Origin of the sequence: Lampropedia puyangensis, from assembly GCF_004833285.1 — a bacterium.
GTDB classification, from domain to species: domain Bacteria; phylum Pseudomonadota; class Gammaproteobacteria; order Burkholderiales; family Burkholderiaceae_C; genus Lampropedia; species Lampropedia puyangensis.
Genome location: NZ_STFG01000027.1, coordinates 1 through 42,325, shown reverse-complemented (window position 1 = coordinate 42,325; position 42,325 = coordinate 1). Strand labels below are relative to the sequence as shown.

General features: G+C 56.2%; 40 protein-coding genes and 1 pseudogene. 15 read left to right on the top strand and 26 right to left on the bottom strand.

Annotated elements, in window-relative coordinates:
• The first annotated feature begins 198 nt into the window (after positions 1-198).
• Together E9531_RS15820 and E9531_RS15815 are read left to right on the top strand one after the other, a co-directional pair.
• Positions 199-1,515, top strand: a complete 1,317-nt coding sequence (locus E9531_RS15820) for a dihydroorotase (RefSeq protein ID WP_136574738.1) — start codon at positions 199-201, stop codon at positions 1,513-1,515.
• A gap of 96 nt (positions 1,516-1,611) precedes the next feature.
• On the top strand, positions 1,612-2,286 hold the full coding sequence (locus E9531_RS15815) for a YIP1 family protein (RefSeq protein WP_136574737.1): 675 nt from the start codon (positions 1,612-1,614) through the stop codon (positions 2,284-2,286).
• A gap of 51 nt (positions 2,287-2,337) precedes the next feature.
• Here the strand turns inward: E9531_RS15815 and E9531_RS15810 are convergent, their stop codons facing one another.
• The 4 genes from E9531_RS15810 to E9531_RS15795 form a co-directional block, all read right to left on the bottom strand.
• Positions 2,338-3,576 carry a HAMP domain-containing sensor histidine kinase gene (locus E9531_RS15810; RefSeq protein ID WP_136574736.1) on the bottom strand — a complete coding sequence of 413 codons (1,239 nt, stop codon included), beginning with the start codon at positions 3,574-3,576 and terminating at the stop codon, positions 2,338-2,340.
• Positions 3,577-3,625: 49 nt separating this feature from the next.
• Complete coding sequence (locus E9531_RS15805; protein WP_136574735.1) at positions 3,626-4,357, bottom strand: response regulator; 732 nt, start codon at positions 4,355-4,357, stop codon at positions 3,626-3,628.
• 166 nt (positions 4,358-4,523) lie between these two features.
• The gene (locus E9531_RS15800) at positions 4,524-5,198 is read right to left on the bottom strand and encodes a LysE family transporter (RefSeq protein ID WP_136574734.1); all 675 of its coding nucleotides are present in this window, start codon (positions 5,196-5,198) and stop codon (positions 4,524-4,526) included.
• Positions 5,199-5,237: 39 nt separating this feature from the next.
• On the bottom strand, positions 5,238-5,684 hold the full coding sequence (locus E9531_RS15795) for a hypothetical protein (protein WP_136574733.1): 447 nt from the start codon (positions 5,682-5,684) through the stop codon (positions 5,238-5,240).
• Positions 5,685-5,808: 124 nt separating this feature from the next.
• Here E9531_RS15795 and E9531_RS15790 point away from each other — a divergent pair, with 124 nt between their 5' ends.
• On the top strand, positions 5,809-6,306 hold the full coding sequence (locus E9531_RS15790; RefSeq protein ID WP_244610151.1) for a DUF333 domain-containing protein: 498 nt from the start codon (positions 5,809-5,811) through the stop codon (positions 6,304-6,306).
• Between the two features lie 37 nt (positions 6,307-6,343).
• On the opposite strand, the gene E9531_RS15785 is transcribed toward E9531_RS15790, so the two are convergent.
• From E9531_RS15785 to E9531_RS15730, 13 genes and pseudogenes are all read right to left on the bottom strand, one after another.
• Positions 6,344-8,962: a [protein-PII] uridylyltransferase gene (locus E9531_RS15785; protein ID WP_136574732.1), complete on the bottom strand. Its 2,619-nt coding sequence runs from the start codon at positions 8,960-8,962 to the stop codon at positions 6,344-6,346.
• Positions 8,963-9,068: 106 nt separating this feature from the next.
• Positions 9,069-9,887, bottom strand: a complete 819-nt coding sequence (gene map / locus E9531_RS15780; RefSeq protein ID WP_136574731.1) for a type I methionyl aminopeptidase — start codon at positions 9,885-9,887, stop codon at positions 9,069-9,071.
• Between the two features lie 268 nt (positions 9,888-10,155).
• Positions 10,156-11,175 (bottom strand): Bug family tripartite tricarboxylate transporter substrate binding protein, encoded by a 1,020-nt coding sequence (locus E9531_RS15775; protein WP_244610150.1) that lies wholly within the window; start codon positions 11,173-11,175, stop codon positions 10,156-10,158.
• 1 nt (position 11,176) lies between these two features.
• Positions 11,177-12,190, bottom strand: coding sequence for an aldo/keto reductase (locus E9531_RS15770; RefSeq protein ID WP_136574730.1), 1,014 nt, complete (start codon positions 12,188-12,190; stop codon positions 11,177-11,179).
• Positions 12,187-13,503 (bottom strand): TRAP transporter large permease, encoded by a 1,317-nt coding sequence (locus tag E9531_RS15765; protein ID WP_136574729.1) that lies wholly within the window; start codon positions 13,501-13,503, stop codon positions 12,187-12,189. The genes E9531_RS15770 and E9531_RS15765 overlap by 4 nt, the downstream gene beginning before the upstream one ends.
• Positions 13,503-14,021, bottom strand: coding sequence for a TRAP transporter small permease (locus E9531_RS15760; protein WP_136574728.1), 519 nt, complete (start codon positions 14,019-14,021; stop codon positions 13,503-13,505). Before E9531_RS15760 ends, E9531_RS15765 begins: the two co-directional genes overlap by 1 nt.
• Positions 14,022-14,126: 105 nt before the next feature.
• Entirely contained in the window at positions 14,127-15,167 is a 1,041-nt protein-coding gene (locus E9531_RS15755; RefSeq protein WP_136574727.1) for a TRAP transporter substrate-binding protein, read from the bottom strand.
• 39 nt (positions 15,168-15,206) lie between these two features.
• The gene (locus E9531_RS15750; RefSeq protein WP_136574726.1) at positions 15,207-16,157 is read right to left on the bottom strand and encodes a Gfo/Idh/MocA family oxidoreductase; all 951 of its coding nucleotides are present in this window, start codon (positions 16,155-16,157) and stop codon (positions 15,207-15,209) included.
• A 54-nt stretch (positions 16,158-16,211) separates the two neighbouring features.
• A complete protein-coding gene (locus E9531_RS17870; RefSeq protein WP_244610152.1) occupies positions 16,212-17,105 on the bottom strand; it encodes a class III extradiol dioxygenase subunit beta in 894 nt (297 codons plus the stop codon).
• Between the two features lie 120 nt (positions 17,106-17,225).
• Positions 17,226-17,597 (bottom strand): annotated as a pseudogene (ligA, locus tag E9531_RS17865) (protocatechuate 4,5-dioxygenase subunit alpha); the annotation flags it as partial.
• Between the two features lie 83 nt (positions 17,598-17,680).
• On the bottom strand, positions 17,681-18,604 hold the full coding sequence (locus E9531_RS15740) for an amidohydrolase family protein (RefSeq protein ID WP_136574724.1): 924 nt from the start codon (positions 18,602-18,604) through the stop codon (positions 17,681-17,683).
• A 42-nt stretch (positions 18,605-18,646) separates the two neighbouring features.
• Positions 18,647-19,330 carry a 4-carboxy-4-hydroxy-2-oxoadipate aldolase/oxaloacetate decarboxylase gene (ligK, locus tag E9531_RS15735; RefSeq protein ID WP_136574723.1) on the bottom strand — a complete coding sequence of 228 codons (684 nt, stop codon included), beginning with the start codon at positions 19,328-19,330 and terminating at the stop codon, positions 18,647-18,649.
• 87 nt (positions 19,331-19,417) lie between these two features.
• Positions 19,418-20,443 (bottom strand): amidohydrolase family protein, encoded by a 1,026-nt coding sequence (locus E9531_RS15730; RefSeq protein WP_136574743.1) that lies wholly within the window; start codon positions 20,441-20,443, stop codon positions 19,418-19,420.
• A 331-nt stretch (positions 20,444-20,774) separates the two neighbouring features.
• On the opposite strand from E9531_RS15730, the gene E9531_RS15725 reads away from it, so the two are divergent.
• From E9531_RS15725 to E9531_RS15680, 10 genes are all read left to right on the top strand, one after another.
• Positions 20,775-21,683: a LysR family transcriptional regulator gene (locus tag E9531_RS15725; RefSeq protein WP_136574722.1), complete on the top strand. Its 909-nt coding sequence runs from the start codon at positions 20,775-20,777 to the stop codon at positions 21,681-21,683.
• A 153-nt stretch (positions 21,684-21,836) separates the two neighbouring features.
• On the top strand, positions 21,837-22,529 hold the full coding sequence (locus E9531_RS15720) for a substrate-binding domain-containing protein (protein ID WP_136574721.1): 693 nt from the start codon (positions 21,837-21,839) through the stop codon (positions 22,527-22,529).
• 40 nt (positions 22,530-22,569) lie between these two features.
• Positions 22,570-23,622: a LysR family transcriptional regulator gene (locus E9531_RS15715; RefSeq protein ID WP_158291822.1), complete on the top strand. Its 1,053-nt coding sequence runs from the start codon at positions 22,570-22,572 to the stop codon at positions 23,620-23,622.
• 280 nt (positions 23,623-23,902) lie between these two features.
• On the top strand, positions 23,903-24,736 hold the full coding sequence (locus E9531_RS15710) for an SDR family NAD(P)-dependent oxidoreductase (protein ID WP_136574719.1): 834 nt from the start codon (positions 23,903-23,905) through the stop codon (positions 24,734-24,736).
• Positions 24,737-24,868: 132 nt separating this feature from the next.
• A complete protein-coding gene (locus E9531_RS15705) occupies positions 24,869-25,879 on the top strand; it encodes a Bug family tripartite tricarboxylate transporter substrate binding protein (RefSeq protein ID WP_244610149.1) in 1,011 nt (336 codons plus the stop codon).
• Positions 25,880-25,897: 18 nt separating this feature from the next.
• The gene (locus E9531_RS15700; RefSeq protein WP_136574718.1) at positions 25,898-26,974 is read left to right on the top strand and encodes an Ldh family oxidoreductase; all 1,077 of its coding nucleotides are present in this window, start codon (positions 25,898-25,900) and stop codon (positions 26,972-26,974) included.
• 39 nt (positions 26,975-27,013) lie between these two features.
• A complete protein-coding gene (locus E9531_RS15695) occupies positions 27,014-27,862 on the top strand; it encodes a sugar phosphate isomerase/epimerase family protein (protein WP_158291821.1) in 849 nt (282 codons plus the stop codon).
• Complete coding sequence (locus E9531_RS15690; RefSeq protein ID WP_136574716.1) at positions 27,855-28,916, top strand: Gfo/Idh/MocA family protein; 1,062 nt, start codon at positions 27,855-27,857, stop codon at positions 28,914-28,916. The genes E9531_RS15695 and E9531_RS15690 overlap by 8 nt, the downstream gene beginning before the upstream one ends.
• Positions 28,917-28,945: 29 nt before the next feature.
• Positions 28,946-29,632: a hypothetical protein gene (locus E9531_RS15685; protein WP_136574715.1), complete on the top strand. Its 687-nt coding sequence runs from the start codon at positions 28,946-28,948 to the stop codon at positions 29,630-29,632.
• Positions 29,633-29,904: 272 nt separating this feature from the next.
• Complete coding sequence (locus E9531_RS15680; RefSeq protein WP_136574714.1) at positions 29,905-30,906, top strand: porin; 1,002 nt, start codon at positions 29,905-29,907, stop codon at positions 30,904-30,906.
• Between the two features lie 86 nt (positions 30,907-30,992).
• On the opposite strand, the gene E9531_RS15675 is transcribed toward E9531_RS15680, so the two are convergent.
• From E9531_RS15675 to E9531_RS15655, 5 genes are all read right to left on the bottom strand, one after another.
• A complete protein-coding gene (locus tag E9531_RS15675; protein ID WP_244610148.1) occupies positions 30,993-31,736 on the bottom strand; it encodes a VIT1/CCC1 transporter family protein in 744 nt (247 codons plus the stop codon).
• Between the two features lie 46 nt (positions 31,737-31,782).
• Positions 31,783-32,811, bottom strand: a complete 1,029-nt coding sequence (locus E9531_RS15670) for a Bug family tripartite tricarboxylate transporter substrate binding protein (protein WP_244610147.1) — start codon at positions 32,809-32,811, stop codon at positions 31,783-31,785.
• A gap of 55 nt (positions 32,812-32,866) precedes the next feature.
• A complete protein-coding gene (locus tag E9531_RS15665) occupies positions 32,867-33,199 on the bottom strand; it encodes an NIPSNAP family protein (RefSeq protein WP_136574713.1) in 333 nt (110 codons plus the stop codon).
• A 22-nt stretch (positions 33,200-33,221) separates the two neighbouring features.
• Positions 33,222-34,964 (bottom strand): FAD-dependent oxidoreductase, encoded by a 1,743-nt coding sequence (locus E9531_RS15660; protein WP_136574712.1) that lies wholly within the window; start codon positions 34,962-34,964, stop codon positions 33,222-33,224.
• Positions 34,965-35,238: 274 nt separating this feature from the next.
• Positions 35,239-36,105: an SDR family NAD(P)-dependent oxidoreductase gene (locus tag E9531_RS15655; RefSeq protein WP_136574711.1), complete on the bottom strand. Its 867-nt coding sequence runs from the start codon at positions 36,103-36,105 to the stop codon at positions 35,239-35,241.
• A 258-nt stretch (positions 36,106-36,363) separates the two neighbouring features.
• Between E9531_RS15655 and E9531_RS15650 the strand changes: the two genes are divergently transcribed.
• Complete coding sequence (locus E9531_RS15650; protein ID WP_136574710.1) at positions 36,364-37,287, top strand: helix-turn-helix domain-containing protein; 924 nt, start codon at positions 36,364-36,366, stop codon at positions 37,285-37,287.
• Positions 37,288-37,304: 17 nt separating this feature from the next.
• Here E9531_RS15650 and E9531_RS15645 read toward each other — a convergent pair whose 3' ends face one another.
• Positions 37,305-38,174 carry an IclR family transcriptional regulator domain-containing protein gene (locus E9531_RS15645; protein ID WP_136574709.1) on the bottom strand — a complete coding sequence of 290 codons (870 nt, stop codon included), beginning with the start codon at positions 38,172-38,174 and terminating at the stop codon, positions 37,305-37,307.
• A gap of 224 nt (positions 38,175-38,398) precedes the next feature.
• Between E9531_RS15645 and pobA the strand changes: the two genes are divergently transcribed.
• Entirely contained in the window at positions 38,399-39,580 is a 1,182-nt protein-coding gene (pobA, locus tag E9531_RS15640; RefSeq protein ID WP_136574708.1) for a 4-hydroxybenzoate 3-monooxygenase, read from the top strand.
• 67 nt (positions 39,581-39,647) lie between these two features.
• On the opposite strand, the gene E9531_RS15635 is transcribed toward pobA, so the two are convergent.
• From E9531_RS15635 to E9531_RS15625, 3 genes are all read right to left on the bottom strand, one after another.
• On the bottom strand, positions 39,648-40,472 hold the full coding sequence (locus E9531_RS15635) for a polysaccharide deacetylase family protein (RefSeq protein WP_211343463.1): 825 nt from the start codon (positions 40,470-40,472) through the stop codon (positions 39,648-39,650).
• Between the two features lie 113 nt (positions 40,473-40,585).
• Positions 40,586-41,512, bottom strand: coding sequence for an HpcH/HpaI aldolase/citrate lyase family protein (locus E9531_RS15630; RefSeq protein ID WP_136574707.1), 927 nt, complete (start codon positions 41,510-41,512; stop codon positions 40,586-40,588).
• A gap of 53 nt (positions 41,513-41,565) precedes the next feature.
• The gene (locus E9531_RS15625) at positions 41,566-42,231 is read right to left on the bottom strand and encodes an alpha/beta hydrolase (protein WP_136574706.1); all 666 of its coding nucleotides are present in this window, start codon (positions 42,229-42,231) and stop codon (positions 41,566-41,568) included.
• Between the last annotated feature and the right edge of the window lie 94 nt (positions 42,232-42,325).

The window sequence follows — 42,325 nt, the reverse complement described above, 5'->3', positions numbered from 1 at the left end:
GGTTTTGCTTTGCAGAAAATATAACTACTCAAAAACTGCTCCGCTTGTGTGAATCATGGCAGCACTGTGGCGTAGAAAACGCGGGGCCATTATGGAATCTATAATTGCGAGTTGCCTTTGTGCATGAAAGGCAGCATATCGTCGATCGTATGCAGACGCGGCGTTAGTTCACAACATTGATGGTACGAAAGTTCACGCATGACCATTCTCATTCAGGGCGGCAGAGTCATTGATCCTGCTAGCGGCTTAGATACTATTGGCGATGTTGCGATTGCCAGTGGGCGTATTGTGGGAGTTGGCACAGCTCCAACAGGGTTTGTTGCACAACGTACGATTGACGCTGAAGGACTATGGGTTCTACCTGGTATTGTTGATTTGTGCGCACGCCTGAGGGAGCCGGGATATGAGCATGCAGGGATGCTGGAAAGTGAAATGCACGCAGCGGTGGCAGGTGGTGTAACCAGTTTGGTTTGTCCGCCTGACACGGATCCTGTGCTCGATGAAGCAGGCTTGGTTGAAATGCTGAAGTTGCGTGCGAACAATCTGCGTCAGGCAAGGTTGTTTCCGTTGGGAGCTTTGACCAAAGGTCTCGCTGGTGAGGTATTGACAGAAATGTCTCACCTGACCCATGCTGGCTGTATCGGTTTTGGTCAAGCTGAATGGCCTTTGAAGAATAATCAGATATTGCAGCGTGTGCTCCAATATGCGGGCACATTCAACTATTCGATTTGGTTGCGTCCGCAAGATGCTGCTTTGGGGGGCGGTGTAGCCGCCAGTGGTGCATTGGCTCAGCGCATGGGACTTTCTGGTGTACCGGTCGCCGCAGAAACAATTGCATTGCACACTATTTTTGAACTGTTGCGCAGTAATCCTTGCCATGTGCATTTGTGCCGCTTAAGCAGCGCACAAGGGGTTGAGTTGGTGCGACAAGCTAAGGCGGAAGGTCTGCCTGTCACAGCAGATGTCAGTATCAATTCCCTTTTCTTGACCGATATTGACGTTGGCTATTTTGATAGCAGGGCGCGGTTGCAGCCACCATTGCGGCAACAGCGTGACCGAGATGCGCTGGTACAAGGGCTTTTGGATGGCACGATTGATGCGCTGGTTTCTGACCATGCGCCTGTGGATAACGACGAAAAGGAGTTGCCGTTTGCTGAAGCAGAGCCAGGTGCATCTGGGGTTGAGTTGTTGTTACCTTTAGCCCATAAGTGGGCGCAAGAGCAGGGAATTCCTTTCAGCCGTGCTTTGACCAGAATTACTTCTGGCGCGGCAGGTATTTTGCATAATGCCCTTGGCACTTTGAATGCGAGCATCGGCCAGTTAGTCCAAGGCGGTGTAGCCGATCTGTGCCTGTATGACCCCTCAAGTGAATGGAAATTGGAACCCGGTGGGTTGCACAGCCAAGGCAAGTTCACGCCTTTCACAGGTGCGGCTTTGCCTGGAAAAGTGCGTACTACGTTCGTTGCTGGTGAAATTGCATTTGAGCATGCCGAAGTGATGGAGATTTCGCATTGAGGCCATTGTTGGTCGCTGGCTGATATAGAAAGCTTTTTGGTTTTTCTCGGCTAGTCTGATGCCCATTGGTCCCTATCACAAGACTATTCCTGATTTATGCCCACACATTCTCCATTTGACCTAAAGCGTATTGCGCAGTTGGCTTTGTATGTTGTTGTGCGTCCTGTGGAGTATTTCCGCACGATGCCTCGACAAGGTTCATTGATGGAGCCTCTGGCATTTGCTATCGTGCTTGCTATTGTGGTGACGCTGATTTCAGCGATGCTCACATGGGTTGGCGGTGCTCTTGGATTGATTCCAGCACAGGTGGGCATTAATTTGCTGGACTTGCTTGTATTTGTCCCAGGAATGATTGTGAGCGCCTCTGTGATTGGTGCTGCCATTCTGCTGCTGGTCTGGAAGGTGTTAGGGTCTCAATGGGGATATGGAGTGGCGTTTCGTTGCACTGTTGCGACTTTGGCTGTTAGTCCAATCACGACTGTTTTTGCATTGATTCCCGTTGTGGGCTTATGGGTCAATGTGATCTGGACGATGTATTTACTAGTTGTGGCCAGCACAGAGGTACATGGCATCAGCAGGAAAAAAGCGGTGATTGCTTTTACTGTGATGGGGGGATTGATTGCGGCAAGTTCTGCGTTCATGAATGCCAGTCAGTCCATGTTTGAAGAGCAGCTGCAGCAGTTGGGTGTTTCACCTGCAGAATTTTCGTCCATGAGTAGAGATCAGCAGCAGCAAACGGTTGAGCGCATCAGAAAAAATATGGGGCAGTAATGGTGCTGCGTGCGTTAAGCCTGATCTGCAAATGGCTCGTGCTGCGTTTGGCTATTTATTTACCTGTTCTTTCGGTAGTGTCAGCATAAAGACTGCCCCTCCGCCTTCACGCTCTTCGCATCGTACTTGTCCACCGTGGCGCTGAGCAATGGTTTTGACAAGCGATAATCCTAAGCCGACCCCACCAGATCGCTCACTCGCACCGGGGGCACGGTAAAACGGCTCGAAAATACGTTCACGCAGCTCATGGGGGACGCCTGGGCCTCGATCACACACACGTATATCAATGTTTGTCGCTGTTGCAAAGAGATGCAGCTCAATGGGGCCTTGGCTATAGCGATCTGCATTTTCCAATAAATTGCGAATGGCTCTGCGTAAGAGTTTGGCTTCCCCGTATACCTCCATGATCGGCACTGCACTGCTGTTGCTAGGCATGTCGATATCCAGTTCTGCGCCCATACGCGCAGTTTCTTCTGCGCACAAGCCAATGAGATCGATGGTTTCCCGCACGATGGGAGTTTGCTCCGCTAAATCTAACCGACTTGCGAGCAGAATTTCATCAATCAATTGGTCAAGTTCAGCAATATTGCGCTGAATTTCCTGCCGTGTTGATGGTGATGGTTGTCCTTGGTCTGATAGTTCCAAGCCCATACGAATTCGTGCCAGAGGCGAGCGCAGTTCATGCGAAGCGTTTGCTAGTAAGGTTTTGTGAGAGTGCACCAGAGTTTCTATGCGTGCCGCTGCCGCGTTAAATTGTCCGGCCAATTCCGCCACTTCATCGTGTCCTTGGTCCGGAATGCGCACAGACAGATCCCCTTCACCAAACTGTTTGACCCCTAGACGAAGGTTTTCCAAGCGTTGCATCAAATGGCGAATGATAGGAAATACGCCCACAATCACGGCAAGTGACACCATTCCCAGTAGCCAGAGATAGCCGAAGGGCGGCATGATCAAGAAGGCCCAACCTTCTTCATGGCGTGGTTTAGGTGGGCGGTCAACCCGCGGTGCAAATCTAGCGACGTATTCGTGCCCTTGGTCGGTGGTGATTCCAAGCGTGAAGCCAGGCTCTTCTGTGGGGATGTAGATAGACATGCCACGAATGGGCGGTGCGTCTTGGTCAACGCGGCTAATGACCACTTCGCGGGGGACTTCTACCCGCGCGCGTTCATTGCGCTCTTCTGCAACACGCCACCCCCAACCGACTGCCAGCATCAGGACGGCGACGCACACGACCACGGCCAGCCAGATGCGCAGATACATGTGTTTGGAAAACGGATTGCGGCTGACCATGTGTATGAAGTGGGCGTGATGAAGCGTTGATAGAGACTGGGACGTAAGTTCAGTCTTGCTGCTTGGCAAAAACGTAACCGACGCCGCGGACTGTCAGAATGCGGCGTGGGTTCTTGATATCGGATTCAATCGCAGCACGGATACGGCCCATGTGTACATCAATGGAGCGGTCAAAAGCCTCTAGCTCACGTCCGCGCACGGCTTCCATGATTTGGTCTCGGGTCAGCACGCGGCCAGCACGTTCGGCTAAAGCGACCAGTAGATCGAATTGGTAGGAGGTCAGGTCTGCAACCTGATCCGCCACGGTCACTACTCGGGCACTTCGGTCAATCTCTAAAGAGCCAAAACGCATTACATCGTATGCAACGGAGTCTGCATGCATTTGGCCTGCATGTTGGCGCCGTAAAAGTGCGCGAATGCGGGCCAATAATTCGCGGGGCTCAAATGGTTTGGGTAAGTAGTCGTCTGCGCCAATTTCTAGGCCAATAACCCGGTCCATGGGATCACCTTTGGCGGTCAGCATGAGTACGGGGAGGGAGGCTGTGGGAGCTGCAAGGGTTCGGATTTGACGACACACATCCAGTCCATCCATGTCGGGCAGCATCAAATCGAGAATCACCAATTCGACGGGAGTTGGCGCTGCTTGATGGTGGGAAAGTAACTCCAGCCCTGATCGAGCATCAGGTGCGTGCTGTACGGCAAAGCCCGATTGCGCGAGGTATTCAGACACCATTTGCGCCAGACGGGCATCGTCTTCAATCATCAAGATGGGAGTGGTCATATAGGCATGGTGCAAAACAAAGGCCTCACCAATCATGAGGCAAAACTACGGTATCAGGGGCATTGCCGCAGCGATCATAAGTTTTGACTATCGCCTTATACGGTAACCCTTAATTTGTCGTCAATGTAAAAGGCAGGTAAAGCGCAGTCGTGGCCTTAAGCCCGTTTTACGCTTGCACGCGTTTGACCGTTAAAAGGCCAGCGCCGATAGCGACCAGCAGGCCGCCAAAGATTCGGTTTTGCCATAACTGGGCTTTATAGCTTTTGAGCCATCGGCTCAACAAGCTGGCACTGGCTGCATAGCCATTCATCACCATGGAGTCGACCGCGCACATCGTGACGCCCAAAATCAGCAATTGCAATAGCAACGAGCGATTGGGGTCGATAAATTGCGGCAGCACGGCCACCATGAACAAAATACCTTTTGGGTTGGTGGCATTGGTAAAGAAACCTGTCAATACGCGCTGCTTCCAGTTGAGAGTGCCGCCTTTTGCTGGTTGCAGCTGTTTGTCCGCGGTCAGTGTGTTTTCTGCAGAGTTGATGGCTTGGCTTGAGGATGGTTTTTGCAAGAATTGGCGAATTCCCAAGTACATCAAGTACAGAGCGCCAACGACTTTGACTGTGAGAAAGGCTGCTTCTGAAGCAATCAATAATGAGCCAACACCAGCACCGGCCACAACCAAGATCAGCATTAGACCTAACTGCAAGCCGAAAACCGTGGCGCTAGAGCGCTTCCATCCATAGCTGAGGCCGTGACTCATCGACAGCACTGCGCCAGAACCGGGCGATATGGCAATGACCCAGGCTGCAATAAAAAAAGTGAACCAAACATGCCATTGCATGGGTGTGCTCCTCAAGAGGTAAATCGAATGAAAGAAGGCTCAAGCGCTATGCGCGTCCATCGCATTTTGCAAGGTGCGCACATCATGGCGTGCCAAAACATGCAGGGTGCAAGCCACAACGCAGCCAAAAATGCAGAATATACGAGCTGTTTTGAAGTCGCTGAAAACCCAGAGCACTAATCCGGGCGCCACACCGCTAAGCAGCAGCGATAAGGGGCTAAGCCAGCGCTTGTATGCCAAGTAGGCATACAGTGGCGCACCTAGCAGCAAGGCTGGGAGCAATCCAAATACAGAGGCAGATATGCTGATTAAAAGCCAGTAGCTAAAGAGTTCTGTGAAGAACGGGTTGGTCGTCTCGCCTCCAGAGCCCATTGTGGCCAGGCCGGCAAAGAGAATAAAGCCCAAGCCTGCTATGGTTGCGCCCAAGAGAACCGCTAGGCACGTTGGCCATAGAAGATTGCGCAGAAAGAGCCAGTAGTTGTTCATGATTGTGGTGCCATTATCGGGCAGAGTGGCTGTCCGTTTGATTGAAATGCATGCAGTCAACGCCGTTGTATGGTTCTGGTTGAGGCGTCACTTGTATTGGTAAGGCATGCAGTACACTGCGGCCATGAAACATTGGATTTTGACGGTCAGTACTGCCGCGCTGGCCGCTTGTACAAGCACTCAGGCACCTCAAAAAAACCGAACTGCACCAGTGGGCATGGCTAATCCGGCATCGCAGCATTGCGTGGCCCAAGGTGGTCAACTGCGTGTTGAAAAAACCGATTCCGGTGAAATCGGGATGTGTCGTTTGCCTGATGGCTCCGACGTTGAGGAGTGGACTTTGTTTCGCAGCAGCCAAGTGGCAGCATCGGGCCAGGTCAATGTCAATGTCAATGTGGTGGAATACCAATGTGAGCCTGACCAACACATTCGGGTTAGTTACTTTATTGACTTGAACAAGGCTGAGCTTGAACGCAATGGCACGGTGATGGCATTGCAGGAAAAGCCCAGTGGTTCTGGTTTTATTTACAGCAACGGGCCTAACACCATCCGAGGTAAGGGCGACGCATTGACGCTTGAAATAGGGCGCATGGCCCCTATCGAGTGCAAAGCGAAACAATGATGCTATTCGATAGTATGCAGATGATTGCTGACATGCTTTACGTTTGCACTTGCTGAATCAAGGCTTGTTCCAGTGCGTGTTGTTGTGCATTGCTGAGACTGGTTTTGCCTTGCAGCAGGAAACTGTCTTCGGCGCGCTCGCCCAAGGTGGTGATCTTGGCTAAATGAATGTCCAGTTTGAATTGTGTCAGCACCCAGGCAATGGAGTAAAGCAGGCCAGGGCGATCCGATGCTGACACGGTCAAGACCCAGTGTTCAGCCTTGTCATCAGGTTCAAACCGAATGCGCGTATTCACGGGGAAGTGACGCACTCTGCGCGAGACTCTACGTGCCTTAGGCTCCGGCAGGGGGGTGTTGCGCTGCAGGTGCTGACTGAGGTCTTTTTCAATAAAACGCGCGGTTGATTCAAGTGAGGTGCTTGCAAACTCCAAAGCAATCTGAAAGGTATCGAGTGCAAAGTCGTCGTGTGTGGTGTGGATGCGTGCATCGAGAATTTCGTATTCAGCCTGGTCAAAATAGCTGGAGATACGGGCAAACAAGTCTGCACGGTCAGGCGCGTAGATGGTGATTTGCAGGCCTTCACCAATGACCGATTTGCGCGCAAGCACAACGGGCGCTGCTTGTGTGTCAGTCTGTAGTGTGCCGAAATGCCGTGCGTGCCACGCCAATTCGTCGGCAGTGTGGCGCATGAAGTAGCCAAAGTCCAGGCGCTTCCAGAAAGTGTTGAGTTGCTCTGGTGTGATGGCATCAAGTGCCAACAGAACACGGGCTTCGCCTTTGTGCATCTCGGTTTCCGCAAGCGGGTCAGGCTTGCTGCCGCCTAGCAGGCGGGCAGTGGCGCGGTACAGGTCTTCAAGTAACTTGCCTTTCCATGCATTCCATACTTTGGGGCTGGTGCCACGGATGTCGGCTACGGTTAGTAAATAAAGCGCAGTCAAATAACGCTCGTTGCCAACCCGTTTAGCAAATGTGGCAATCACATCGGGATCGCTTAAATCCTGTTTTTGCGCCACTTGGCTCATGATCAGATGCTCTTGCACAAGAAACACCAGCAAATCAGTATCTGGCTTGGCAATACCATGTGCACGGCAGAACTTGCGCACAATGCGGGCGCCAATGTCTGAGTGGTCACCACCGCGCCCCTTGCCAATGTCGTGAAACAGTGCTGCAAGATAGAGGATCCATGGCTTGTCCCAACCTGCTGCCAAGCTGGAGCAATAAGGGTACTCGTGTGCGTGTTCTGCCAAGAAGAAGCGGCGCATATTGCGCACCACCATCAGGATGTGCTGATCTACTGTGTAAACATGGAACAAGTCATGCTGCATTTGCCCAACGATGCGGCGAAATGCCCACAAATAGCGCCCGAGTACGGAGGTGCGATTCATCAGGCGCAAAGCATGCGTGATGCCTGCAGGCTGTTGGATGATTTGCATGAACAGCGCGCGATTGACCGGGTCTTTGCGGAACGCGGCATTCATCACATGGCGTGAGTTGTACAGCGCTCGCAGCGTTCGCGCCGAAAGATCCTTGAGACCGATCTGCGTTTCATACAGCAAGAATGTTTCGAGAATGGCGTGCGGGTCTTTGATGTACAAATCATCGCTGGCGACCTCGACCATGCCACCTTTGTCGTAAAAACGTTCATTGATTGGGCGCAGTTGGTGTACGTTGGGGTTGAGGCGCTCTTCAATATTGAGCAGCAGAATCTGGTTGAGTTGCGTGACTGCCTTTGCGCACCAATAATATTGACGCATTAATTGTTCGCTGGCACGCATAGGCAAGCGTGAACCTTGCTGGGTTTCAGACCGGTAGCCAAACAATTCGGCCACGCTGTTTTGCAGATCAAAAATCAAACGGTCTTCATGGCGTTTGGAGATCGCATGCAGGCGGGCCCGGATGAGACTCAATTCTGCTTCGCAAGCGGCTAACTCATGCGCCTCGAGTTCCGTGGCAATGCCGTTTGCGGCGAGCTCATCCCAAGTGCTGCCCAAACCCGCTGCACGTGCAGCCCAAATTATCAGGTGCAGATCACGCAAGCCTCCGGGAGATTCTTTGCAGTTGGGCTCTAGCGCGTAGGGCGTGTTGTCGAATTTGACATGGCGTTGGCGCATTTCCAGCGTTTTGGCGCGCAAGAATGTGAGCGGATCCAGGTGTTTGAGGAATGCTTCTTGAAACTGCGTGAAGAGCTTTCGGCTACCCACAATCCATCGAGATTCGAGCATGGCCGTTTGCACGGTGATGTCAATGGCGGCGTCGTCCAGAGACTCTTCAATGGTACGCAGGCTGAAACCAATTTCCAAACCAACATCCCAACAGCTACTGACGAATTGCTCGATTTTTTGTTTGAGCGGATCTTCGTCGCAGATGGTTTTACCTGTTGGCACCAGCAGCAATACATCCACATCCGAGGCCGGAAACAGTGCTTTTCGCCCGAAGCCCCCTACCGCCAACAGCGCAAACTCGCCCGGCAGCTCTGCCGTGCGCCATAGCTGCCGCAGCACATTGTCTGCATACTCGGCTAGCAAACGCAACTGGGTGTGGATGCGCCGGCCCTGCTGCCCTGGCTTGAGCAGATTGGTGACGATGGCTTGCTTTTGCTGCTGGTAATGCTCTCGCAGCTCAGGCAATGTGGATGGGGCAGCGCGAAGCACAGGCATGAATGGATGGCCTCAAAAGCAGTGCGCTGCCTTGGTGCAAGGATGCGCGGTTCATAAAAAGAAAAAGGCCCAAGCCTTAAGGCATGAGCCGTTCATGACGTGAGCGTCAGGTCTTGGTGGATTTGACGAACTCCGGTAAGGCGGGGGAGCCTTCCGAGAGGGTCAGCACCTCATAGCCAGTCGGCGTCACCAAAATTTGGTGTTCCCATTGGGCGGTCAGACTGTGGTCTTTGGTCACGATGGTCCATCCGTCCTTGCCGTGCTCTTTGATTTCTTTGCGGCCTAGGTTGAGCATAGGCTCAATGGTGAAGACCATGCCCGGTTCGAGCAGTTCCATGGTGCCGGGGCGACCGTAGTGCAGCACTTGGGGTTCTTCATGGAAGCGCTTGCCAATACCATGGCCGCAGAATTCGCGTACCACTGACAGGCCATTGCCTTCGGCGAACTTTTGGATAGCGTGGCCCACATCGCCTAAATGGTTGCCGGGCTTGACTTGCAAAATGCCTAGCCACATGGCTTCAAAGGTCAAGCGGCACAGACGTTTGGCTGCAATGGAAGTCTCGCCCACTTCGTACATGCGGCTGTTGTCGCCATACCAGCCTTCTTTGGTAATGATCGTGACGTCAACGTTGAGGATATCGCCTTTTTTTAGCGGCTTCTCGTTTGGAATGCCATGGCACACCACATGATTTGGGGAGGTGCACACGGAGCCTGGAAAAGGCGGGTAATCAGACGATGGCTGGTAATTCAAACTGGCCGAACGTGTGCCTTGCTGGGCCATGCATTCTGCGGCCAAGCGGTCAATCTCTTTGGTGGTAACGCCTGGCTTGACATGGGGGGTGATGTAATCGAGCACTTCCGAGGCCAAGCGGCAGGCTTCGCGCAAGCCCGGAAAATCTGCTTCTGTGTTAATCGTGATGGACATATGGGGCTGATTATCCCACCGTCAACGGCGCCTGTGTAGGCAAGTGCCCAATTCTGCTTATGTGTTCATGGTAGTGGATTGCACTCAGTTTGCATTAGCTTTTGGACGGTCGCTAAAACTGGGGGCAACTTCACGATGGCTAGTTTCAGGTGATCTTCCATACATTGAACAGATGAAGAGCTCCGCACGAATAGAAATGAATGCGATAGGGGGGGGCTGCATTGCAAGAAGAAATGCATGAGCCCAGCAGCCTATTCAATGCGTGCTTTTAGCCAACTGCGATGTTGGCCGCTTGAATGACTTGGCGCCAGCGCTGGGTTTCGTTTTCCAACAAAGAACCCAGTGCCTCAGGGGTACTGGCTTCAGGACGAATGCCTAATTGCCGCAGAGTTTTGTCTACTTCTGTGTCTGCCAGCGCTTGGCGGACTGCTTGCTCTAAACGGGTAACGATGCTTTGCGGTGTGTTTTTAGGCACTGCCAAGGCATTCCATGAGCTGACTTCAAAATCAGCGATACCGACCTCTGCTGCGCTGGGGACATCTGGTAGAAGTGGGTTGCGCTGCGCGGCAGTGACTGCCAAGGCGCGCACAGCCGGGGTTTTGGCCTGCAACTGCGCAAGGAGCGGACTGAGAATGTCAATGGCCACATCAACCTGGCCTGAGCGTAAAGCCGTGATGACGTCTGGCGAGCCACCATAAGGCACGACGAGGGCATCGATCCCGGTGCGGGTTTTAAAGAGTTCTGCCGTGAGGTGTTGCGTAGAACCGATGGCAATGGTGCCTATCGTGAGCTTGCCCGGGTTGGCTTTGGCATAAGCCAGCAACTCTTGCATGGACTGGTAGGGCGACTGGGCTGATACGCATACGGCCAAGTCAAAGTGGCCCAAAGTGCTGATGGGTTGCAAGTCCTTTTGCACATCAAAGGGTTGTTTGGGGAACAGGGTTGAGCTGATGGCGGTGGCGTTGCTGATCAGCAGCATGGTGTAGCCGTCTGGCTTGGCGCGTACGACCGATGACGTGGCCGTGATTCCCCCCGCACCGGGGCGGTTTTCAATGACGACTGGCTGAGCCAAGTTGTGTGCCATGACGCGGGCCACAGTGCGCGCTGTGACGTCTGCGACGCCGCCGGCCCCAAAAGGCACCACCATGGACAGTGCCTTGCTGGGATATTCTGCGGCCCAGGCAGGACGCATGGCGGTCAAACAAGGGGCCACGGCCAATGCTGTAGCGGTGCTTAACCATTGGCGGCGGCTCAAAGTATGAGGCTGGTTGGGGTTGGTGCTGCGCATGTTAAAAATCCTCGGTGTCGATTTCAGGCAGGGTGGATGCGGGGTAGCGTGGGCCGTGCACGCTGTGGCGGTTGATCAAGGTGTCTGCTGCAGCCACATGCTGTGGCGCGATCGTCAGTTGCGCTGCTTGCACGTCTTCTTGCAGGTGCTCCAGACTGGTGGTGCCAGGGATGGGGATGATGTGTTCACCCTGTGCCAGCAACCACACCAGTGCCAGCTGGGCTGGCGTGCAGCCCGCTTGCTGGGCCAGTTGTTCAAAGGCCTGCAACAGTTGCATGTTGAGGGGGTAGTTTTGCGGCGAAAAGCGCGGCATGGCGCGGCGAATGTCTTTGTCGGCCAAGCTATTGATGCTGCGCAGCGCACCTGTCAAAAAGCCGCGTGCAACCGGACTGAAGGCGACAAATGCAACGTCCAGCTCTTGGCACGCTTGCAGCACGGCAATTTCAGCGTTGCGGCTCCAAAGCGAATACTCTGTTTGCACAGCCGCAATAGGGTGTACGGCATGGGCTTTGCACAAGGTGCTGGCGGAGACTTCCGAGAGACCAATGCTGCGAATTTTGCCTTCGCGCACCAAGTCGGCCAGGGCGCCAACGCTGTCTTCAATGGACACCTGTTTGTCCCAGCGGTGCAGGTAGTACAGGTCAATCACATCGGTGCGCAGGCGTTTGAGTGCGGCTTCGCATGTGGCTTTGAGTGTGGCAGGGCGCCCATCAATGACGCGCACTGGCTTGCCGTCACCCTGTACATCAACGCCTTGCATGCCACATTTGCTGGCCAGTACAAACCGTTGCCGGTGTGGGGCCAGAATGTCGCCGATCAAGGTTTCGTTGGCGCCAAATCCATACAGTGCTGCGGTATCAAACAGGTCCACACCTGCATCCAGTGCCCCAAGCAAAACCCGCTCGGCTTGTGCTCTGGAAGGCGGCACGCCATAAGCGTGACTGAGGTTCATGCAGCCCAGGCCAATGGGGTATACCGACCAAGGCCCGAGTTTGCGTTTGTGTGGCGTACTCATAAGCGTAGGATGAACAAGGATATGGAGGGGAATAGCACCAGAATGACAACCCGAATTAAGTCACTCATCACGAACGGAATAACGCCTGAGTAAGCCTCTTTGATCTTGATGTCTTTGGACATGGACTGGATAACGAAGAGATTCATGCCAACAGGTGGCGTAATCAAGCCTATTTCAGCCGTGACCAAGACCAAAATGCCGAACCAAATGGCTGTTTCTTCAGGGGTGAGGCCAAAGTCCAGACCAGAAATCATCGGGAAGAAAATCGGCACGGTCAGCAAGATCATGGACATGGAGTCCATCACGCAGCCCAGCACAATATAGAACAGCAAAATGGCCCATAGCACTTGGTAGGGCGACAGACCCATGGAGCCCACCCAACTGGCCAATTCTTGAGGCAACATCGACAGAGCCAAGAATGTGTTGTAGGAGGCTGCACCCAGCACAATCATGAACAGCATGGCAGTGCTGGCTGCAGTTGCTTCAAAGGTTGATTGGAGGTTGGCTTTGTTTAAGCCACCACGCAGCCATGCCAGTAAACCCGTGCCCGCAGCGCCTACGGCAGCGCCTTCAGTTGGGGTAAACATGCCGGAGTAAATACCGCCGAGTACTAAGGCAAAAATCAGCAACACGGGCCAAACAGCGGCCAGTGCGCGCCAACGCTCAGGCCAAGGCACAGGGTCCATTCGGCCAGCCAAGTGTGGCTTGACGCGCACCACGATGGCTACCACCAGGACGTAGCCCAAAGCCGCCACTAAGCCAGGAACGAATGCTGCCGCAAACATCTTGGCGATATTTTGCTCTGCCAGGATGGCGTAAATCACCAGCACGATGGAGGGCGGAATCAAAATGCCTAAAGTACCCCCTGCGGCCAATGCGCCCACAGACAAGCTGTTGGCGTAGCCTGCTCGGCGTAGCTCAGGAAGTGCCACTTGGCTCATGGTGGCCGCTGTGGCCATTGAGGAGCCGCAAATGGCCCCAAAGCCGGTGCAAGCGCCTACCGCAGCCATGGCCGTGCCACCTTTGCGGTGGCCAATGAATGCTTCGGCTGCTTTGAACAGGGCTTGCGACATTCCACCCAAAGCGGCGAACTGCCCCATCAGCAAAAACAGTGGAATGATGGAAAGCGAATGGCTGGAGAACTGACCGTAGGCCAAGGTTTGCAATTGACTCAATAGCGGTGCCATGCTGCCAAAGATCAACCATGAGCCACCAACGCCCAGCACCAGCATCGAAATGCCGATAGGTACGCGCAGAAAAATCAACACCAGCAACAGCGGCAAAGACCATGCGGCCAGATATAGCGGGTCCATCAATGGCCTCCTTTCGCGGCCACAAAGCCAGCAGGGGGATGGGTCAGGCCCAGATCCTCCAGCAGTCGCCACGCGTAAACAACACAACCAAATACTGCTGGAATCAAAGAGGCGGCATAACCCCACCACACGGGAAATTGCAAGATGAAGGTCAACTCACCATTGCTGCGGTAGTCCACCATTGCCACGCCCATGCGCCAAATCAGCAATACCCATAGCACGAGCATCAACAGGTCACTGAGAATAATCAAAACACGCTGCATGGCTGCAGGGTAGACGCCCCAAAACAAATCAACGACTGCATGGCTGCGCACCAAGTGCGCCCATGGCATGAAGCAGAAAACGGCCAGAGCAGTCCCGGCTTCGACCAGTTCAAAATCCCCGGGGATAGGACCCAGACCAAAGCCACTTAAAGCACGGCCAGCAATACTGATGACGCTGATCGATGCCAGCAAAATCAGCACCACACCGCCCAGCCACGCGAGGAAACGGCTTAGGCCGTAAATGCATTGCGCCATGGTTGTACTTTCATTACGAGTTCAGAGGTGCGAGAGCACAATCGAATACGCCGCGCCCGGGTTTTTTGAACCCGAGCGCGGCTGTATGCGTGTGCTGTATGGTTTTTAGCTGACCGAGTACTGCGCCACGAGGCGCTCGGCTTCGCTAGCGAGTTTTGCGCCATCAATGCCACGGCCTTTGACTTCGGTAAACCAGCTTTCGCGAGTGCTGGCTGCTGCGTCTTGCCAGCGTTTGGTTTCGGCCTCATCCAGCGTGATGATGTTGTTCTTGGCGTCTTGTGCCATTTTCAGGCCCGTCACGTCAGCGTCATCGAGCACTTGTCCAAAGGCCTTGGAGAGCTCCAGGCCAGAGTTGGCATCGATGACTGCTTTGAGGTCATCGGGCAAGCTGTTGTATTTGGCCGGGTTCATGACCAGTGCAAAAGTTTGCGTATACAAACCATGCGGGCCGCTGAAGCCGGTATGGTTTTTGACCAACTGTGGAATGCGCAGCGATGGCGCGACTTCCCACGGCAAGGTGGCCACTTCAATCACCCCTTTGGATAAGGCCTCGCCCACTTGCGGTACCGGCATGCCAACGGGCACAGCGCCAAGCTGCTCGAGCATGATGTTGATGATGCGCGAGCCGCCGCGTACTTTTTTGCCCTTGATTTCCTCTAGCTTGGTGATGGGCGTTTTGCTGTGGAATAGACCTGCGCCATGGGTGTGCGCAGCCAGCAGCTTCACATCCTGAAATTCATCGGCAGCATGCTGTTGGATGTAGTCGTAGATCGCAGCAGAGGAATGCACGGCCTTGCCAGTAAAGAAAGGCAACTCGAACACTTCTGTTTTAGGAAAACGCCCTGGGGTGTAGCCCAGCACTGTCCATGCAATATCGACCACGCCATTTTTTGCCTGGTCAAACAGCTCTGGCGGGCGGCCACCAAGCTGCATGGAGGGGAACTGCTGAATGCGAATGCGACCCTTGCTCTCTTCTTGCACTTTCTTGACCCAGTTGCCAATGGCGTCGCGCGGAATAGGTGCTTGTGGTGGCAAGAACTGGTGCAGGCGCAGGGTAACGGTCGATTGCGAGAAAGCCCGTGGAGCAGCGATGGCTGCTGCCGCCCCGACCATGGAGCCAAGAAATTGTTTACGTGTCAGTTGCATGTTATCTCCTGGAAAAATAGTTGTGGCATGCGGCGCAGGTCAATGGCTGTTCAACTGCTGCTCAAGCGCGTGCAGCACACGGTAGCAAGGCAGCACTTGGGTGACGCTGGAGTTGGGTTCACGGCCTTCGCGAATGGCAGCGAAGAACTCGCGGTCTTGCAATTCAATGCCGTTCATCGAGACGTCCACCTTCGAGACATCAATCGCTTCTTCTTTACCGTTGACCAGGTCATCGTAGCGGGCGATGTAGGTCGCCGTGTCGCCAATGTAGCGAAAGAATGTGCCCAAAGGCCCATCGTTGTTGAACGACAGGCTCAAGGTGCAGATGGCGCCGCTTTTGGCCTTGAGCTGGATGGACATGTCCATGGCAATGCCCAGCGTGGGGTGGATGGGGCCTTGGATGGCGTTGGCTTGCACGATCTCGCCAGCTTGGTACGCGAACAGATCTACCGTGTGCGCAGCATGGTGCCACAGCAAATGGTCCGTCCAGCTGCGCGCTTGGCCCAGTGCGTTGGTGTTGGTGCGGCGGAAGAAATAGGTTTGCACATCCATTTGCTGCACATTGAATTCACCTGCTGCTATTTTCTTGTGCACATACTGGTGGCTTGGGTTGAAGCGGCGGGTATGGCCCACCATGGCGACCAGCCCGGTTTGCTGCTGCAAGGCAGCGACCGCTTCTGCGTCGGCCAGCGAATCGGCCAGAGGGATTTCCACTTGCACATGTTTACCGGCTTTCAAGGCCGCTTGCGCTTGTGCTGCGTGCATTTGTGTGGGTGTACACAGAATCACGGCATCCACTTCGGGTAAGGCCAAGGCTTCGTTCAAATCGGTGGTGATGTGCCCGATGCCATATTTCTGGGCCACCTCCTGTGTTTTATCCAGTTCGCGTCCAATGACGGACACAACCTCTACATCAGGAATGTTCTTAATGCCATCAAGGTGTTTGATGCCAAAGGCGCCTGCGCCTGCGAGTGCTACTTTAATAGTCATGAGCAATTCCTCGTTTTCAATTCAATAGGGGGTGAGCCAGCATGCTTGTGGCCATTACGAATGGGCGTTCTTGGGCTCTTCCAGAATCAGATGGCCAACTGCCGTGTTGGAAGCTGGGACATGGAAGAAGCGGTGGGCCAGATGCGGGGCTTGGCCTCCTGCGACATCGCCCATCGCCCCGCGGGCAATCAGCCACATGACCAGTTCAATGCCTTCACTGCCGGCTTCGCGGACATATTCAATGTGTGGCACCTTGGCCAGTTCTGCAGGTTCCGCGATCAGGCGATCTAGGAAGCGATTGTCCCACTCTGCATTGATCAAACCGGCGCGTGGCCCTTGCAATTGGTGGCTCATGCCACCGGTGCCCCAGATCTGCACTTTCAATGGTTGGTCAAAGCTTTCAATGGCGCGGCGAATGGCTTGGCCCAATTGGAAGCAGCGTTGACCAGAAGGCACAGGGTATTGCACTACATTGACGGCAAAGGGAATGACTTTGACGGGCCATTCATCGGGCGAGCCAAAGAGCAGATTCAGCGGCACCGTCAGGCCATGGTCCACCTTGAGCTCGTTGACGATGGTCAGGTCAAAGTCTTGCTGGATCACCGACTGTGCAATGTGCGAGGCCAGCTCTGGGTGTCCGACTACTTTGGGTACGGGGCGTGGGCCATACCCTTCGTCGGCAGGCTCAAATTCAGCGGCTGTGCCAATGGCGAAGGTGGGAATTATGGAGAGATCAAAACTGGTGGCGTGGTCGTTGTAGACCAAAAAGACCACATCAGGGCGGTTTTCTCGCATCCATTGTTTGGAGGGCTCAAACCCTGCAAACAAGGGTTGCCAATACGGCTCATCGGTTTTGCCCAGATCAATGGCAGCTCCGATGGCAGGCACATGGGAGCAGAAAACACTGGCTGTGATTTCTGCGCGGCCTTGGGTTTGTCCTTGCGCCATTTGGCGGCTGGCATGGGCATCCATGATCTGCGCGGCCAGCATTTGCTGTTGCCCTTGCTCCCACTGTTCCCACGCTTGAGATTGTGTGGCTGGGCCTTGCGCGTCGCCAGACTCGCCGGTGTAGCGGTTGCCTTCTGCGCTGCGGCCTCCGCCGACCATCATGTCACGGTACTGGTGTTCGCTCATGCCGGTCATGCTGCCGGCCATTTGCTGGAAAGACAGGCCGTCGGTGGCGCCCAGTTTTGCTAGAAAGTAGATGTTGCCACCGGTGCGCATGGCCCAGTTCAAGTCCCGAGCGCGCACGGCGGCGCGCTGTTCATCGGTCATGGGCCATTCAGCCAGGTAAGCATCCTCATCGCGCTTGAAGCGTTCGCGGTTTTCGGCTTTCATCAGACTCATGCAGAACTGGTTGAGCCAATAGCCTTTGCGAGATTGATCGGCATCAAAAATTGTGGTGCCGGGCACGTCGAGATACGGTTTTTCCAAAGCCATCAATAGCCTCCTAAATGTAATGAACGGACTTGTCTCCCAAAAAAGGCAGCTGCGCTGATGCGCGCGTAGCTGCCAATGTGGGCTTAGCCTCGCACCTCTTCTGGCCAGTACAAACGCATGGGGTTGTCTACCAACAATTTGCGTTGCAGTTCTGGCGTTGGGGCGATGTGCTCAATAAAGTCCACCAGCAGTCCATCGTCGGGCATATGGTTTTTCAAATTAGGATGCGGCCAGTCTGTCCCCCACAACACGCGGTCGGGGAATTGCTCGACCACATGGCGCGCGAAGGGCGCGACGTCTTGGTAGGCATTTTGCTCGCCATTCAAGGCCTCGGGGCCCGTCACACTCAAGCGCTCAGGGCAACTGACCTTGCTCCAGACGTTGGGGTGCTCACGCATGAATTTCAGGAACAGTGCGAACTCTTCACTGTTTACGCCTTTGGTCACATCGGGGCGCCCCATGTGGTCAACCACGACAGTGGTTGGCAAACTGGTGAAAAAATCCCACAGCTCAGGCAAGTCAACTGCCTCAAAGTAAATGACCACGTGCCAGCCCAGCTTGGCAATGCGGCCAGCAATTTCCATCAGCTCGTCTTTGGGGGTGAAATCCACCAGACGCTTGACGAAGTTAAAGCGCACACCGCGCACGCCTGCGTCGTGCAGTTCTTGCAATTGGGCATCGCTGATGTCGCGGCGCACGGTGGCCACGCCACGGGCTTTGCCGCCCGATGCTTTACAGGCATCGACCATGGCGCGGTTGTCTGCACCGTGGCAGGTGGCCTGCACAATCACATTGCGCGCAAAGCCCAAGTGGTCGCGCAGCGCAAACAATTGCGCTTTGCTGGCATCACACGGGGTGTATTTGCGCTCAGGGGCGAAAGGAAATTCGTCGCCCGGGCCAAACACGTGGCAATGCGCATCGACGCTACCAACGGGCAATTTGAAGCGGGGTTTGCTGGGATTGGCGTACCAGTCCAGCCAGCCGGGGGTTTTGGTAAAGCTTGTCATAGAAGGCGTTGTGGTTGTGGGCAGTGCAAGGCCAATAGCTAATCAGTCGATGTAACGCAGCCCGGCTTTTTCCAGCGGCTCGCGCATGTTGTACATGTCCAGCCCCAAAACGCCTGAGGCCAGTTTGTCGCGCTTTTCTCCTTCGTTGGCTTCGCGCTTGCGTGCCGCTTCCAAGGTTTTGGCGGCTAGTGCACGCGGTACGCATACCACGCCGTCATCGTCGGCAACAATGACGTCCCCCGGGGTGACTAGCATGCCTGCGCACACTACAGGGATGTTGACCGAGCCAATGGTGGCCTTGATGGTGCCTTTGCTGCTGACGTTTTTGCTCCAGACTGGAAATTGCATCTCGGTCAGGGTTTTGACGTCGCGCACGCCGGCATCAATCACCAGCGCGCGAGCACCACGGGCTTGAAAGCTGGTGGCCAGCAAATCCCCAAAGTAACCATCGCTGCACTCGGCAGTGATGGCTGCCACCACGATATCGCCAGGCTGGATTTGTTCTGCCACGACGTGCATCATCCAGTTGTCGCCCGGGTGCAGCAACACCGTCACGGCCGTGCCGGAGACTTGCGCGCCTGCATAAATGGGGCGCATGTAGGGTTTGAGCAGCCCCACGCGACCCATGGCTTCGTGCACAGTGGCTGAGCCCAAACTGGCCAGTTGATCGGCCACCTCGCGCTCAGTGCGCTCGATGTTGCGGTAAACGACTCCTAATTCGTACATGGCGAATTCCTTTGAAATGAGGGGATGCAGTGGAGCGAGGTGTTCGCGATTTTTGGGACTGTGCACCGCCGCAGCTGTGTGCAAGGCTTACAGGCCTTTGACTTTGAGCGCTGCATCAAGGCGTGAGAACACGCGGCGGGCATTGCCTTCATACACCTGGAAACGCTGCGCTTCAGTCAGGTTCTGTGTGGCGTCGATATAGCGCTTGGTGTCGTCGTAGTAGTGGCCAGTTTGAGGGTCAATGCCGCGTACAGCGCCAATCATTTCGCTGGCGAACAAAATGTTCTTGGTGGGAATGACTTCGGTCAGCAAATTGATGCCTGGCTGATGGTACACACAGGTATCAAAGTAAATGTTGTTGAGCAAATGCTCATCAAGCAAAGGCTTTTTCAGCTCCTGTGCCAAGCCACGAAAGCGCCCCCAGTGGTAGGGCACTGCGCCGCCGCCGTGGGGAATCAAGAATTTCAACGTAGGAAAACGTTGGAACAAATCACTGGTCAGACATTGCATGAAGGCCGTGGTATCGGCATTCAAATAGTGTGCGCCGGTGGTGTGAAAACACGCATTGCACGAGGTGCTGACGTGGACCATGGCAGGAATATCCCACTCCACCATTTTTTCGTAAATGGGGAACCAGTAGGGGTCAGACAGTGGAGGGCTGGTCCAGTGTCCGCCCGATGGGTCAGGATTCAGGTTGATGCCGACGGCACCATATTCCTTGACGCATTTTTCCATTTCAGGAATACAGGTCTCAATGGCCACGCCAGGCGATTGCGGCAGCATGGCTGCGGGAATGAAATGCTCGGGAAACAACTGGCTGACGCGGTAGCACAGCTCGTTGCAGATGGCTGCCCAGGTTGAGGATGTCTGGAAATCGCCTATATGGTGCGCCATAAAGCTGGCGCGGGGGCTGAAAATGGTCAGGTCTGAGCCGCGTTGTTTCATCAGCTTGAGCTGGTTGCTTTCAATGCTTTCGCGGATGTCGTCATCGCTGATGTGCAACTCGCTGGCCTTGGGGGCATCGCCGCCTTGCAGCGCCGCAATCTGGCGATCACGCCATGCGCCCAGTGCAGCTGGCGCAGTGGTGTAGTGGCCGTGCACATCAATAATCATGGGTGCACGCGCAGGTGCAGAGGAAGAAGGGGATGAAAGGCCGTTAGCGCCCATGAGAGAACTCCATGCAATGACTCGTAAACAACGGGGTGGAGAGCAGCTCCCACCCGCTGCCCTGCAGCGCAAGCGTGTGCAGGGCCATTGCCTGTAGCGCGCTCGACATGGATGTCTGTCTCCGGTCTCGATTCGTCAATGGCGTGCAACACGCGCGCCAAGCTAGCCTATTGTGGCTTTCGAGAAGGCGATTCTCAGCGATGCGAGGGGTTACATCAATGTTTTATCTTGGATAGCAGATATTGCAATTTGGCATAGAAGTGTGGATCATGCAGGGATGAATCTCAAGCAACTGGAAACCTTTGTGGTGGTCGCCGAACAAGGCAGTTTCAGCCGCGCAGCTGAAGTATTAGGAACCGTGCAACCGGCACTGAGTCGCCATGTGCGCAGCCTGGAAGTGGAGCTGCGCGAGCACCTTTTTCAGCGCAATGGCCGTGGTGTTGAACTGACTGAAGCTGGCAAGCGCTTGCTGACCCACAGCAGAGCCATTCAACGCATGGTCAATGACATTCATGTGGATTTTGGTGAAAACCGCAACGAACCCGCTGGGCATATTGTCGTAGGCTTGCCGCCCAGTATTGCCAGGCGCATCACGTTGCCGCTGATTGAGTATTTCAGCGCGCATTTGCCCAAAGCCCGGTTAGAAATTCTTGAGGGCTTTTCCAGCCACATGGCCGAATGGTTGCTCTCTGCGCGTGTCGATGTGTGTTTGCTCTACAACCCCCAACCGCACCCCAATCTGGATATCCACCCCTTGCTGCAGGAGCGGCTGTGCCTAGTGGGCCGCAAGGGGTCCTTACCAAAGGGGCCGCTGGCCTTTGTGGATTTGCCGCGTTTTCCCTTGATCATGCCTCAGCATGGGCAAATTTTTCGATCCCTGATGGAAGCGCAGGCGACTTTGCAGGGCATCCATTTACAGCCGACGTGGGAAGTTTCCAGCGTACCGGTCATTTTGGATTTGCTGCGCCATGGTCATGGCTTTGCGGTGCTGACTGAAAGTGCGTTGGCCAGTCAGCGGGTGGATGAGGCCGATGCACTGGAGTTTCGCGTGATCAGCAAGCCTGAAATCCAATGTGCCTTGTGCTTGGCGCAGCGCAGCCACCAGCGCGAGAGCCCGTTGCAAGTGCACACTAAAAAAGTACTGCAGCAGATTTTGCTGCAGGCACCCGTTGGTCTGCAGCAGTAGGTTTGACCTACGCTGATGACCGCAGTTTGGGGTGGGAGCGGTGATGCGTTTGGTGGTATGCCGCTTGGCTATATCTGTTAGATGCGTGTGTCGCTTGGGGTAAGAACGGAGCAATCTGATAATGCGCCTTTGCAACCGATTCGGAGACAACATATGGCCGCCGCGCTCAAAGGCATCTCTTCCATGGCAACCCGCAACATGCTGCAGCAACTGGAGCAACAGTGGCAACACCTGCGTGGCGTACTGGTTGACATTGAATCGGTCGGTGGGGTAGATGCGGCCAAACGTGTTGCGGCGGGAGCAGAAGCCTTCGATGTGGTTTTCTTAGCCTCCGATGCCATCGATAAGCTCGATGCGGCTGGGCGAATTGTGGCGGGTAGCAAGACGGATTTGGTGTCCTCGCATGTGGCCATCGCTGTTGCTGCAAACGCGCCAGTGCTGGCGATTGACAGCGAAGCTGCGTTGCGCGATGCGGTGCTGGCTGCGCCCAGCATCGGTTACTCGACTGGCCCCAGTGGTGTGGCTTTGCTGGCTTTGTTTGAGCGCTGGCAGATCAAAGACCGTGTTGCATCCAAGCTGGTGCAGGCGTCACCGGGTATTCCTGTGGGGCAGTTGGTTGCGCAAGGGGATGTTGCTCTTGGCTTTCAGCAGCGTAGCGAGCTGATTCATGTGCAAGGCATCCAACTGCTGGGCGACATGCCTGCCGAAGTGGCGATCGTGACCACGTTCTCAGCCGCATGCGTGCAGGGCAGCTCTCAAACCACTTTGGCGCGCGAACTGTTGGCATTTTTACGTTCTCCGGCCGCAGAGTTGACGCAACGTCAAGAGGGCTTTTCGCCCATTTGAAGTGGGTCTCGCTATGAGGGGGATCTAGCCTTGACGACTGTTGAAAATACAAGAAAATCAGACTACCAATCAACAAAAAAACAGCCAAGGAGAACCTATCAACTTACGCCAGCTTAAATATTTTGTTCGGGTGGTAGAGGCTGGCAGCATGACACGTGCTGCAGAGCAACTGTTTGTTGCTCAACCAGCACTGGGTATGCAGATCAAGCAGCTGGAAGAGCAGTTGGGGGTTGATTTACTGCACCGGCATTCCCGCGGAGTCTCGGTCACACGCAATGGCCAGTTTTTGTACGAGCGGGCTTGTGAGGTGCTGCGCCTGGTGGATGACACAGAGCGCCAAATCATGGCAGCAGCGCGCAAAGAGCGCGAAGGCGTCATTCTGGGCGTAACCAATGGCTATATGAACCTGGTGGCCAGAGACTTGATCGTGTTGGCGCACCACCAGTTGCCCGGGGTGCGTTTGAGTTTGGCAGAAGAGCGCAGTGCGGTGTTGCTGGCCGCTTTGGAAAACCACGAAATCGATCTGGCGCTGGCCTACGAGGTGCACGAACGGCCAGGCTTGGTACGCATACCACTTTTGGAAGAACACTTGTTGTTCATCACGGCAGGCGAACAGAAGGGCGTGCAGCGAGAGACTCTGACCCAGCAGGCGAGCATTGGCGTGATTGACTTCTCCGATGTGATGCAGCATGAATTGGTGTTGCCGGGGCCGCGCGATGGTGTGCGCGAGCAGGTACTTACCGCCGCCAAGCGCTTGGCCCTGGAGGTCAAGGTTCAATTGGATGTTTCGTCTATTTCGACCATCAAAAACATTGTTATGCAGGGCGATGCCGCGGCCGTGGTTCCGTTTGGCAATGTGCGCGACGATCTGTTGCGTGGCAGTCTGACTGCCAGGCGCATTGTCAATCCAGGGCTGTTTCGCACCTTGTACCTCGTGCGCTCGCGCAAACGGGCTCCGATGTTGCATGAGTCCGGTTTGCTGGATTTACTGGGCGACTGCACGCACGTGTATTGCCAGGCATTGGGTGACTTGGCCAGACCCTTTGATGCCTTGCAGGGCCCTTTGTCAACGTCGTTCAGACAGCTTTCTTAGAGCGTATTCGCGTACCTAAGCCCTTGAGAGGGCTTGGGGCACAGACCATGCCGAATGGTGATAGATCGCGTGCCTATGTCCAGCGCAGGCATGGACGAGCGGTACACAGCAGCCTGGTTGCTATGTGAAGCCATAGCCAGCACACACCCCCAACTGCCGGTATAAGAAAAATTGAGGGCTGCTCTGTTCTAACGGTATTGGACGAAGTGTGGCAGGGCCGTTGTAATACGGTGCAAATCAACAAACAGTTTGTGTGTTGCCACGCATCAAAGGAGACAACGTGAACAAGAGCAGCAGTTCTGGGCAGGGAAGGCTGGTGGCCATCGTCGGAGGAGGCGCTGGCATTGGCGCTGCCACAGCGGCTTGCCTGGTGCAGCAAGGTTGGCAGGTGGCTGTTGCAGATATCAATCTGGCTGCTGCACAAGAAACAGCCCAGGCACTCGGCGGCATGGCCTACCACATTGATGTGACCAATGCCGCATCTATCGCCACCGTGGCCCAGGCGATTGAATCTGCGCAAGGTCCGATTTACGGCATGGTCAGTGCTGCTGCCATCTTTGCGCCGCGCATGCCGCCAGAAGAAATGCCCATCGATCAATGGGATCGCATTGTAAATATCAGCTATCGCGGCACCTACTTGTGCAATGTAGAGTTTGCCAATCGGATGGCGCGCCACGGCACTGGTGGTGCCATCGTGAACATCTCCTCCATGGTGGGACAACGACCTAACCATGGCCACGCCTATTACTCGGCCAAAGCGGCCGTGAATATGCTGACCGAAGGCATGGCGGGTGAGTGGGGCCGTAGTGGTGTCCGCGTCAATGCTGTCAGTCCGGGCTTTGTGGGTGTGCCGCGCATGTTGGAAAACATCCGTGATGGCAAACGCTATGCGGTATCGCCTGCACAAGTCAGTGCTTTGGGCCGCTTGGTTGAGCCAGCCGAGGTAGCGCGTGTGATTGAGTTTTTGCTCAGCGATGCCGCCTCAGCGGTGACGGGGGCCAATCTTGTCGTTGATGCTGGCGTATTGGCCTGCAATGGCTGGGCTGTACATGGTGGTGTGCCTGATGCCAGGCCGGCATCACTTGGTGCTGTATTGAAAGAGCCACTGGCATAACAAAGTCAAACCATCTCAGCTGGTACTAGCCATCTGGTGGGGGCGTGTGCGAGCTGGAAGTTGGGTGCCTGTCTATGCAGGCAAGGGCAGCTTGAGATTTTCCGTTCCAATTAAATACAACAGGAGACAACCGTGAAAAGAAAGACTTCTATTGCTGGCGGCTTGCCGCTACTGCGACGCACCGTGGTAGCACTGGGTGTGGGCCTGGCGGCCGCTAGTCTTGCGCCTTTGGCGCTGGCGCAAGACTATCCCAATCGCCCCATCAAAATCGTGGTGGGCTTTGCCGCCGGAGGCTTGACCGATGGCCTGCCGCGCTTGCTGTCACAGCCACTGGGTGAAATTCTGGGGCAGTCTGTGGTGGTGGAAAACCGCGCTGGTGCCGCAGGCAGCATTGCCACCGCGCATGTGGCAGGAGCCAAACCAGATGGCTACACCTTGCTTGCATCCGGTGTCGGCAACATTGTTGTGCTGCCACATACGACGACCATGTCGATCAATCCGGTGACTGATTTGGAGCACATCACGATGACTGGTGAGGGCGATCAAATCGTCAGTATTCACCCGGCTGTGCCAGCCAAAACATTCCAGGAGTTTGTCGCGCTTTCCAAGGAAAAACCAGGCACGCTGTTTTATGGAAGTGCAGGCGTTGGCGGCAATATGCATTTGTACTTGGAATACCTACGCAGCCTTTCTGGGGCTGATATTGACGCCGTGCAATACAAGGGTGGCAGCGACTTGATGCCTGACTTTCTGGCCAACCGTGTGCAGATGAGCCTGAATGCCCCGCCGGTAGTGGAAGGCTATATCAAAGACGGCAAGCTGCGCCCGGTGCTGATTTTTGGTCGGGAGCGCAACCCGAAGATGCCGGATGTACCAACGGTTCGGGAACTCGGCATGCCAGAGCTGGAAGCGGCCAGCAACTGGTTTGGCCTGCATGCCCCAAAAGGTACGCCTGAGCCCATCATTCGAAAAATCAATGCGGCAGTGGTTGAGGCCTTGCAGCGCCCTGAAGTGCAAGAAGGCTTGAGAACCATGTCTGTGCGGGCGGTTGGCGATAGCCCGGAGTCGTTCCGTGCGCGTATTGAGAAAGACTATGTGGACTTTGGCGAGGTCGCCAAGTCGGCCAATATGCTAGCCAAATAAAAGAAGCGGAGCGTGATGATGAGTGCGTCATTCAAAGAGGCTTTGCGGGTTCCTTGCGAAGCATTGCGGCAGTTGGTTGCATCCTGTTTTGAGCAAGCCGGCTTGGCACCCCAGGCGGCACAGGTGGTGGCCAATAGTCTGGTCGATAGTGATCTGCGAGGGACGCATTCGCATGGCGTGATCCGCTTGCCATTCTTGATTGCTCGGTTGCGAGACGGTGGTGCTAAAGCGCAGGCCGAGATTCAACTGCTCAAAGATGCGCCAGCCTCAGCCTTGCTCGATGGAGATGCGGCTTTGGGCGCTGTGGCTGCAACACAGGCCATGCAATTGGCCATAAGCAAAGCCAAAACGCAAGGCGTAGCGTTGGTGGCAGTGAACAACAGCGACTTCATTGGCGCTTGCGCACACTACGCCATGATGGGGCTGGCCCACAACATGGTGACTCTGACCTGGACCAATGGTTTTCCTGGCATGGCCCCATGGGGTGGACGAAGCAACACGATTGGCAACAACCCGATTGCTTTTGCGGCCCCAAGTGGCCGCCATGGGCCGATCGTTTTGGACATGGCGCTGAGTGTGGCTGCTGGCGGCAAGGTGCGTTTGGCCGCCAAGAAAGGCGAGGCGATTCCGGCGGGCTGGGTGGTGACCCAAAGTGGCCACGACACCACTGACCCGCAAGAGTTGACTACGGGCGGGGCGCTGCTGCCGTTGGGCTACAAGGGTTATGGGCTGGCCGTTTTTGGTGAGATCTTGTGCGGGGCTTTGACTGGCTCACGCATTTTGAGCGAAATTCCGGCCTGGTTCAAGGAAACCAGTCAGAACATTGGCAATGGCCATATCCATCTGGCCATTGATATCTCTCGCCTGGTTGATGTCGCGGTTTTCAAAGAACGTGTGGACACGATTGTCGACATGCTCAAGGCCACCCCGCTGGTGCCTGGCGTGCCGGAGATTCTGGTGCCCGGCGAGCGCGCCTGGAAAACACAGCAACAACAACGCCAAGAAGGCATTCGCCTGCCAGCCAGCGTGGTGGCAGATTTGCGTGCTCTGGCGGCGAGCTTGCAGGTGCCTTGGCCTGATGTCGTGCCTGCATAAGCCTTCTCTTTTACTCCCCCTACCTGTGGAATATTTGCCGTGAAATCTCTCACCCTTGCCCATTTGACGATCAGTGCCACACCGTTGGAGACCATTGATGCTGCCTGTTTTGCTGGCTTTGGTCGTGTTGGCATTCGTATTTGTGGCCGCCGTCCAGGTGATCCGTATCCGACGCCGGTCATCGGCCAGCCCACCATGATCCAAACTTTGCGCCATCGTGCGGCGCAAGATGGTGTGGCCATTTCCAATATTTCGGCTTACCAGTTTTATCCTGATGTGGACTGGGAGCAATTGGCCCCGGCCATTGAAACCGGTCACGAACTGGGCGCGAGCATCATGGTGGTCAATGGTTTTGACCCCGATTGGCAACGTTTTGGCGATCGTCTGGCGCGCTATACCGAGGCCGCCGCAGCAGCCAATATGCGTGTTGCACTCGAGTTCTTGCCCTACAGCGCCGTGCGCAATCTGGCCCAGGCGCTGGAGATCATCAATGGCTGTGGAGCGCCGGCGGGCCTGCTTTTGGATGCCTTGCATCTGGCGCGTTCAGGCGGCGTGCCTGCCGACCTGCAGACCTTGAGGCCAGAACAAGTGGTGTTTGCACAGCTCTGCGATGCCAGCGCCACGCCCGCGCAAAGCAGCGATGAGGCCCTGATGCATGAGGCCCGCACCGCCCGATTGCCCGCAGGGACTGGCCAGTTGCCTTTGGATGCCTTCCTTGATGCGCTGCCGCTAGGTGTGGAGATTGAGTACGAAGTCGCAAGGGCTGATTTGGCACAGGCCACCCCACACGAGAAAGCACTGGCGGCCAGTGAAGATGCGCAGCGCTTCATGTCGGCCTATGCCGAGCGCAAGCGCGCACGCGCAGAGCAAGGAGCAGCGCATGCCTGAGCGGAATCTGCGCATTGGCGTCTTGGGTTGCGGCATGATCAGCGGCAACCACTTTCAGGCGTGGCAGCAAGTGCAAGGTGCGCACGTTGTTGCCGTTTGTGATCCGTTGCTCGAACGGGCCCAGCAGCGCGCGCAAGAGTTCGGCATTGAGACCTGCTACCAGGACTCTGCGCAGATGCTCAAGCACGAGCAACTTGACGCGGTCGACATCATCACCCCCAGGCAAACACACGCCAGCATGATTGAACTGGCTGCGGCGCATGGTGTGCATGCTTTGTGCGAAAAGCCTTTGTGCCCAACACACGAAGAAGCCCAGGCGCTGCTGGCAGGGGTTGGGCAACGCATTCATGTCATGGTCAATGAGAATTGGCGCTACCGCAGCTACTTCCAGCAAATAGCCCATTGGCTGCATGAAGGGCGTTTGGGGCAGGTGGTGCAGGCGCGCATTGCCTTGTGGCGCTCGAACATGTTGCGCCGCGCAGATGGCTTGGTGACCTCGCTGACAAGGCAGCCATTTCTGGCGCACGAGGCGCATGTGCTGATTGCCGAGTCGTTGATACATGAGCTGGATGTGGCGCGTGCGCTCTTTGGTGAGCTGGAGGTTGTTGCCTGCACCACCGGTCGCGTTAGCGAGCACCTCATCGGTGAAGACAATGCCGTGTTGTTGCTGCGCTCGGACGAAGGGGGCAGTGTGGTACTCGATGGCAGCATGACCGCCGCCGGCCATGCCGTGCGTGCACCCGACCGTGTCGAAATTGCAGGCACCCGCTGCAGTCTGGTGTTGGAGGGCGGCGTGCTGCGCCTGTTTGGGGCCGAAGAGCAAACCCTGGTGTATGACGAGGACGAGGTTCGGCAAGCCTGTTTCAACGACTCGATCCAGCATTTTGTCGACTGCCTGCAGGCGGGCCACGGCAATTTCTGGACTTCGGCACGCGATCAACTCGGCAGCTTGCGTTTGATGGATCGTGCCTATGCGCTAGCTGGCGCACCACGCACTTACCAGGGCGCTGACAGGCCGTCAGCACCACCCGTAATTACCAATTGGCGTGCATAACGCCGCAGACATAGTGACTGGAGATTGCAATGCCTCTTGCTGGCAATGCCCTTGTGGCAATTTGGAACGACATCCTGCCTGAATCACGCGATGATTTTTTTGAATGGCATCCGCGTGAACACATGGTGGAGCGATTGGGGATTCAGGGTTTTCTGCGCGGTAGAAGATACATCGCCCTGGACGACAGTGTGGAGTTTCTGACCTTGTACGAAGTCAGCGCGCCCGAAGTGTTGGCCAGCCAGGCGTATCTGGCAAGGGTCACCAACCCAACGCCATGGTCTAGTCGGGTTCTGCCGGCGTTTCGCAACAATGCGCGCGGTGCTTGCAAGCTGCTGTTCAGCCAAGGCCACGCGATGGGTGGCTTTGTCGCTACGCTGCGACTGGAGGCCGAGCCTGGCAAAGCAGATGCATTCGATCGTGCCATCGTTGAGCAAGTCTTGCCTGGCTTGCTTGAGCAGCCACACCTGTGCGGGGTGCACTATGTGGTCAACGATGAGTCGCTCACCTCGGGCAACTCGGGCAACCAACGCGGTCGGGTCATTACTTTGCCTGAACGCATCGTACTGATCGAGGGCATCAGCGCCGCCGCACTCACAACGCTGCTGAGCAGCCGTTTGGCCGCTCAGACATGGCCGCCGCTGGGCGCCAAGACGACTGTGCAAACAGGCTTGTACCAACTGGAATACAGCATCCAGAACCTGGCTACAGGCACGTGATCAAGCGCTGCGGCTGAGCTGCCCTGCGCCAATGCGTGGGCCCAGCCGCTGCGTTGGTGGAGTCTGGCTGGTGTGCTTGCAAGAACACACCAGGTACAGCAAGTGCGCTGGTTTCATGGTGCTCTCTTGATGTTGTTTCGTGTCTGTGCGCTGCCAGCCGCTGATGGCGGTTGCAACGCCGTAGCACGGGTGCGTCCGGGGGTGGCTTGTGGCTGTGCACTCATATTGCCCTCGCCGCCGCGGCAGGGGTGCTTATTAAAAAGGAGACAAGCATGAAAAACTACATCATCACAGTCGGCGCTTGTGCTGCGCTTATCACTGGCGCGTGCGCCCATGCGCAGGTAACGCTGTATGGCGAGCTGGACGCCGGGGTCGGGCAACGCTTTAAAGAAGATGGTCAAGGCATGATCACCAATTTCGACGGAATGTCCCGCTGGGGCATGCGTGGCGGTGAAGATTTGGGCTCAGGCTGGAAAGCCCATTTCAACTTTGAATCAGCTTCGATTAATCTCGGTACCGGTGCGCTCAATGGTATTGGTGGTATGAACCGGCAAGCATGGGTTGGCCTAAGCAGTGGCATGGGGAGCGTGATGCTGGGCCGCACCACCACGCCGCAAAACAGAATCATGGGGGTGTTTGATCTGAATGGAACTGCTGACGGCTCTTCTGCATTGCTGCATGTGGGACTAGCTGCCAATGGCAGCTTTGGTGGCTCTCGGCAAAACAGCCAGATTCAATACGCTTTGCCAAAAATGGCTGGGTTGGAGGCTCGGATCGCATATGTTTTCAAGGACAATCGACCTGCCTCAGCCAATAAAGCTTTTGTGCAAGCAGCCACCAGATACCAAGCAGGTGGTTTAACACTGGGGGCAACGGTCCAAGGGAAGATGAGTCCATTGAGCGACCATCGCACAGGCTATTCACTGGGCGCGAAATATGATTTCGGAGTGGTCGCGATCAGTGCTCTTTACACGCAGCGTGAAACAAAAAGTGCTGGCAAGGGCTGGGGTCTGGGTGCTGCTTTGCCATTGGGAAGCTTGACTGTTGGGGCACAAGTGGCGCGTTTGACCAGTAGTGGCGATGCGTCTTACAAAGGCGCGACTACGCTGGAGTTGTTTGCTGATTATCCGCTCTCCAAACGCACCCGGTTGTATGCCAATTTTGGCCGGTTGAATGATAAAGCGCGTTGGTTCAATGGCACAGTGGTTGAAGGCAAGCGGACAGTTGCACCTAACAAGCAGGCGTTTGCCACGGGCATTGTGCATAACTTCTGAGTAAGTGATTGATTGCATACGCAGGCCATGATGCAGAAGAAGTGCTTTTCTTGCTCTCCTTAAAAGACTGAGAACGGGCGCATTTTCTAAGCTCCGAAAGCAGCAACTGCTGTACCAATCCAATACGTAGCAGCCATGGCCAGCGAACCACCCATCACATTGCGCAGGGTGGCTTTTGCTACTGGCGCTTGCCCCAGCTTGGCCGAAACTACACCTGTAGTGCACAGCGCCAACAGCACGGCGGCCACGGTAGGGGCCATTCCATGGCTGCCAAGCAGTACGGCAGGCAGTAGCGGTATCAGGGCGCCTGCAGAAAAGGCGATAGCGGAAGCTGCGGCGGCTTGCCATGGGTTGGCATAGCGTTGCTCGCTAAGGCCAAGTTCAATTTCCGCGTGCGCAGCCAGAGCGTTGTGCGCAGACAGCTCTTTGGCGGCCTGAAGGGCCAGCTCAGGGCTGAGGCCTTTGCCTTGTAAGAGATGGGCCAGTTCCTGTAACTCCGCTTCAGGCATGGTGGCCAGTTCACGGCGCTCGTGCGCGATGGCGGCCATCTCGGTATCACGCTGTGTGCTGACCGAAACATATTCACCTGCTGCCATTGAGAGTGCCCCTGCCACCAGCCCGGCGACACCGGTCAGCAATAGCGTAGAAGCACTGGCATCGGCGCCGGCCACACCCAGCAGTAAACCGGCAGTGGAGACAATGCCATCGTTGGCACCGAGTACAGCGGCTCGCAGCCAGTTCAGGCGCTCGGCCATGCGCAGATTTTGCGGCTGCGCACTGCTGGGGGTGACGGAAGGAAAGTCAGGGTGGTGGAGCGAGGGTTTGGGCATTTGATTGGAGATGATAGTCCCAAACTCGCCTGGTTGATCGGGCGCTTTATTCCAGCGAAATACCCCGCGTTTCGATCAATTGTTTGAGTACAGCTGCTTCTGCGTTGATGGTGGCAGAAAACGTTGTGGTGTCTTGCACGATGGGTTCAACCCCGAGTTCAGAAAAACTTCTTTGAACCGCAGGCAAAGCCATGGTGGTTTTGACCGCATCAGCCATGCGTTGGATGATGGGGGCGGGGGTGTTGGTGGGTGCAAACACACCAAACCAGTTGCCCAGCTCGACGCCTTCAATTCCCGCTTCTGTCAAGGTGGGAGCCTCCGGAAAGAAACTCGAGCGGTGTGTGCCAGTCACTGCCAGAAGCTTGGCCTTGCCCTCGCGGATGTGTTGAAAGCCAGAGGCAGGATCGAAGTAATAGTCGATTTGCCCGCCCAAAATGTCCTGCATGGCCGGGGCTGCTCCGCGGTAGGGCACATGGATGACATCGACTTGGGCTTGTTGCTTGAACAGTTCCCCTACCAAATGCATTTGGGTGCCAGCTCCGCCAGAGCCATAGCTGAGCTGTCCAGGGCTGGCTTGCGCGAGGGCCTGCAATTGCTGCGGGGTGTCGGCTTTCAGGTCCTTGCGTGCGACCAGATACAACTGCGCATAGCCCATGCTGACCACCGGGGTCATGCCGCGCTCGATATCCAGTGCCGGTTTGAAGAGCATGGGGTTGGCTGTGCGCACAGAAATGGGGGCGATCATGAAGGTATAGCCATCGGCAGGCGCGCGCATGACTTCGCTGGCAGCGATATTGCCACTGGCTCCAGGGCGGTTTTCAATCACGACGGGCTGGCCTAGGGCATCGCGCAAAGGCGCTGCAGCAACACGCGCCATCACGTCCGTGGTGCCACCGGCTGGAAAGCCCACAACCATGCGGATGGGTTTGTTGGGCCAGTCGGTTTGTGCGGCTGCTGGTGTCAACCAGGTGATGCACACCGCTGCTGCCAACAGGCCTACAGCGCGTCTGCGGCTTTGCCGTTGGGGGGCGATGGTGGTGCTCGGTGGATGGGTGCAGGCAAAGAGGTTGAGCAAGTTTGTCTCCTGTTGTGGATGGGAACCGTTTTTTAAAAGAGTGCCGAATGGCGCATTAGCGAGAGTGCTGCCTTGGCATTGCAATGGCACGGATCAGGCGCGTTTCTTGGGCAACGATGAGATGCTCTGATGCTGCCAAGTAGGCCGGGAAATCTGGGTGGCTATCGCGAGCCTGGCAACGGCGCTCGTAATCGGCCAGATCGGCGTAAGCCCACAGATGCACAAATTGGTTCAGAGGGCCCACTTGACTGGTGTAGAAGCCTTGCGGATGCTGCAGTGTTTGCATTAAAACGGGCATGGCAAGCCTGTTGAATACCTCCAGGAATTCGGTCATTTTGCGCAGGCGAATGGTGTAGGTACGGTGGTCAATCAGAGGCAGGTTGGTCATGGTTTTCCTTGGAGTTTTGCTGTCAAGCTTGGGCTGCAGCCGTGGTGTTCAGCGGGTCGATACCAGCCAAGTGATAGCCAGTAATCCATCCAAAAGTCATGGCAGGCCCCAAAGTGATTCCCGCTCCGGGGTAGTTGCCGCCCATGATGGAGGCGCGGTCGTTGCCTACGGCGTACAGCCCTTTAATGGGCTCGCCTTGGCTGTGCAGCACTTGCCCTTGTACGTTGGTGCGCAGGCCTTCAAAGGTGCCAAGATCACCCATGATGACTTTGACGGCATAAAACGGTCCCTTTTCTACAGGCGCCACGCAGGGGTTGGGTGTGTGCTCGGGGTCGGCCAGATAGCGATTAAAAGCTGTTGCCCCGCGCCCGAATTGCGCATCTTTGCCGTGTTTGGCTCCAGTGTTGTAGGCGTTCACGGTGGCGGTAAGGCCTTGGGCATCAATACCTGTGGCCTCGGCCAGCGCGTGCAGGCTGGTACCTTTAAACAAGTAGCCTTTCTGAATCAAGCCACTCCAGGGCATTGGCGCAGGTTTGGCATAGCCCAGACCGTATTTGCTGATGGTGGCGTGGTCGCAAACCAGCCACATCGCGGTTTCTTTCTGGTTGGCGCAGGCCTCAATCATGGCGGCGCCCACATCGTGGTACGAATTCGATTCGTTGGTGAAGCGCTGGCCGTTGCGCAACACGCCAATCACGCCGGGTTTGTAGCGATCGAGCAGATGCGGGAAGACGCCATCATTGCCTGAGGCCATCGGTACCCGCGAGACGGGCATCCATGCGGCAGCCCCGGTGGCCTCAAACGGTGTGTCTACCAGCCCGCCTGCCGATTCACCCAGGCGCAGTCCATCGCCAGTGTTTTCATCAGGGACGGGCGAGAGATGTTCTGCCCCGCGTTGCACGTGTGCATAGCGCTGGCGGATGCGAGCCAAATCATGGGCGTAGCCACCGCAAGCCAGTACGACAGCGCGTTTGGTCACTATGCGTTTGGACTGCCCTTGGTGCTGCACTGGCGCGCCTACCACTGTGCCGTTATCGTCTTGCAGCAAGCCCAGTGCGGGCGTTTGGGTGTAAATGGGAATGCCCAGGTCAAAGCAACTCTTGGCCAGGCGAGCCGCCAAAGCATTGCCGCTGGTGACTTGCACGCCACGGCGGTAACGCAGCAGGTCGATGAAATGGCTACCCAGGCGCTTGGCCACATACGCGGCTGAGCGCAGGGAGCGGGTGGCGCGGAAGAAATGCTTGAGATCCGCATTGGACGAGTTGAACATCATGCCCACAAAGGTGATGGTTTTCAGCGGTGGGCGCAATCGTGCCAGCTCACGTCCCAAGGCACTGGCATTGAACGGGGCGGCAAGAATGGAGCGTCCGACCTCTGCGCCTCCTGCTGCATCGGGGTGGTAGTCTGGGTAGAGCGTGGGCACAAACTGCACGGCGGTTTCGCGCTCGAACCAATCGACCATGGCAGGGCCTGCGTCGAGAAATGCCTCAACGGCAGCATCGTCATAAAACGCACCGGTTTGGTCGCGCATGTATGTGCGCATGGCTTCGCGGTTGCTGCGATCGTGGTCAAAGCGACTGCCAGGAATCCACAGTACGCCACCAGAATAGGCTGTGGTGCCGCCAAATACAGGGGCTTTTTCGATCACGATGACATTCAAGCCCAGTTTTTTTGCGGTGATGGCTGTGGCCAAGCCTCCAGCGCCAGAGCCGATGACCAATACATCGCAATGTGTCTCCAGCAGGGTGTTGGCAGGGATATTCATGCCGTGTTTCCTATGTTGGTTAAGTGTGAGCTGGTCCCTGCCAGCCTTTTGTTGTTAGCTTGCATGGGGCGTGGTTGGGGTAAGAGCGCCTAACACAACCCTTGATACGTTGTTGCAAAACCTTGTCGTACTACTCGTACTGCCTGTGGTTTTGCGCCTAGTCTCAACCGCAAACCTTCGGTTTACAGGGTTGTGTTAGCCGCTCTAAGCGCAGCGCGCCGTGCCGCGCCGGTTGGATAGCGGGCTTATTGGCTGTTCGGCTTGGCCGCCTGCACTAGTTGGGCGAGCCCTGCGCAGTGAGGTTGTTGAAGCCTGGGCGTGGCACCATGTCCATCAGCATGCAACCCAGGCCTCCATCGACCAGTAATTCAGCGCCATTGACGTAGGCCGCTCGCTCGCTGGCAAGAAAGAGCACGGGTTCTGCAATGTCTTGTGGTTCGCCAATGCGGCGGTTGGCAGTTGCAGCCGCGCGGCGCGCTTCAAAGCCGGGCTCTTCATAAAACGAGGCGGATAAGGCCGTGCGAATCATGCCGGGGCAGACCACGTTGCTGCGAATACCTTTGGGCCCCCACTCTGCGGCCAATTGGCGTGAGAGCAGCAGTACCCCGGCTTTGCTGGCGCTGTATGCGCCGCTGCCGGTTTGCGGGTGCAGGCTGGAGATGGAGGCTACATGCACGATGCTGCCGCGCCCGTGGGTCAGCATGTCATGGCCAAAGTGCTGCGCGCACAATAAATAGCCAGTCAGGTTGACGGCCAGTACGGCATTCCATTGCTCTGGCGAGACAGACTCCAGCGGAGCTGCCCGCAGTAATCCTGCGTTGTTGATCAGTACCTCAGTCGGGCCTAATGCTTCTCTCACTTGTGCAGCGGCAGATTGGACCTGCTGGGTATCTGCAATGTCGCAATGCACCGCCAGCGCCTGAGCACCTTGGCTCGATAGCGCCTTCGCAAGGGTTTGCGCTGCAGCCAGGTCGCGATCAACCAGTGCGACCCGAGCGCCTGCACTTGCCAGGGCTTGGGCGATAGCGGCGCCTATGCCGCTGCCAGCTCCTGTTACTGCGCATACGCGCCCTTGCAGGCCCAGCCAGTGAGGTTCTGGTGTTGAATGGGGTAATTGGGTGGGCGATGGGATTGAGGCCATGCTGGTTTGTCTCCGCACTTGAGGTTTTTCTTGAGGGCGAAGGATCGCGCATTGGGCTTGAGTGCTCAATTGACAAAAGCGGCCATGTACTGGACAAATCATGCATATTGGCTATGGCTCCGTGCAAACCCTGAACACTTTTTGAGCCCCGCAGGCAACACTGGATAGATGCGTTGGGCAGACAGGTTAATCACAGACTGCCAAGTCCTGTGTTGGGGCACCGAATGCCTTTGCCGTGCTATTTACTGGATTTTTTTGATGAACAGTACCTCCCGTTCAACCCGCGCCAGTGCAGTGCGAAAGTTCGCCTTGTATGGCACTGATGACAAACAGCCTGCATGGGCACAGTTGGTGCATATCGAATCAGTACCTGAGCGCTCAGGCCTTTTCAATTGGGAGATTGATCTGCACTTTCATGAGGGCATGGTGCAGTTGCTGTACCTCACCCATGGTGGTGAAGGGGTTGCACGAATCGATGGCGTGCAGTGGCGCTTGCGCCCGCCTTGCGTGGTGGTGGTTCCCGCACGGGCTGTGCATGGATTTAGTTTTGATCCGCATACGGATGGCCCGGTCATTACGGCAGCGCAAAAACCATTGGAGACCTTGCTCAGCGCGATGAACCCAGAGTTGCTGGAGCTGTTGCGCAAGCCGACGGTGTTGAACTGGAGCGAGCCTACGCGCCAAACACAGGCATTGATGCCTTTGTTCGATAGCATTGTGCGGGAGTCGCAATGGCATACACAAGGGCTCAATGCCGGCATGCCTTTGTTGGCGGCGTTGTTTGTGCAGATTGGCCGAATGGCGGCTTGGGCGCCTGATGTGGCGCACCATACGCGTTCACGCAAAGCGGCACAGGTCGAGCGTTTCAAGGCACTGCTCGATGAGCGTTGCCATCGCCGTGAAGCTGCCAGCGATTATGCGCAGGCCATGGGCATTTCGGTCGGGCAGTTGTCAAGACTGACGCGTGCATTGCTTGGCGCCTCAGCGCAAGAGCTTATTAATGCACGCGCGGTGCATGAGGCGCAGCGTGAGTTGGCGTACTCGCTGTTGTCGGTCAAGCAAATTGCAGCCCAGCAGGGCTTTCAAGACGAGGCCTATTTTTGCCGTTTCTTTAAAAAGCATACGGGCCAGCGGCCATCGGAGTTTCGCACGCAGGCAAGGCTTCAATTCGCTGGGCAATAAGTGGCATTCATGCTGCCCTACAGCATGCTGCGTAATGGTTCTGCTGCGGCCTGCAGCAGCGGCAAGTGGTGTTGCAACAGTGTTTTTTCTGCCTGGGGTTTGGCAGAAACTACCACGTTCAAGGCAGCATGGGTGCGGCCCTGCATGTCTTGTAGCGGTACGGCCAGTGCGCAAATACCGCGTTCATGTTCTTGGCTGGTGAGGCTGTAGCCTTCGCGGCGTGTTCGCTGCACAAGTTCTTGCAGACGTTCAGGTTCAATGACGGTTTGAGGGGTCAATCGCAAAAGCCCGGCCTTGGCTGCGGCAGAAAGCCAATGGTGTAGTTCGGTATCGCTCAAGCCTGCGAGCAGAACGCGCCCGGTGGAGGTGGCGTGCAAAGGCAAGCGCGCGCCTAAATGCAGGCCATGCGCCAACATGGGGCCTGTGCGCTGCGGCGAGCCACTGCGCGCAATGATCACAACCTCCTGTTGATCGCGTACGACGACGGAGTGTGACTCGTGCGACTGTGCATGCAGTAATGCCAGCGTGGGTTGCACCAGACGCGGCAACCGCGCGGATGCCAGATAACTGCCAGAAAAACGCAATACCTTGGGCCCTAGCCAGAAAGCGTGGCCGTCGCTTTCCAGATAACCAAGTGCGGTCAGAGTGAGTAAATGCCGCCGTGCCGCTGCCCGTGTTAAGCCTGCCCGTGCGGCAGCCTGTGTGGCGTTGAGTTTTTGGCGCTCGGTGCCAAAACTCTCCAGCAAGGCCAAGCCACGTGCCAAGGCATCAACAAAATCACGTGGCGCGACAGGGGCATCAAGAAGCGGAGGTTCTTCGCGCCAGGGCTCGTCACCCTGTTGGGGCGTATGCGTTGCCTGAGCCTTTGGGATGTTTGAGGAGGTCATGGTTTCAGAAGATGCACAAAGCAGTGCGCGCGCAATGCGTGATGGAGGACATATGGTGTGGCGCATCTATTACACAGGAGCTGGGCAACGCGGCTTGCGTATTTTGCGCGCCTTGCGCGCGGATTGTGCGCATTGCGCACAATCTTGGCGGAAATTTATTCGCCATCTCCTGCGTGCTATTTACGCTTGTGTTTTCGTGAAAATCAACCAGGAGACAAAGCGTTATGCGTACACAAGTGGCCATCATTGGGGCTGGTCCATCAGGACTGCTGCTCGGGCAATTGCTTTACAAAGCCGGTATCGACAACATCATCATTGAGCGCCAAAGTGGCGAGTATGTGTTGGGACGCATCCGGGCTGGCATTCTGGAGCAGGTCACCATGGATCTGGTCGATCAAGCCGGGGTGGGGCAACGTATGCATGAAGAGGGGTTGGTGCACGAAGGTATTGAGCTGCTGTTTGGCGGGCAGCGCCATCGCATTGACCTTAGCGCGCTGACCGATGGCAAGAAAGTCATGGTGTATGGCCAGACTGAATTGACACGCGACCTGATGCAAGCGCGCCAGGACGCAGGTCTAACCACCTACTACAGTGCAGCAAACGTGCGCGTGCATGGTTTTGATGGGCAGACACCCAGCGTGACTTTTGAGCATGAGGGGCAGAGCCACACACTGGAGTGTGATTTTATTGCGGGCTGTGATGGGTTTCATGGGGTGTGCCGTGCCAGCGTGCCACAAGGCGCGATCACTGAATACGAGAAAGTCTATCCGTTTGGCTGGCTGGGGTTGCTCTCGGATACACCGCCTGTTTCTGATGAACTGATCTATGCCAATACCCCGCGCGGTTTTGCTTTGTGCTCGCAGCGCAGCTTGACGCGCAGCCGTTATTACCTGCAAGTGCCCTTGAGTGACAAGGTGGAGAATTGGTCTGATGATGCCTTTTGGGCTGAGTTGCGCAAGCGCTTGGATGGAGAGGCCAATGAGCGTCTGGTTACCGGTGCATCGCTGGAAAAATCCATTGCACCGTTGCGCAGTTTTGTCGCAGAGCCATTGCGTTTTGGCCGCATGTTCTTAGCCGGAGATGCCGGTCATATTGTGCCGCCCACAGGGGCTAAGGGTTTGAATTTGGCCGCCTCCGATGTGGCGTATTTATCGCAAGGCTTCATCGAGTATTACAGCGAGAAAAGCCAAGCAGGGCTTGACCACTATTCGCAGCGTGCACTCGCACGCATTTGGAAAGCCGAGCGCTTTTCCTGGTGGTTCACCAGCATGATGCACCACTTCCCTGAGGAAGGCGCTTTCGGGCAGCGCATGCAAGAGGCAGAGCTGGCCTATCTGGTGCAGTCGCACGCGGCATCCACGGCCTTGGCTGAGAACTATGTGGGCTTGCCGATGCAGGCCCGATAAGCGGCGATAGTGTTTTCGCGCTGGAACGTCGCATGGTTTTCATGCCTTACTCGGCATTGAAAATCCATTAGGCGTTTATGCTTTTGAACACATGTGCAGCGATGTCGCCCCGTGTTGCAACCCATATGTCTTGCCGATCACTGCACAGGCGGGCGATTTCACCGAATGCCCAAGCGCACGCAGGGCGGCCGTAACAATGGGTGTGCACCATCACATCAAGAATGACGACATCGTCTTTAGCGGCCAGCAGGTGCGGCAGCGTTTCGGTGAACATGTCTACAAACTGCTGTGGCGTGCGGCCAAAGCGCATGGCGTGAGCAAGATCGTTGAATTCAACGGCCAAGGGGATGGCCAGAATCTGGCCTTCTGCCGTGCGCTGCAGGTAAGGGCGATCAGCATCTAATGCATCTGCATGCCATTGGTAACCTTGGGCAATCAAATGCGGCAAAGTGCGGGGGCCGGGGCTTGCGCGCGGGCTGATCCAACCCAAAGGGCGTTGGCCTGCCACTTGCTGCAAGGCTTCAGTGCTGCGGCGAATGGAGTCGAGATCTGCGGCATCTGTCAAACTGGCGGGAATAAGGTCTTGTGCAAAACCATGGCCGACGATCTCATGACCAGCGGCTGCAACTGCGCGCACTTGCTGTGGGTCAGTTTCTGCCAGTGCCCCTGAAACGAAGACGCTGGCGCGCACGCCTGTGCCTTCGAGTGTGCGCATTAGGCGCTGAATCCCAGCTTGCGCGCCGTAGCGGCCATAGCCATCGGCATTGGTGTCGAAAAGACCGCCAGCGAGCGGATTGCCCATGGGCCCGACGCCAGAGGTTTTGCCTTTGCTCCAAGTCTCGTAAGCGATATTGAAAATGACGGCGACATGCCGACCATCAGGCCAGCGCATTGGCTCAGGAAGGGGGATGGTTTTGCGGGGGGATTACCGTTTCAATTGCGGCCATACTCAAATCATCCTTTCGTGATGTTGTCTCGTTGAGTGGTTGGGAGGAATTTTTGTTATCAGTGCGCAGTGCAGGTTGTCAGGCCTGGTGGCTTTGGGAGCTGCTTGGTATTTGCCATGCGCAATGTATTTAGGTCTGCAGTGTGCTGCGGGAGGCGCGCCAAAATGCGTTGTGCTTGAAGCACCACCGGCAGATCCACCATCTTGCCGTCAAGCTGCACGGCGGCGCCTTGGGCTTGCGCGTCAGCCTGCACTACGCGTTGCGCCCATTGCAGTTGCTGTGCATCGGGCATGAAGCAGGTGTGCACGCCTTCGATTTGGCGCGGGTGAATGCAGAGCTTGCCGCCAAAGCCATAGCGAATGGCGCGCTGCGTGTCTTGGCGCAGCAGCTCATCGTTTTGAAAGTCTGCAGTGACGCCATCGATGGCTGGCGGCAAGTTGGCCAAGCGTGTGGCCATGGCGACGTTAAAACGCAGCGGAGCGATTTCTGGCTCGCCTGTGGAAACTTGCATCCCCAAGTCAGCCAGAAAGTCGATATGGCCAACCGCCAAACGTGCCACGCCGGGCGCTGCCGCGATGTGGTGTACGTGGTGCAAACCCAAGGCGGTTTCTATCAAGGCGATCAGCTGCAGGTTGGGTAGGCGTTGGTGTAGGGCGCTCAAGTCTTGCGCTTGCTCGGTTTTGGGCACCATCACGTGGGCAATGGCAGGCGTGGCTTGCAGCCACTCTGTATCCGCCAGGCCCAATGCACTGCCAAGGGTGTTGATGCGCACCACAACAGGCACCGGCGCGGCACTGATGGCGTTGGCAATGCCCGCAATCGCTTGGCGTGCAGTGTCTTTCTCTGATGGGGGGACGGCATCCTCCAAATCCAGCACGATGGCATCGGCACCGCTGGCCAATGCTTTTGCAAAGCGTTCGACTTTGGTGCCGGGAACAAAGAGCAGGCTGCGCGCTTGCGCCAAAGCAGAGGTGAGGGAAGACATGGGCGACACATTGGAGGTAAATGCAAAGCGCAGCGCAAGTGGCTGGGGGCGTATCAGGCCACGCTTTGCGGGTGTTGAAGATGGTGCAGGATCAAGGCTCTGAGAATCGGCAGCTTGCCTGCAAACAAATGGTCTGAACCGGGCACCACCACAACCGGATGCGCGCGTGGCCGAGCCCAGTCAAAAATATTGGCAAGAGGCACGCTTTCATCGCATTCACCGTGAATCACCAACGGTTGGTGGATGCCGTCTGGCGTATCGTATTGGCGGCCAACGGTCACGGTGCCAAACGGCATGGCGGCCAGCACCACGTGGTCTGCTGGCGTGGCATGGGCTTGCAGGTAGGCTGCCAATTGCGCTTGCACAAAAGCACCGAACGACACGCCGATCAAAGCCAGCGGCAGGCCATTTGCACAAGCTTGGACTTGTGCATGCAGGGCGCGCAAATCCAGTGCTTCGGCTCGGCCTTCGTCATAGCTGCCGCTGCTTTGCCCAACGCCACGGAAATTGGGGCGCACGGTTACCCAACCCGCATCGCGCAAACTATGCGCAATGAATTGCGGCAACTTGTGTTTGGCACTACCGCCAAGCAGCGGTTGCGGATGGGTGATGATGGCCACCCCTTGGCGCGCGGCGGAGCTGGGGACATCAACGAAAACCTCCATCTGCCCGTCAGGCAGCGGCAGGAGTTGGGTGGAAGTTTCGTTCAGGTGCAGCATGGTGGTGTGGTCCGTGAGAGCCGTGTGGTGGCGAAGCGGCGTTTATACCGCAGACGTCCACTCAGGCACAGCAGCAAACAAATCAGCCACGAGG

Bases quoted from the DNA above. Each gene is read 5' to 3' on its own strand.
- E9531_RS15820 (WP_136574738.1), top strand. From the start codon at position 199: ATGACCATTCTCATTCAGGGCGGCAGAGTCATTGATCCTGCTAGCGGC.
- E9531_RS15815 (WP_136574737.1), top strand. From the start codon at position 1,612: ATGCCCACACATTCTCCATTTGACCTAAAGCGTATTGCGCAGTTGGCT.
- E9531_RS15810 (WP_136574736.1), bottom strand. From the start codon at position 3,576: ATGGTCAGCCGCAATCCGTTTTCCAAACACATGTATCTGCGCATCTGG.
- E9531_RS15805 (WP_136574735.1), bottom strand. From the start codon at position 4,357: ATGACCACTCCCATCTTGATGATTGAAGACGATGCCCGTCTGGCGCAA.
- E9531_RS15800 (WP_136574734.1), bottom strand. From the start codon at position 5,198: ATGCAATGGCATGTTTGGTTCACTTTTTTTATTGCAGCCTGGGTCATT.
- E9531_RS15795 (WP_136574733.1), bottom strand. From the start codon at position 5,684: ATGAACAACTACTGGCTCTTTCTGCGCAATCTTCTATGGCCAACGTGC.
- E9531_RS15790 (WP_244610151.1), top strand. From the start codon at position 5,809: ATGAAACATTGGATTTTGACGGTCAGTACTGCCGCGCTGGCCGCTTGT.
- E9531_RS15785 (WP_136574732.1), bottom strand. From the start codon at position 8,962: ATGCCTGTGCTTCGCGCTGCCCCATCCACATTGCCTGAGCTGCGAGAG.
- map (WP_136574731.1), bottom strand. From the start codon at position 9,887: ATGTCCATCACGATTAACACAGAAGCAGATTTTCCGGGCTTGCGCGAA.
- E9531_RS15775 (WP_244610150.1), bottom strand. From the start codon at position 11,175: ATGCGCAGCACCAACCCCAACCAGCCTCATACTTTGAGCCGCCGCCAA.
- E9531_RS15770 (WP_136574730.1), bottom strand. From the start codon at position 12,190: ATGAGTACGCCACACAAACGCAAACTCGGGCCTTGGTCGGTATACCCC.
- E9531_RS15765 (WP_136574729.1), bottom strand. From the start codon at position 13,503: ATGGACCCGCTATATCTGGCCGCATGGTCTTTGCCGCTGTTGCTGGTG.
- E9531_RS15760 (WP_136574728.1), bottom strand. From the start codon at position 14,021: ATGGCGCAATGCATTTACGGCCTAAGCCGTTTCCTCGCGTGGCTGGGC.
- E9531_RS15755 (WP_136574727.1), bottom strand. From the start codon at position 15,167: ATGCAACTGACACGTAAACAATTTCTTGGCTCCATGGTCGGGGCGGCA.
- E9531_RS15750 (WP_136574726.1), bottom strand. From the start codon at position 16,157: ATGACTATTAAAGTAGCACTCGCAGGCGCAGGCGCCTTTGGCATCAAA.
- E9531_RS17870 (WP_244610152.1), bottom strand. From the start codon at position 17,105: ATGGCGCAAGGACAAACCCAAGGCCGCGCAGAAATCACAGCCAGTGTT.
- E9531_RS15740 (WP_136574724.1), bottom strand. From the start codon at position 18,604: ATGACAAGCTTTACCAAAACCCCCGGCTGGCTGGACTGGTACGCCAAT.
- ligK (WP_136574723.1), bottom strand. From the start codon at position 19,330: ATGTACGAATTAGGAGTCGTTTACCGCAACATCGAGCGCACTGAGCGC.
- E9531_RS15730 (WP_136574743.1), bottom strand. From the start codon at position 20,443: ATGATTATTGATGTGCACGGCCACTACACCACTGCGCCAGCTGCACTG.
- E9531_RS15725 (WP_136574722.1), top strand. From the start codon at position 20,775: ATGAATCTCAAGCAACTGGAAACCTTTGTGGTGGTCGCCGAACAAGGC.
- E9531_RS15720 (WP_136574721.1), top strand. From the start codon at position 21,837: ATGGCCGCCGCGCTCAAAGGCATCTCTTCCATGGCAACCCGCAACATG.
- E9531_RS15700 (WP_136574718.1), top strand. From the start codon at position 25,898: ATGAGTGCGTCATTCAAAGAGGCTTTGCGGGTTCCTTGCGAAGCATTG.
- E9531_RS15690 (WP_136574716.1), top strand. From the start codon at position 27,855: ATGCCTGAGCGGAATCTGCGCATTGGCGTCTTGGGTTGCGGCATGATC.
- E9531_RS15685 (WP_136574715.1), top strand. From the start codon at position 28,946: ATGCCTCTTGCTGGCAATGCCCTTGTGGCAATTTGGAACGACATCCTG.
- E9531_RS15680 (WP_136574714.1), top strand. From the start codon at position 29,905: ATGAAAAACTACATCATCACAGTCGGCGCTTGTGCTGCGCTTATCACT.
- E9531_RS15675 (WP_244610148.1), bottom strand. From the start codon at position 31,736: ATGCCCAAACCCTCGCTCCACCACCCTGACTTTCCTTCCGTCACCCCC.
- E9531_RS15665 (WP_136574713.1), bottom strand. From the start codon at position 33,199: ATGACCAACCTGCCTCTGATTGACCACCGTACCTACACCATTCGCCTG.
- E9531_RS15660 (WP_136574712.1), bottom strand. From the start codon at position 34,964: ATGAATATCCCTGCCAACACCCTGCTGGAGACACATTGCGATGTATTG.
- E9531_RS15655 (WP_136574711.1), bottom strand. From the start codon at position 36,105: ATGGCCTCAATCCCATCGCCCACCCAATTACCCCATTCAACACCAGAA.
- E9531_RS15650 (WP_136574710.1), top strand. From the start codon at position 36,364: ATGAACAGTACCTCCCGTTCAACCCGCGCCAGTGCAGTGCGAAAGTTC.
- E9531_RS15645 (WP_136574709.1), bottom strand. From the start codon at position 38,174: ATGACCTCCTCAAACATCCCAAAGGCTCAGGCAACGCATACGCCCCAA.
- pobA (WP_136574708.1), top strand. From the start codon at position 38,399: ATGCGTACACAAGTGGCCATCATTGGGGCTGGTCCATCAGGACTGCTG.
- E9531_RS15635 (WP_211343463.1), bottom strand. From the start codon at position 40,472: ATGCGCTGGCCTGATGGTCGGCATGTCGCCGTCATTTTCAATATCGCT.
- E9531_RS15630 (WP_136574707.1), bottom strand. From the start codon at position 41,512: ATGTCTTCCCTCACCTCTGCTTTGGCGCAAGCGCGCAGCCTGCTCTTT.
- E9531_RS15625 (WP_136574706.1), bottom strand. From the start codon at position 42,231: ATGCTGCACCTGAACGAAACTTCCACCCAACTCCTGCCGCTGCCTGAC.